General features: G+C 44.7%; 58 protein-coding genes (1 of these 58 running past the window's edge). 15 read left to right on the top strand and 43 right to left on the bottom strand.

Annotated features, from left to right (window positions below; translation table 11 throughout):
* The 5 genes from FFM74_RS09595 to FFM74_RS09575 form a co-directional block, all read right to left on the bottom strand.
* Positions 1-556, bottom strand: the 5' portion of a protein-coding gene (locus FFM74_RS09595; protein ID WP_137626413.1) for a glycosyltransferase family 4 protein. It extends 467 nt beyond the left edge of the window; only the first 556 of its 1,023 coding nucleotides appear in the window; its start codon is at positions 554-556; its stop codon lies off the left edge, out of view.
* Between the two features lie 11 nt (positions 557-567).
* Positions 568-1,743, bottom strand: coding sequence for a glycosyltransferase family 4 protein (locus FFM74_RS09590; protein ID WP_137626420.1), 1,176 nt, complete (start codon positions 1,741-1,743; stop codon positions 568-570).
* A 258-nt stretch (positions 1,744-2,001) separates the two neighbouring features.
* Positions 2,002-3,732 carry a phosphoenolpyruvate--protein phosphotransferase gene (gene ptsP / locus FFM74_RS09585; protein WP_137626412.1) on the bottom strand — a complete coding sequence of 577 codons (1,731 nt, stop codon included), beginning with the start codon at positions 3,730-3,732 and terminating at the stop codon, positions 2,002-2,004.
* Positions 3,732-3,998 (bottom strand): phosphocarrier protein HPr, encoded by a 267-nt coding sequence (locus tag FFM74_RS09580; protein WP_137617184.1) that lies wholly within the window; start codon positions 3,996-3,998, stop codon positions 3,732-3,734. The genes ptsP and FFM74_RS09580 overlap by 1 nt, the downstream gene beginning before the upstream one ends.
* Positions 3,999-4,147: 149 nt before the next feature.
* Positions 4,148-4,345: a hypothetical protein gene (locus tag FFM74_RS09575; protein WP_137626411.1), complete on the bottom strand. Its 198-nt coding sequence runs from the start codon at positions 4,343-4,345 to the stop codon at positions 4,148-4,150.
* A 408-nt stretch (positions 4,346-4,753) separates the two neighbouring features.
* Between FFM74_RS09575 and FFM74_RS09570 the strand changes: the two genes are divergently transcribed.
* Positions 4,754-6,985: an ATP-dependent Clp protease ATP-binding subunit gene (locus FFM74_RS09570; RefSeq protein WP_137626410.1), complete on the top strand. Its 2,232-nt coding sequence runs from the start codon at positions 4,754-4,756 to the stop codon at positions 6,983-6,985.
* A gap of 559 nt (positions 6,986-7,544) precedes the next feature.
* Positions 7,545-7,754 carry a hypothetical protein gene (locus FFM74_RS09565; protein ID WP_137626409.1) on the top strand — a complete coding sequence of 70 codons (210 nt, stop codon included), beginning with the start codon at positions 7,545-7,547 and terminating at the stop codon, positions 7,752-7,754.
* 32 nt (positions 7,755-7,786) lie between these two features.
* Here the strand turns inward: FFM74_RS09565 and FFM74_RS09560 are convergent, their stop codons facing one another.
* From FFM74_RS09560 to FFM74_RS09540, 5 genes are all read right to left on the bottom strand, one after another.
* Positions 7,787-8,818 (bottom strand): DUF3324 domain-containing protein, encoded by a 1,032-nt coding sequence (locus FFM74_RS09560; RefSeq protein ID WP_137626408.1) that lies wholly within the window; start codon positions 8,816-8,818, stop codon positions 7,787-7,789.
* Positions 8,811-9,386 (bottom strand): WxL domain-containing protein, encoded by a 576-nt coding sequence (locus FFM74_RS09555; protein ID WP_137626407.1) that lies wholly within the window; start codon positions 9,384-9,386, stop codon positions 8,811-8,813. The genes FFM74_RS09560 and FFM74_RS09555 overlap by 8 nt, the downstream gene beginning before the upstream one ends.
* Before the next feature lie 19 nt (positions 9,387-9,405).
* Positions 9,406-11,409 (bottom strand): hypothetical protein, encoded by a 2,004-nt coding sequence (locus tag FFM74_RS09550; RefSeq protein WP_137626406.1) that lies wholly within the window; start codon positions 11,407-11,409, stop codon positions 9,406-9,408.
* A 57-nt stretch (positions 11,410-11,466) separates the two neighbouring features.
* Complete coding sequence (locus FFM74_RS09545) at positions 11,467-11,688, bottom strand: hypothetical protein (protein WP_171000707.1); 222 nt, start codon at positions 11,686-11,688, stop codon at positions 11,467-11,469.
* A 421-nt stretch (positions 11,689-12,109) separates the two neighbouring features.
* Positions 12,110-12,334 (bottom strand): hypothetical protein, encoded by a 225-nt coding sequence (locus tag FFM74_RS09540; RefSeq protein WP_137626404.1) that lies wholly within the window; start codon positions 12,332-12,334, stop codon positions 12,110-12,112.
* Positions 12,335-12,485: 151 nt separating this feature from the next.
* Here FFM74_RS09540 and FFM74_RS09535 point away from each other — a divergent pair, with 151 nt between their 5' ends.
* Positions 12,486-13,103 (top strand): TetR/AcrR family transcriptional regulator, encoded by a 618-nt coding sequence (locus FFM74_RS09535; protein WP_137626403.1) that lies wholly within the window; start codon positions 12,486-12,488, stop codon positions 13,101-13,103.
* A gap of 44 nt (positions 13,104-13,147) precedes the next feature.
* Here the strand turns inward: FFM74_RS09535 and FFM74_RS09530 are convergent, their stop codons facing one another.
* Entirely contained in the window at positions 13,148-14,236 is a 1,089-nt protein-coding gene (locus tag FFM74_RS09530; protein WP_137626402.1) for a hypothetical protein, read from the bottom strand.
* A gap of 155 nt (positions 14,237-14,391) precedes the next feature.
* Positions 14,392-16,752 (bottom strand): SEC10/PgrA surface exclusion domain-containing protein, encoded by a 2,361-nt coding sequence (locus FFM74_RS09525; RefSeq protein ID WP_137626401.1) that lies wholly within the window; start codon positions 16,750-16,752, stop codon positions 14,392-14,394.
* 287 nt (positions 16,753-17,039) lie between these two features.
* On the opposite strand from FFM74_RS09525, the gene FFM74_RS09520 reads away from it, so the two are divergent.
* Positions 17,040-17,441 (top strand): helix-turn-helix domain-containing protein, encoded by a 402-nt coding sequence (locus FFM74_RS09520; RefSeq protein ID WP_137626400.1) that lies wholly within the window; start codon positions 17,040-17,042, stop codon positions 17,439-17,441.
* A 91-nt stretch (positions 17,442-17,532) separates the two neighbouring features.
* Here FFM74_RS09520 and FFM74_RS09515 read toward each other — a convergent pair whose 3' ends face one another.
* The gene (locus FFM74_RS09515; RefSeq protein ID WP_137626399.1) at positions 17,533-18,420 is read right to left on the bottom strand and encodes an NAD(P)H-binding protein; all 888 of its coding nucleotides are present in this window, start codon (positions 18,418-18,420) and stop codon (positions 17,533-17,535) included.
* 118 nt (positions 18,421-18,538) lie between these two features.
* Here FFM74_RS09515 and FFM74_RS09510 point away from each other — a divergent pair, with 118 nt between their 5' ends.
* Complete coding sequence (locus FFM74_RS09510) at positions 18,539-19,150, top strand: TetR/AcrR family transcriptional regulator (RefSeq protein ID WP_171000706.1); 612 nt, start codon at positions 18,539-18,541, stop codon at positions 19,148-19,150.
* Positions 19,151-19,245: 95 nt separating this feature from the next.
* Here the strand turns inward: FFM74_RS09510 and FFM74_RS09505 are convergent, their stop codons facing one another.
* From FFM74_RS09505 to tnpA, 3 genes are all read right to left on the bottom strand, one after another.
* The gene (locus tag FFM74_RS09505; RefSeq protein WP_171000705.1) at positions 19,246-19,836 is read right to left on the bottom strand and encodes a helix-turn-helix domain-containing protein; all 591 of its coding nucleotides are present in this window, start codon (positions 19,834-19,836) and stop codon (positions 19,246-19,248) included.
* 13 nt (positions 19,837-19,849) lie between these two features.
* Positions 19,850-20,128, bottom strand: a complete 279-nt coding sequence (locus FFM74_RS09500; protein ID WP_137626396.1) for a hypothetical protein — start codon at positions 20,126-20,128, stop codon at positions 19,850-19,852.
* Positions 20,129-20,580: 452 nt separating this feature from the next.
* Positions 20,581-21,003 (bottom strand): IS200/IS605 family transposase, encoded by a 423-nt coding sequence (gene tnpA, locus FFM74_RS09495; protein WP_137626395.1) that lies wholly within the window; start codon positions 21,001-21,003, stop codon positions 20,581-20,583.
* A gap of 91 nt (positions 21,004-21,094) precedes the next feature.
* Here tnpA and FFM74_RS09490 point away from each other — a divergent pair, with 91 nt between their 5' ends.
* On the top strand, positions 21,095-22,249 hold the full coding sequence (locus FFM74_RS09490) for an RNA-guided endonuclease TnpB family protein (RefSeq protein ID WP_137626394.1): 1,155 nt from the start codon (positions 21,095-21,097) through the stop codon (positions 22,247-22,249).
* Positions 22,250-22,496: 247 nt separating this feature from the next.
* Here FFM74_RS09490 and FFM74_RS09485 read toward each other — a convergent pair whose 3' ends face one another.
* Positions 22,497-23,555 (bottom strand): amidohydrolase family protein, encoded by a 1,059-nt coding sequence (locus FFM74_RS09485; protein WP_137626419.1) that lies wholly within the window; start codon positions 23,553-23,555, stop codon positions 22,497-22,499.
* A gap of 445 nt (positions 23,556-24,000) precedes the next feature.
* Here FFM74_RS09485 and FFM74_RS13770 point away from each other — a divergent pair, with 445 nt between their 5' ends.
* Positions 24,001-24,279: a hypothetical protein gene (locus FFM74_RS13770; RefSeq protein ID WP_137626393.1), complete on the top strand. Its 279-nt coding sequence runs from the start codon at positions 24,001-24,003 to the stop codon at positions 24,277-24,279.
* 231 nt (positions 24,280-24,510) lie between these two features.
* On the opposite strand, the gene FFM74_RS09470 is transcribed toward FFM74_RS13770, so the two are convergent.
* The 5 genes from FFM74_RS09470 to FFM74_RS09450 form a co-directional block, all read right to left on the bottom strand.
* The gene (locus FFM74_RS09470; protein WP_171000704.1) at positions 24,511-24,810 is read right to left on the bottom strand and encodes a type II toxin-antitoxin system RelB/DinJ family antitoxin; all 300 of its coding nucleotides are present in this window, start codon (positions 24,808-24,810) and stop codon (positions 24,511-24,513) included.
* Positions 24,811-25,303: 493 nt separating this feature from the next.
* Positions 25,304-26,668, bottom strand: coding sequence for an MFS transporter (locus tag FFM74_RS09465; protein ID WP_171000703.1), 1,365 nt, complete (start codon positions 26,666-26,668; stop codon positions 25,304-25,306).
* Positions 26,669-26,800: 132 nt separating this feature from the next.
* A complete protein-coding gene (locus tag FFM74_RS09460; protein ID WP_137626391.1) occupies positions 26,801-27,088 on the bottom strand; it encodes an ArsR/SmtB family transcription factor in 288 nt (95 codons plus the stop codon).
* Positions 27,089-27,275: 187 nt separating this feature from the next.
* Entirely contained in the window at positions 27,276-28,040 is a 765-nt protein-coding gene (locus FFM74_RS09455; RefSeq protein ID WP_137626390.1) for an ABC transporter permease, read from the bottom strand.
* Complete coding sequence (locus FFM74_RS09450) at positions 28,024-28,956, bottom strand: ABC transporter ATP-binding protein (protein WP_137626389.1); 933 nt, start codon at positions 28,954-28,956, stop codon at positions 28,024-28,026. The genes FFM74_RS09455 and FFM74_RS09450 overlap by 17 nt, the downstream gene beginning before the upstream one ends.
* Before the next feature lie 155 nt (positions 28,957-29,111).
* Between FFM74_RS09450 and FFM74_RS09445 the strand changes: the two genes are divergently transcribed.
* Entirely contained in the window at positions 29,112-29,789 is a 678-nt protein-coding gene (locus tag FFM74_RS09445; protein WP_137626388.1) for a response regulator transcription factor, read from the top strand.
* A gap of 20 nt (positions 29,790-29,809) precedes the next feature.
* On the top strand, positions 29,810-30,700 hold the full coding sequence (locus tag FFM74_RS09440) for a sensor histidine kinase (RefSeq protein WP_137626387.1): 891 nt from the start codon (positions 29,810-29,812) through the stop codon (positions 30,698-30,700).
* A gap of 335 nt (positions 30,701-31,035) precedes the next feature.
* Here FFM74_RS09440 and FFM74_RS09435 read toward each other — a convergent pair whose 3' ends face one another.
* The 8 genes from FFM74_RS09435 to FFM74_RS09400 all read right to left on the bottom strand — a co-directional run bounded on the left by FFM74_RS09435 (position 31,036) and on the right by FFM74_RS09400 (position 39,751).
* Positions 31,036-32,004: an ABC transporter ATP-binding protein gene (locus FFM74_RS09435; RefSeq protein WP_137626386.1), complete on the bottom strand. Its 969-nt coding sequence runs from the start codon at positions 32,002-32,004 to the stop codon at positions 31,036-31,038.
* A gap of 5 nt (positions 32,005-32,009) precedes the next feature.
* Positions 32,010-33,086 (bottom strand): ABC transporter ATP-binding protein, encoded by a 1,077-nt coding sequence (locus FFM74_RS09430; RefSeq protein WP_137626385.1) that lies wholly within the window; start codon positions 33,084-33,086, stop codon positions 32,010-32,012.
* Between the two features lie 14 nt (positions 33,087-33,100).
* Positions 33,101-34,135 carry an ABC transporter permease gene (locus FFM74_RS09425; protein WP_137626384.1) on the bottom strand — a complete coding sequence of 345 codons (1,035 nt, stop codon included), beginning with the start codon at positions 34,133-34,135 and terminating at the stop codon, positions 33,101-33,103.
* Between the two features lie 3 nt (positions 34,136-34,138).
* Entirely contained in the window at positions 34,139-35,068 is a 930-nt protein-coding gene (gene opp3b, locus FFM74_RS09420) for an oligopeptide ABC transporter permease (protein ID WP_137626383.1), read from the bottom strand.
* Between the two features lie 155 nt (positions 35,069-35,223).
* Positions 35,224-36,870 carry a peptide ABC transporter substrate-binding protein gene (locus FFM74_RS09415; protein ID WP_137626382.1) on the bottom strand — a complete coding sequence of 549 codons (1,647 nt, stop codon included), beginning with the start codon at positions 36,868-36,870 and terminating at the stop codon, positions 35,224-35,226.
* 547 nt (positions 36,871-37,417) lie between these two features.
* Positions 37,418-37,795, bottom strand: coding sequence for a DUF1634 domain-containing protein (locus FFM74_RS09410; RefSeq protein ID WP_137626381.1), 378 nt, complete (start codon positions 37,793-37,795; stop codon positions 37,418-37,420).
* Complete coding sequence (locus FFM74_RS09405; RefSeq protein ID WP_137626380.1) at positions 37,795-38,640, bottom strand: sulfite exporter TauE/SafE family protein; 846 nt, start codon at positions 38,638-38,640, stop codon at positions 37,795-37,797. Before FFM74_RS09405 ends, FFM74_RS09410 begins: the two co-directional genes overlap by 1 nt.
* A gap of 229 nt (positions 38,641-38,869) precedes the next feature.
* Positions 38,870-39,751, bottom strand: coding sequence for a LysR family transcriptional regulator (locus FFM74_RS09400; protein ID WP_137626379.1), 882 nt, complete (start codon positions 39,749-39,751; stop codon positions 38,870-38,872).
* Positions 39,752-39,889: 138 nt separating this feature from the next.
* Here FFM74_RS09400 and FFM74_RS09395 point away from each other — a divergent pair, with 138 nt between their 5' ends.
* A complete protein-coding gene (locus tag FFM74_RS09395; RefSeq protein ID WP_137626378.1) occupies positions 39,890-40,927 on the top strand; it encodes a MucBP domain-containing protein in 1,038 nt (345 codons plus the stop codon).
* Between the two features lie 108 nt (positions 40,928-41,035).
* Here the strand turns inward: FFM74_RS09395 and FFM74_RS09390 are convergent, their stop codons facing one another.
* The 3 genes from FFM74_RS09390 to FFM74_RS09380 all read right to left on the bottom strand — a co-directional run bounded on the left by FFM74_RS09390 (position 41,036) and on the right by FFM74_RS09380 (position 44,974).
* Complete coding sequence (locus tag FFM74_RS09390) at positions 41,036-41,890, bottom strand: GRP family sugar transporter (protein WP_137626377.1); 855 nt, start codon at positions 41,888-41,890, stop codon at positions 41,036-41,038.
* A gap of 157 nt (positions 41,891-42,047) precedes the next feature.
* Complete coding sequence (locus tag FFM74_RS09385; RefSeq protein ID WP_137626376.1) at positions 42,048-43,625, bottom strand: peptide chain release factor 3; 1,578 nt, start codon at positions 43,623-43,625, stop codon at positions 42,048-42,050.
* Between the two features lie 164 nt (positions 43,626-43,789).
* Entirely contained in the window at positions 43,790-44,974 is a 1,185-nt protein-coding gene (locus FFM74_RS09380) for an AI-2E family transporter (RefSeq protein ID WP_137626375.1), read from the bottom strand.
* Between the two features lie 209 nt (positions 44,975-45,183).
* On the opposite strand from FFM74_RS09380, the gene FFM74_RS09375 reads away from it, so the two are divergent.
* A complete protein-coding gene (locus FFM74_RS09375; RefSeq protein WP_137626374.1) occupies positions 45,184-46,110 on the top strand; it encodes an L-lactate dehydrogenase in 927 nt (308 codons plus the stop codon).
* Between the two features lie 117 nt (positions 46,111-46,227).
* On the opposite strand, the gene FFM74_RS09370 is transcribed toward FFM74_RS09375, so the two are convergent.
* The 6 genes from FFM74_RS09370 to FFM74_RS09345 all read right to left on the bottom strand — a co-directional run bounded on the left by FFM74_RS09370 (position 46,228) and on the right by FFM74_RS09345 (position 51,328).
* The gene (locus FFM74_RS09370; protein WP_137626373.1) at positions 46,228-46,422 is read right to left on the bottom strand and encodes a type II toxin-antitoxin system Phd/YefM family antitoxin; all 195 of its coding nucleotides are present in this window, start codon (positions 46,420-46,422) and stop codon (positions 46,228-46,230) included.
* A gap of 172 nt (positions 46,423-46,594) precedes the next feature.
* Positions 46,595-46,960 (bottom strand): helix-turn-helix domain-containing protein, encoded by a 366-nt coding sequence (locus FFM74_RS09365; RefSeq protein WP_137626372.1) that lies wholly within the window; start codon positions 46,958-46,960, stop codon positions 46,595-46,597.
* Positions 46,961-47,139: 179 nt separating this feature from the next.
* Positions 47,140-48,660, bottom strand: a complete 1,521-nt coding sequence (locus tag FFM74_RS09360) for an endonuclease MutS2 (protein ID WP_137626371.1) — start codon at positions 48,658-48,660, stop codon at positions 47,140-47,142.
* 420 nt (positions 48,661-49,080) lie between these two features.
* Positions 49,081-49,629, bottom strand: a complete 549-nt coding sequence (ntdP, locus tag FFM74_RS09355; RefSeq protein WP_137626370.1) for a nucleoside tri-diphosphate phosphatase — start codon at positions 49,627-49,629, stop codon at positions 49,081-49,083.
* A 100-nt stretch (positions 49,630-49,729) separates the two neighbouring features.
* The gene (recX, locus tag FFM74_RS09350; protein ID WP_137626369.1) at positions 49,730-50,533 is read right to left on the bottom strand and encodes a recombination regulator RecX; all 804 of its coding nucleotides are present in this window, start codon (positions 50,531-50,533) and stop codon (positions 49,730-49,732) included.
* A 51-nt stretch (positions 50,534-50,584) separates the two neighbouring features.
* Positions 50,585-51,328: a competence protein ComK gene (locus FFM74_RS09345; protein ID WP_171000702.1), complete on the bottom strand. Its 744-nt coding sequence runs from the start codon at positions 51,326-51,328 to the stop codon at positions 50,585-50,587.
* Positions 51,329-51,612: 284 nt separating this feature from the next.
* Here FFM74_RS09345 and FFM74_RS09340 point away from each other — a divergent pair, with 284 nt between their 5' ends.
* The 4 genes from FFM74_RS09340 (at position 51,613) to FFM74_RS09325 (ending at position 53,023) form a co-directional block, all read left to right on the top strand.
* On the top strand, positions 51,613-52,155 hold the full coding sequence (locus tag FFM74_RS09340; protein WP_137626367.1) for a sigma-70 family RNA polymerase sigma factor: 543 nt from the start codon (positions 51,613-51,615) through the stop codon (positions 52,153-52,155).
* A gap of 70 nt (positions 52,156-52,225) precedes the next feature.
* Positions 52,226-52,423: a hypothetical protein gene (locus tag FFM74_RS09335; protein ID WP_137626366.1), complete on the top strand. Its 198-nt coding sequence runs from the start codon at positions 52,226-52,228 to the stop codon at positions 52,421-52,423.
* 143 nt (positions 52,424-52,566) lie between these two features.
* A complete protein-coding gene (locus FFM74_RS09330) occupies positions 52,567-52,776 on the top strand; it encodes a DUF1659 domain-containing protein (RefSeq protein ID WP_137626365.1) in 210 nt (69 codons plus the stop codon).
* 19 nt (positions 52,777-52,795) lie between these two features.
* The gene (locus FFM74_RS09325; RefSeq protein ID WP_137626364.1) at positions 52,796-53,023 is read left to right on the top strand and encodes a DUF2922 domain-containing protein; all 228 of its coding nucleotides are present in this window, start codon (positions 52,796-52,798) and stop codon (positions 53,021-53,023) included.
* A 76-nt stretch (positions 53,024-53,099) separates the two neighbouring features.
* Here the strand turns inward: FFM74_RS09325 and FFM74_RS09320 are convergent, their stop codons facing one another.
* The 4 genes from FFM74_RS09320 to FFM74_RS09305 form a co-directional block, all read right to left on the bottom strand.
* The gene (locus FFM74_RS09320; RefSeq protein ID WP_137626363.1) at positions 53,100-54,056 is read right to left on the bottom strand and encodes a zinc ribbon domain-containing protein; all 957 of its coding nucleotides are present in this window, start codon (positions 54,054-54,056) and stop codon (positions 53,100-53,102) included.
* Positions 54,056-55,555 (bottom strand): zinc ribbon domain-containing protein, encoded by a 1,500-nt coding sequence (locus FFM74_RS09315; protein ID WP_137626362.1) that lies wholly within the window; start codon positions 55,553-55,555, stop codon positions 54,056-54,058. Before FFM74_RS09315 ends, FFM74_RS09320 begins: the two co-directional genes overlap by 1 nt.
* Positions 55,556-55,962: 407 nt before the next feature.
* Positions 55,963-56,895, bottom strand: a complete 933-nt coding sequence (locus FFM74_RS09310) for an ADP-ribosylglycohydrolase family protein (RefSeq protein ID WP_137626361.1) — start codon at positions 56,893-56,895, stop codon at positions 55,963-55,965.
* A gap of 14 nt (positions 56,896-56,909) precedes the next feature.
* The gene (locus tag FFM74_RS09305) at positions 56,910-57,215 is read right to left on the bottom strand and encodes a hypothetical protein (RefSeq protein ID WP_137626360.1); all 306 of its coding nucleotides are present in this window, start codon (positions 57,213-57,215) and stop codon (positions 56,910-56,912) included.
* Positions 57,216-57,671 lie beyond the last annotated feature (456 nt).

Below are 57,671 nucleotides of genomic sequence, written 5' to 3'. Positions count from 1 at the left end.
CGAGCTCAATAAAGTCTGGCACCCCTTTACGGTCTTGAATTTGACCCGTCCCAAGAATCATGAACTTATCTTGATCATAACCATATTGTTGACGCAATTGCCGTTGTTTCTTTTTAGTCATTTCATAAAATTCACGTTTACTAACAAAATTCGGAATATAAGTGACGTCGGCGCGGCTAATGTTATAAGCTTCCAACTTAGGAATAAACGTTGGATTGACGACGACGATGTGATCCATTCGTTTGTAAAATGAAATCAAATAACGATTAAAAATCGCTTGAAACGGCTTCGGTAACTTTAAACTACCTTCGAGCGTTTCTGGCAAAAAATGGACGTAACCAATCTTTCGACCCCGATTTGGCATAAACGTTGACAAGTAAAACATCGGATTGACAGTATGGTAATGTGAAATCGTCGAACGACCATAGCGGTTAATTTTGATGTTGAACTCGTCTTGCCAATGAGTTTGTAGCAAGCGCATCAATTCTAAATACGCACTACCGACCCCTTGACCCTTGACTGAGTCAGCCTTCGAAAACATGGTGATGTTTAGCATATTTCGTCCCCTTAATCGCTGATATTCGCCGACTTATTCGTTTCCGAGTAGGCAAGCTGGACATCCTGATAATAATTGATGACCCGTTTTCCAAAATATTCAGCTGAAATTTGATACAGTTTCTTTTGGCGTGGTTTGGGATCATCAAAGGCATGTGGATGTTGTAAATAACGCACCACATCTTGCACCAAGATCCGTTCGCTGCTAAAAGTTGTCCCTAACGACGGATCATCTAAAAGTTGATCCGTGTACGGGCTTGACGCGACAACCGTTTTTAACCCGGCCGCCATCGCCTCAATATAGGTTAACCCTTGCGATTCTGAATTGGAAGCAGAAACGAATAGATCCGCCATCTGGTAATAATTGTACACTTCATCGTTATCAATTTCGCCGGTAAACTGAACATGCTCGCTTAAAGCAGCTTCTTTAACTTGATTTTCCAAGGTTTCCCGCGCCGGCCCATCACCGACAATACACAACTGGGCATTAGGCACTTGCTCGAGAATCTGTGGCAAGGCTGCGATGACTTCATGAATGTTTTTTTCATAAGCTAAGCGGCTCAATGAGAGCAAAACTGGCGTCTCTGGCGCATAGCCCAACTTTTCACGATAGTTGCCATCCGGTGTCTGCTCATATTGATTAATGTCAATCCCAGTTGGAATGATCCGAACGGGCGTCTTGACCCCATATCCCTTCAACGTGTTGGACACCCGATCACTGGGTGCAATCACACCGTTCAAATGGTAACAATAAGCGCGCGTTGCTTCCTTCACATGATAAGGTTTCAACAACTTGCCATTGGCAATATAGTGCAGATAATCTTCGTACATCGTGTGGTAAGTATGAATACATGGTATCTTTAATTGTTTCGCCACAAATTTGCCGATCATGCCCATTGAGAATTCCGTTTGCGTATGCACAATATCTAAGCCTAGGTCCTTAGCGACTTGATAGGCTTTAAACAGACCGCGCACTGCAATCCGGCGATCAGTAAATGACACGAAAGGAATACTTGTGAACCGGAAAATATTCCGTTCATAAATATTCTTATCAACATGTGGATCGGTCGTCGTAAAAATGTACACTTGATGACCAGCTCGTTCGAGTTGATTACGTAACACTTTAATTGACGTCGCTACCCCACTCACTTGTGGGTAGTACGTATCTGTAAATATCCCGATATTCACGTAGATTCTCCCTTTATTTCCGATCACTAACTCACACACGGCTAGCGCTCGTTGCTTCAATCAGTCCTTAAGTCCACCTGATTGAGCGCAGTTCATCCAGTCTCAATAATTAATTATAACAATTATATTGGTTCAGTATCAGAGTTGCAAATAATCTTAAGATAAATTAAGAGTTCGCTGTGATACCTGCCCAATTGCGCCATAATTTTATGTAAAAAAAGAGGTAGGTCAATGAAGGCCTACCTCAATAAAGAACATTTACTTACCGAAAACGTTCTTTTCAACTAATTCTTTAACTTCTTCATTAGTGACACATTCGTTAAGGGCCTTGTCTGCTAACTTAGCAATTTCCTTAGTGTCGATGGTCTTCATCAATGAACGCGTCTTCAAAACTGAAGTTGAGCTCATTGAGAATTCATCTAGGCCTAAGCCCATTAATAATGGTACGGCAACTTGATCACCGGCAACTTCACCACACATGCCCGCAATGCGGCCATTAGCGTGAGCAGCGTCGATCACATGCTTGATCAAACGTAACAACGATGGGTTGTATGGTTGATACAAGTATGACACATGTTCGTTACCACGATCAGCGGCAAACGAATATTGAATCAAGTCGTTAGTCCCAATACTAAAGAAGTCAACTTCCTTAGCAAATTGATCAGCTAAAATAGCTGCAGCTGGGATTTCAATCATGATTCCTAACTTGATATCATCCGCAACTGGGGTGCCCGCCTTAACTAACTTAGCCTTTTCTTCTTCGAAGATTGACTTAGCCTGACGGAATTCATCCAAGGTCGCAATCATTGGGAACATAATCCGCAATTGACCATAATGTGATGCCCGGAGTAATGCCCGTAATTGGGTCCGGAAAATATCATCACGATCAAGTGAGATCCGAATCGCCCGGTAACCCAAGAATGGGTTCATTTCTTCGGGAAGTGGCAAGTAATCCAAATGCTTGTCGCCACCAATATCCATGGTCCGAACGATTACTGGCTTACCCTTCATCCCTTCGACAACCTTTTTGTAGGCTTCGAATTGGGTATCTTCATCAGGTAATTCAGAACTGTTCATGTACAAGAATTCTGACCGGAACAAACCGATGGCTTCTGAACCAGCGTCTAAAACGCCGTCCATGTCATCAGGTGTCCCAATGTTTGAAGCTAATTCGAAGTGTTTGCCGTCTTTAGAAACGGTTGCTTCGTTTTTAAGCTTATCCCATTCGGCCTTTTGAGCAGCAAAATCCTTGGCTTTTTGTTGATAGGCGCTAATTTCATCATCGGTTGGGTTAATCAAAGCTTCCCCGTTAATCCCATCAAGAATTACCGTGGTGCCTTCATTAAGATCCGTTGTCGCGGTTTCAGAACCAACGACTGCTGGAATTTCAAGTGTCCGTGACATGATTGCGGAATGACTCGTCCGACCACCGATGTCAGTGATGAAACCCTTAACAAACTTACGGTCTAATTGCGCCGTGTCACTAGGGGTTAAATCATGGGCAACGACAATCACTTCGGAGTCAATCAAGGCTGGACTTGGTAAGGTTACCCCTAACAAGTGACTCATGACCCGCTTCGTTACGTCGCGAATATCGCCTGCTCGTTCTTGCATATATGCATTATCCGTCATTGCTTCGAACATTGAGATGAAAGTATCAGTAACTTCCTTCAAAGCTTCTTCAGCATTGACTTTATCATCCTTAATTTTACCTTCAATTTGTCCCAACATTTCAGGGTCAGATAAAATTGTGATATGAGCTTCAAAAACTTCCGCTTCTTCAGCGCCTAAACTTTGAGTTGCTTTGTCTTTAATGACTTTCAATTCAGCTTTAGAAGCATCAAAAGCGTCATGTAACTTCTTGATTTCGGCATCAACATCTGAAACCGTCGTCTTTTCGAATGACAAATCTGGATCAACTAGCATATAGGCCTTAGCAATCGCGATACCATCACTGGCAGCGATTCCTTTTAGTACCTTTTCAGCCATTATTCAGATAAGCCTTCTTTCTTCATCGTATCAGCCAAAGCTGCGATAGCATCGGCTTCGTCAGCGCCTTCTGCTGAAATGGTAACATCAGCATCTTTACCAACACCGAGTGACATAACACCCATGATGGACTTCAAGTTAACTGACTTGTCTTGGTATTGCAACGTAATTTCTGAGTTGAACTTACTTGCTGATTGTACCAATAAAGTTGCGGGACGTGCGTGGATACCTGTGTCTGCGATTACGTGAAAGTCTTTCTTTTCCATATTATTCGATCTCCTTCGAAGATGTAAAATTTTAAAGTTGGTTCAGAGTCAACCCGAGTTGCCGCCAACACGTTTGCTCTAGAGCCCTTAATATTGATGATAGCAATTATCCAATTGAAATACAAGCCCTTTCATTCATCAAATTGCGATTAATTGGTAGCCTTACCATCCTTATCAAAATGGTAAACAACGTGCCCATCAAGATCTGCCATACCGATGATTCGTTTACGGTATTCATAACCCATATAGGCCTCGTGAAAGGCCATGAAGTCCGCGGGGTCAACGCTTAGGCTTTCGCGTTTGCCCGTGCGTAAGTCTTCCATTAATTGTTCATAATCCGTTGCCACAGTTTTGCCCCCTTTTAATCGGTTTTCATCAACTAACATCAGAACAGGTCAGATCACTTGCGTGCGAAAACCATCATTTGGTTTATAATGGGCTTAGGTCGTTCGTTAACCAGCTTGTTCTAAAGTAGGTGTTTAATATACAACTGTTCATCTTAATTGACAAGTGATTTTGTCGGACAACCGCAATGCTTCAGAAAACATTAAATTGTTGATTAAACCCATTTTTCAGCCAACCGTTGCGCCTCAAGATATCCAGTTTTGATGTTGAGACTTTAAACTTGCACGGCCTTGAAAAATCGTTATACTAATAGTCAAAGGTCAACAAAGGTCAAAGAACCTTTGACCCTTCCACTAGGATCGATCATCGATTTAGTGAGTTTTCTGATAGGAAAGGTGTGTGACAGCAAGATGCTTTGTGACAATTGCCATAAGAACGAAGCGACGATTCATTTATATACGAACGTCAACGGTCAGCGGCGGCAAATCAATCTTTGCCAAAATTGCTATCAACTGCTCAAAAATCAGGAACAGCAACCAAATAATGGAGTTGGAGGTACTGATATGGCACAAGATCCATTTGGCTTTGGCGGTCTTGACGATATCTTCCGCGCGATGCAAGGCGGCGACGTCAATTCTGGCGACGGCTATCGGCAACAGCAGCAGACCCCACCGACCCAACCAGCTGGTCCCAATAATGGGGGCAACCGACGTGGGCAAAACGGTGGCGGCTTGCTTGGACAATATGGCTACAACTTAACTGATCAAGCTAAGCAAGGCAAAGTTGACCCAGTGATCGGCCGTGACAATGAAATCAACCGCGTCATCGAAATTTTGAACCGGCGTACGAAGAACAATCCGGTCTTAATTGGTGAAGCTGGGGTTGGTAAGACGGCGGTCGTTGAAGGTCTCGCCCAGAAGATTGTTTCTGGTCAAGTTCCCCAAAAACTATTAAATAAAGAAATCATTCGTTTGGATGTGGCTTCCCTCGTTCAAGGTACTGGGATTCGGGGCCAATTTGAACAACGAATGCAACAATTAATGAAAGAAGTTCAATCGAACCCGAACATCGTGCTCTTCATTGACGAAATCCATGAAATCATGGGCGCCGGCAATGCTGAAGGCGGCATGGATGCCGGTAACGTCTTGAAGCCCGCCCTCGCGCGTGGCGACTTCCAATTAGTTGGTGCAACCACTTTAAACGAATATCGCGACATTGAAAAAGATGCCGCCCTCGCTCGGCGTTTCCAGCCAGTGACGGTTGACGAACCGAGTGTTGACGAATCCATCAAGATTTTACAAGGGATTCAAAAGAAGTACGAAGATTACCATCATGTGAAGTACAATGCTGATGCAATCGTTGCGGCGGTCAAGTTATCAAACCGGTACATTCAAGACCGGTTCTTGCCTGACAAGGCCATTGATTTGCTCGATGAAGCTGGGTCACGGAAAAACTTAACGTTAAAGACCGTTGATCCTAAGACGATTCAAGAAAAAATTGACGGTGCTGAGGCCCAAAAACAAGATGCTTTGAAGAAGGAAGACTACGAGAAAGCGGCTTACTACCGTGATCAAGTGGCTAAACTCGAAAAAGCCAAACCAGACGAAAACAGTGACGCCACGCCAGAAGACGCTGCCACGGTTACCGTCGAAGACATGCAACAAATTGTCGAAGAAAAGACTGACATTCCAGTTGGTGAATTGCAAGCTAAGGAACAAGCCCAAATGAAGACCTTAGCCAGTGATTTGGAAGGTAAAGTCATCGGCCAAGATCGGGCAGTTGAAGCCGTTTCTCGGGCAATTCGTCGTAATCGGATTGGTTTGAACGGCACTGGTCGGCCAATTGGGTCATTCATGTTTGTCGGCCCGACTGGGGTTGGTAAAACTGAATTAGCCAAGCAATTAGCTAAAGAACTCTTTGGCTCTGAAGATGCCATGATCCGCTTTGACATGAGTGAATACATGGAACCACATTCAGTGGCTAAATTGATTGGGTCACCGCCTGGCTATGTTGGCTACGAAGAAGCCGGTCAATTGACCGAACAAGTTCGTCGTCACCCATACAGCTTGATTTTGCTTGATGAAATCGAAAAGGCCCACCCTGACGTCATGCACATGTTCTTACAAATCTTAGATGATGGCCGTTTGACCGACTCACAAGGTCGTACGGTTAGCTTCAAGGATACGATCATCATCATGACTTCAAATGCTGGGACTGGCGATTCCGAAGCTAACGTTGGCTTTGGAGCCGCTGCTGAAGGCAAGACCCACGATATTACCAGTCAATTAGGTAACTACTTCAAACCAGAGTTCTTGAACCGGTTTGATGATATTATCCAGTTCAACGCTTTATCAAAGGAAAACTTGATGAAGATCGTTGGGTTGATGATTGCGGATGTCAACGGCATGCTTGCCAACCAAGACTTGCACGTGCACGTTACGGAACCAGTCGAAGCTAAGCTTGTCGATCTCGGTTACAATCCTGAAATGGGTGCTCGGCCACTACGGCGGGTCATCCAAGAACAGATTGAAGACCGGATTGCGGACTTCTACTTGGATCATGGCGATGTGAAGAACATGGTTGCCAAAGTTGAAGACGGTAAAATTGTCTTAGCTGCGGAAGAACCAAAAGCAACTGAATAAACGCAAAAACTCGTAAGTCATTTTTGGCTTGCGAGTTTTTTATTACTATAATTAAACGTTGAAAGTTGGTGCGCTATTGCCGCTTCCGGTTGTTGCTGATGCCATGCGGACGAGGGACCGGGGAAAGCCTGAGGAGCGGTCTTCCCCCTCGCCCGGAATGGTTGCAAAAACCGCAACTATCCCGGCCGGTCCGTCCCGTACGACCGGCAAAGACCGCCGCCCCAACGGGACCTTCACGCCCGATGGCATCAGCAACAACCTACCGCTAAATTTACCTGTAATTGAACACAATTCTAATTGTCAGCATTCTACTTTTGACGTTTAAGATTACTTCCGATAAATACTATGGCGGTTAATCCTTGATACAACAGGATTAACCGCCATAATTTGTTTTTTATCTGAAAGTTGTAAATACAACAAGAAACGCTAATAGACTCATATCGACAACGGTACTTTTAAACTAAAATCGTTACTAGCACTCTGTCAGTCGGAATCGCCATCCACTTTGGGACAATCCTAGCCGAGAAGCGGTCTAGAAACGTTTCTGCCCTTCTCAGCCATGCTAAATTTGCTGAAGGTTGGGACTGATAGCATCGGTCGTGATGGTGGCGTTACATCGGCCGATTTTTGCCGACGTTACGCCACGGACGGTCCGGGACACTTGCGACTTTTGCAAGGGTTCCGGGCGAGGTCCAAGACGTACTTGGCTTGGACCGGTCCCACGACCGCATGTTATCAGTTCCAACCGGAAGTGACAGCCATTAATTAATTGGTAGTGGTAGTCGGAAGCAGCAACGCCGACTACTTCTTTTTAGCCTGATGCTTACCAATACGATAAGCAAACCAGATAACTAATAAGATGACGATAACCAACAATAACCACCAGAGCCACTGCAAGTTGCGCGGTGTTTCGGCGTTCGCCTTGTTCGCGGCGGTGCGTGAAATCGTAAATTGCTGATCAAAAACCCAGCGTTGACCGCCAGCCGTGGCAACTAAGTGCAGCCGATACTTTCCTGCGGCTAATCGCTTGTTGCCCGTGTTGATCAAATAATCAAAGTTGGACGCGGGCGCCATGCCGAGGCCACTGCGTTTCGTCCGATAGTTTAATCGGTTACTTTGATCGTAGATTCGCCCATCAATCGTCATTTTTTTGAGTAACTGCGGTGCGACGTTGGCAAGCCGAACACTGATTGCCGGACTGAACTTCTGACGTTGTTCAATTCCCGTGCCAATGTGTTTCAGTACTAACTTTGGCTTAACCTTGGACGCCGTACTTTCACGCAAGACTAACCCTAACGCCACCGCATAACGGTTATGCAAGTAGAAGCCCTTTTGATTGGTCGCCTGTTCCGACCCACTCGCCAAATTTAAAAAGTAAAAAGCCCCTTCAAGAATACCCTTGAACCCTGCTGCTGGCACTTGATATGGAACGGTCACCAATTTCGTTTCCGCGGGGTCTAGCGTGAGTTTGGCTGGCGTTTTGAACAAGTCTCGTAACTGATATTGCGCCGTACTCTTAGCACCGAGTTTGGCTAAATCATACGATTCAGTCCCGTTAGTCGTCGTGTACCCAGTGTTGCTCGTGAGTTGGAGTCGTAACCGCTGTTTGGTCAAATTCACCACGCGCATCTGAACCGTCCCGGTTTGCCCCGGTTTCACTGTTAAATCAAAATAGTTAGTGATCCCGGTCGTCTGTTGCGAATTAGGCACCATTTGAACCGTAAATCCGGCGCCATTACTAGTCGCGGCCTGACCAGTCAATGACTGTACGCCGATGAACAGGCCCGCAATGGTACTTAAAAGAATCAGCGTCCAGCGCTCTAGCCTAGTCACTAGCCGTTGCACTCAAGGTCCAAGTCAAATCGGCATCATAAGTCCCGGTCGCGACACTGGCCGTTTTAGGTAACACTAACTTGGTATCCGTCGTCGTCCCGGCAGTAGCAGAACCGACCCCGGCCGTTTTAGCTTTCGTATTGTTCCAAATAGAACTATCCGCGCCCGTCACCGTACCAGTTGCGGTATTGTCAGTGGCGTAAGTGATGCTACCGGCAATGGCCGTTGCGCCGTTGACAAAGTTGCCCATTTTCGCGTTTAAATTCCAGTCTGGCTGATCACTCCCACGATAATCGCTCACCGTCAAATTAGTGCCAGTGGTCGACCCAGTTTTAATGGCGTCATTTTGATAAGCCAAATTAGCCCCAGAAGTGACTAAGGTTTTCACGGTCGTGCCTTCAAAGGCAAAGGTTGGGACTGCGTCTAAGGTGAGTGCGCCTTTTGCGACTTCAAATTCACCCACTGAGTTGCCGGTTAAAGCGTCATCCGCAGCCTGAACAGATAATTGTGTGAACAAACTAACACTCGCAATCGTTGCAAGTCCTAAAACTAATGCTTTTGTTTTCATGATAATTCCTCCAAAGGGTTTAGTTGGCGGTTAAGCCGTAATTTAATTGCCACTTAAATGGGACAAAATAATGTTGCCCGACGGCTAGACCTTTCGGCAGCTGAGTCGGATCAATCGTCATCGTAAATGCTAACTGCTTTGTTAAGGTTGGCGGACTAGTTGCTGGTAACAAGGTCGTCGCCGTCTCACTCAGTTGGTGCGTCGTGGTTGCCGCATCAACGACCACCTGATACTGCAAGAAATCAGTCGTCGATAACGGCCGCGCGCCATCGCTTAATGGTGCCGTTAACGCGGTTGAAGCTGCTAGGCTCAAACTAACGGGCACTTGCCAGTCATTCGTCACTTGAACAGCTGGCGTGGCGGTCATTGACGTGTCACCAGTGTTGACCCCAAAGTTAAAGACTGTCGGCAAAACTGCCGCAGCGGTGCCGGTCTCAGTCACATTAATCGTGGTTGGGGTCACGCCACTCAACTGATCGGCGACATTATCGCTCGTAATTGGCGTGCCACTGGCGGTTTTCATTGGCATGACAACGAGCTTTAACTGATTTTTTCGCGCTAGCTCTGCCGAAATTGATTGCGTCTTGGCGGTCGTGGTCGTCGGATCATAAGCTGGCGCCTGGGTCACTGTTTTGCCGGTCGCGGTCAATTGTTTCAGATTGGCTCCGGTCAAATCGGTTAACTGCCCCAAATCGAGTTGATTGTCAGCCTTGCTGGCATCAATCGCGTCATTTGACAATCCTTGCCACTTGCCACTATTTAATTGATAAAAGACTTGATACGGGGTTTTATGGGTCGTCACCTGAGCGGCTATATGCACGTCACCCGTTGTATGCACCGCATCGTAATCAGTTGTCGCCCCGGTTGTCATATCTTTCACATTACTCCCAGTTTTCCCTTGGCTCAGGGTCACTTTCGTTAGTTGCGGCACTTGCGGCTTACTTGGATCTAGGTCGCTAATGCTGTCACTCGTAATGTGTTCGACGTCAAAACTGCTGGCAATCACGCGCGCCGGTAACATGTTGTTCTCAATCAGCACATCCTTGCCGGAAATAATACTCCCGTAAAAGAACTGATCGTCACCCATATTCGAAACTTGGACGCTCGCATTCGGGGCCATGATACTACCGGTAAACAGATTATTACTATCGCCAATATCCGCGTTCAAATACTTGCCATCGCTAGTTGTCGCATTCGGAAAGTTATTCAAAATATGGCTCGAAAGTAATTGATTGAGCGTCGCCTTACTGCCGTCAGAATTAGTCACATCATCATTTTTGTCATTGGTAATGACGCGACCACTCGCATCCGTCACGGAGAATTTATAAGCACTTCCCCAAGTAAACGGAATTTCCGTCGTCACACCGGTCCAGTTAACAAAAATGTATGGCGCATATTGATAAGTCGCATAGGTGTCATCACTAGTGACGGCATTTTTAACCGTATCCGTAGCCATATTTTCAATATTGATGGTGACATTTTGTGGCTTGCCGGCGAGGTTTAAAAAGATCACCGGGGGTTTGTCATCGAACTGCTGTTGATAATCATCACGTAACTTAATCGTCACGGCTGGGTCATCGCCATCTAACGCGCGTTGGACCGTCACACCGCTGACGCTGTCATTTACCAAAGTCGGACTTTTCGCATTAAACGACGCATAATAATCAGAAATGCTCCGAATCTGCTCGGCGGCGGCCTCAAAGTATGCCGTCGCATCCACTTTGTCGGGGTTCAAAGTCAGCGTCTTGCCCGTCTGTTGCTGATAATCAGCTTCAAGGGACGCTTTATTATCTTGAAAATACCCGACATCGCCAACGTTTTTATCAGCAAGATGCTTCATTAAAACGGCATTTTGCGTTTTTTCGGTTGCCGTCCAGACACGCTGCGCTTGGTCACGTAAGTTATTGACCACGATCGTATCGGCATCCGGGAGCTTATCTTGGCGATTAAATACATTAAACAGATTTTGACCATTTTGTCGCAAGCTGGCATCCGTGCTCTGGTAAGGCACTTCATTCGCCACATAAACTGGTGAAAATTTGGAAAGTCGATTCCAAACTTTGCCATCATTCGGGGCACCTTAAACCGTAGAAACAATCTGTCTAGCAGCGTAACGACCCTCTAAAGTGTCGATCGGGTTACTATTAATGGTTAACTTTCCCGCCGCGAAGGCATTATAGTACGAACCGACGCCGAAAACATAGTTACCAACTGACGACTCAGGAAACGGTAAATTCTCCGCGTAAGCCGTTTGCCAAAGCAAACCACCTAAGCCGAGTCCAATTAAAAAAGTTATAATCATTTTTCGTGTCATAGTTTTGATTGCTAACCACAAATTGGTTCAATCATCGCCCCCTCACGTCTTCATCTAGTGCTCATTCAGAACCGTCGAGTATCACCCATTATACAGACAGTCATTACGAATAGACAAGTACATTAATCAAAGTCTTATAAATATAATGATAGTCGATTATGTTTTAAAATATAAACCTAATTATTAATTAGCTGATCCGATTCGTTAAAGTGCGTAATCATTAGACTACAAAGCTAATCGCAAACACTAGCATTCTTTTTCACGCCACTTTACACTAAATTAGTTTAACTAAGGTTAATTAGCTGGGATCACTATTTTTATTGAAAAATCTAATGTTTAAATGATTAATCTAAAAAAGGTTGATAACGACTCTGGCCAAGCCGTTATCAACCAACTTATCGTGTGACAATTATTGTTGTGACCTGGGACATTTTACTGCAATCACCCAGTCCTGAACTTCCTTCCGATCCACTAGCAAGTTATCTTTCAACGGGTCACTTGCCACAGCGGTCGTCGATTTATCTGAGTCGTTAGGCGGGGCACTCATTCGAGCATGTACTTGATACCGACGCCAAATAAAGACGCTACCAGTTGCCAGTCCGGCCAGCATTAATCCTAAGAAAACTTTTTTCATCAGTGACACCTCCGTTAATTGACTTAAGTCTAATATACCGAAAGCAATCGTCCGTCTCAAACGATATGCTTATATAACTAATAACTAAATACTGATAGTTATTATGTTATATAATCAAGGCTGACCAGACTTAAAAAGGAGTTGCACTCAGATGCCCACCTCAATTAATGCTGAAACTAAAATTCAAGCGGCCGTGATTCAACTGATTCAGACTAAAGGTTTCGGCCGCCTAACCGTTACCGACATCATCAAGCTGGCACACATTAACCGCAGTACTTTTTATTTACATTATCAAGACAAGTTCGACCTCTTAGCCCGTTACGAAGACCGACTATTAACTGACATTGACCGTAGCCTGATCAACAATTTAACCCAAACGATGCAATTTCAACCTCAGGGCAAAACCACGCCACAGATTTATCCAGTCGTCACCAAAATAGTCGCTTATATTTGGGATAATTTCGCCCTCATCCAAGCCTTGCTGAGTCCGAACGGCGATCCCCATTTCGAACCACAACTGCGGGCATTGCTGGCCCAAACCATTGACACTGATCTCTATTTAGTCAAAGGCGTTCCACAGCTGACCAACGCTATTCCAGAAAAATACGCCCGCGAATTGGTCGTAGCGGGAATATTTGACATCATCAAAGTTTGGTTACAGCAACTAGAACCCGAAACACCGCCTGAAATTGCCGCCATTATCATGAAGACCCGTTATCTCAATCCCTACAGCTTACTAGGGTTAACACAAAAACAGCCCCACGACTAAGACGTCGTTGAGCTGTTTGCGTATTCTAACCAAATCCGTTAGCTTTAAAAACCTTGAAAAGCGCTGCCGGCTTTTAGCTTAATTTGATCTAAAGCTGCTCGACCACCATGGGCATTAATATACTGGATCATTTTGCCAGTCGTCACACCAACAGTGCCTAAGTCCGGAATATCACCATTTGTTTGACCATCAGCACTGTTATGTCCAAAATTATACAAATCGGGCACACCACCAGTACTATTCTGTGGCGCATAGTAGACAATACATCCAGTCGAATTATCTGGCATTGCAATCATATTACCGCCTTGATCACTTTTGACAATTTCAAGTGTGACATTTTCATCAAAGTAATTATGCAAGTTTTGCCAGTACTCGTTCGTGTCACGCATCATACCATAAGCAATGACAACTTTTGCTAGCGTATCACCCGTATCCAAGTCCTCAGTTGTCAGATGGTTAGCGTCACCATCGCTTTCGACATCAGCACGTCGGTCCGCAATCGCCATTGAATACCCGCCCTCACGTACTTTAGCTGCCTGATGTGCCTGATTAACGCCTTGGACAACTTGTTTCAAAGAAACGGTGGTTGCAACCTTTTTTGACTCGTCAGGCTGGTAAATATTAATGCGTTGATTTTTTTCTAACGTATAGCTTGGATACGTCGCTAATTCGCTCGTTTCAACCTCCCCACCTCGCGGAACGACATAATACACAACTCCCTGCCCCGGTTTTGCCATTTTCTTTCCGGTTGTTTTTGACATGATAATTGTTCCCATGTCTTTTAGATACGATTGGTATAGTTGCTGCCACGAGTGCGTCCCCGCCTGAGCAACCTGTTGGCTGGCGTAACAAGTAATTGCCATCGCTAGTGTCCCGCCACCAGCATCGGCCGTCGTTAAATTATTCGTTGCATCCTGTTTAACCGAAGACGCCGCCTGACTTTGTGACGACGCTTTGGTTGTTGACTGACTGCTCCGATTGACCGCATCCTTGTGCTTCGTTGATTGTGATGTCGCCGTTGTGGCTGGTTTCGTCGCAGGTTGCGACCGTTGCCCCGCCCAAACCCCAGCACCAACTGCTGCTATTAAGACTATGATGGCTAGCAGTCCCCAGCCTAATCGCCGTTTTATCATTAAATTTCCCCTCATTCATAAAATCCCGTTAGTTTCGTCCCCGGTTTAACCCTTTCAATCAGTGACACTTAAAACGACACACTAATAGCTAGTAAGTCCTCAGAGCCCTTACTAGCTATTAGTAATCTAACTTAATCGTCGTGATGAAACGTTATTTAACGTACTTTCCGCCGTAATAGGCCATAACCTAGACTTGATAAGCTAAGTAACATTAACCCAAATAGACTTGCCGACGCACCATGACGCCGTTCAGAAGTTTGTGGTAGTCTGGTCGTTTTAGTGGCTGCCGCTGGCTGAACTCGGCTATCACTAACCGGTTTAACGTTTGGTAAGACGACACTGACTGGTTGCTTAGCCGCAGTCTTCCGGACATTAAGTGGCACAATGTTATTGTGTTGCTTAGTAGTTGCTGTCGTAGTCGTCTGTGGGTTAAGCTGATCACCTTGATCAGTCGTGGTTGTCTGACTCGTCCCATCGGTAGTCGTTGTCGGCTTCGAAGCCGTCTGATTACCGTCGCCTGAGGCCGTTTGATGACTCGCCAAACAGTCTGCGACTAACTTATCTTGCGCAGCTTTGAAGGCGGCAAAATCAACTGCTTGTTGCGTCTTCAAATTAGTGAGCTTAGTGTCTACGCTGGCTTTAAAGGCGGTCAATAATTCGGCATGCCGCGCGTCACGTTCCGCTGGTGTTTCATCATGCGCAGCTGCATAAGCCGTGTCAAACGTCTTTTGCGCTGCGGCAATGGCAGCATCATGTGCCGTAGTTGCTTTGGCGATGGCAGTATCATAATCGGTCTGAGCTTGCGCAATTTGCGCCGTCTCGTTGGCCGTGTTGGCAGTTAAAGCATCCGAATAAGTCTGTCCAGCCGCCGCGAGTGCATTCTGATAAGTGGTCTCATTTTGCGCCAAGGTCGCTTGATAGGCATCAGCATTCGCTTGTAATTGTGCCGTGTACTTATTGTTAATCGTCGTTAATTGACTGGCAATCGTTTGATTAACTGCATTAGTCGCATCAGTTAAGGCTTGTTGCGCGTTAGTAACTGCCACTTTATCATTGGCAACCGCTTGTAATTGTGCTGCGGTCGCACCACCTGATGTACGTAAGGCTTCAATCGTTTGGGCGGATGTTGGGGTTAATGCAGTTGGCTCAGTAGTGAGTGTTTCTCCATCCTGGGAATTAAATGACTCAAAAACAAATATATATGGAAACATGTCGCTATCAGATGCGCCAGTATTATATTGTACAGACATTCCAATTAATTGAGCTCCACGGAACGCTTCGCGATGACCCCAATTTGATAAGCCATCTTGGTAAATCATAGCCGAAATGCTATTTAAAATACCAATTTTTAATTTATTCATGGTTAAATTATTATAATTGCTCATGGTTCCTAAATTTTCATGGTAAGCTTGCAAATCATATTTAGCCATGATTGCTTGTGCTTGAGTTAATACATCAGTATTAGTGTAATTATGTGTATCACCCATTTTATTAGTTTCACGAAGTTTTACAATCTCTAAATTTGCATCTTGAGCCTGTTGGGTCCATACTACAGGATCTAATCCCTGGTTTTTACGCCATGAATTAATTAAGGTTATAGCATAATCGGCAAGTTCCTTTTGCTGTGAGTCGGTCAAATCACCATTGATTTTATCAGAAGTGTCATTTTTCAATGCTTCCTGATAGAAATCATACGGGATATTATTTACATCACTTGCAGGAATATTAGGATCAGCTAGAGTAGTAGGTAAATTCTTTTCACTCTGGATCGAATGAATTCCAGTCAACATTGCTGTCCCGCCATTATAGCCTGGTGTCGCAGTATACGCAGTAGTCGCACTCGCATTAGCCTGATCTACCGCGGCTTGGTCAGCGTTAAGTTGATTCTGAGCATCGGTGACGGCCACCGTATACTTAGGATCAAGTTTACCTGACTGAGCTTGACTCATTTCGTCAGCCTTCGTTTTGGCAGCTTGCGCATCCGCATTAGTCTTGGTCGTCGCTGCGTTGGCATCGGCTTGGTCCTTAGCGGTTTTAGCATTAGCCTCAGTCGTCGCTTGGTTGGTTGCGGCCTGATTGTCGGCGTTAGTCTTGTTGTTATGTGCTTGTTGCGTTGCTTGTGATTGCACGTTAGCCGCATTATTGCTATCCGTCGTTAACGTCTTGTCGGCTGCCGCATCCGCCGCCGTTTTGGCATTAGTTGCGTCCGTGCGTTCTTGATCGGCCGTTTTGGCAGGGTCAGTGTCAAGTTGGCTAGCATACGACTGTGTGTCAGAAGTTGCTTGACTGGCAGCTTGTGAGGCGACAACGCCTTGACTCGTGGCATAACTCGTGACCGTTTGACTCGCTTGAACCTCTTCTGGACACGACGCCGAAGTTGGCGCTGACTTAGTTGTCTGCGTCCCAGTTGTCGCTTGCCCAACAGTATCCGCGTGCACCAGCGTTTGCGTGCCCGTTGTTGCCATCAAACCACCGAGCACTAACGCTGTGGTTGAAATTACCTTACTTTTATTCATGTTCCAATAAACCCCTTTTCAGTTATTCTCCAAAGCTGATTATTAACTCACGGCAACTAGCAGGCCAAACCTGTCAGTTGCCTTTTTTGTGTTCAAATATCCGCCAAATCTCACCGTAACTGACCAGCCGTTTTATCCAAACTTAATTCTAATCATGAGTTATTAAAATTATTATATAACGGATTCCGTTAGTTTTAAAGTTAAAATAAATTATTTCGTTAGTTTTATAACGTTTCTCGTTATATGCCTTAATATCTCCATAAACAACTAAAGGAGGAATTTATTAAGTGGCAAGTATAGGTGAAAGAATTAAAGAGTTTCGAAAAGCGGCACATTTTACCCAAACTGATTTAGGTAACCGGGTGTGGTTAACGGCCCAAGTCATTTCCAATTACGAACGCGGCTATTCGACCCCGAGCGCCGACGACATCGCCAACATTGCCGCCGTGCTCAAAGTCCCCATCTCATCCTTTTATGCCACCACAAATACTGAATTACACGCCAATCAACTCCCTGACTGGATCAGTGCCACGAACCGTATCGACTTACGACAACTCCTGCACTCCAATATCTCAATGGGCTATGGCCAGATGGATTGGTCACAAACCGACAAAGAACGCATTCGTCACGTGATTGAAGGGGTCTTTTGGGATCGACTCGAAACTAGTGACGATCACAGCACAGACTAACCCCTGCTAATTGATTCAAGCCAAAAATAACCAGTCAAGGCTTGATGTCTTGACTGGTTATTTTGACGGTACTTATCGGTGAATGGAACCCTTACGCTTGTTGCTGATAAACTTGGGCAAAAGTTGCCGCGAAGTCGGCCAGTTTAGTCGGTCCAAGGACGGGCTGATGTTGCCGATAGTCCGCATAAAAATCTTGATCACGTTCATAGGCGGTCATTTTAACAAATTGTTCGACAAACTGCGTGTTCGGATTGACGGCCGACAACCGTTGCTGCATCTCATCATCGCTCAACTGCACAGCCTTCAAATCTGGCATGCCAATAGCTGCGCCCAAGAGCTGGGCCACCTCAGGGTAGGTCTTTTCATCGCTGGCGACGTATTGAACCGTGTTCCCGGCCGTGGGCGCCGTCAATGCCTTGACGATCACTGGCGCAATATCGGCAGGCGCCACCCAAGAACTGGCCTTCGTTAAGGAATTGTTCGTGTAAATGGCATGATCTTGTCGAATCGACGTCAGACTGCCGAACAAGTTATAAAACATGCCGGTGGGCCGAATAAACGTCAAGTTAACATCTGGCAATTCAGTTGTTAGCACCCCTTCAATAATCTGATAAATATGCAAGGCACCCACTTCAGGACCAAGATTCGCCCCCACACTACTCAAATTAACCACTTGTTTCACCCCAGCCGCTTTAACCGCCGCCGCATAAATCTGAGCCTGACGGCGGCCCGCTTCAAAGATGTCACCCGCACTCGCAGCCGTAATCATCAAATAAACGGCATCCGCGCCTTGAAAAGTCGCGGTCAAAAAAGCCTCATCCGTAATACTCCCAATGGCCGGCGTCGCACCAAGCGCTTCAATTTCAGCAGCCCGCTTAGCACTATGGCTGATCACCGTCACTTCATGCCCTAACTTGACGAGTTGACTAGCAGTTGGTTTGCTAATATGGCCTAATGAGCCGGTTAAAATAATTTTCATGTTTAATGCCCTCTTTTTAAGTATAAGTCTATCTTTAATACAAGACTCATTATAAAAGATAGACTTATACTTTGTCAAGCGGTAAACTTGAACTAAGTTACCAATGAGGAGCCTGATAATGAAAATTAAAGATGAACAAAAATATGACCGCTTAATTCAAGCTGCCATCCAGCTATTAGCCACCGAGGGCTTGGCGCCATTTTCAACAACGAAGGTCGCCAAGCAGGCCGGCATCCCCCAATCCAACCTGTATATCTATTTTAAGAATAAACAAGCTTTGCTGAACGCCACATACGCCGCCGCGGTTCACCAAATGAGTCTCGCCGTTGTACCTTGTTTTGCCAATGACCAACCACTGATTACCCAGACTGCCGCGAGTATTCACGGCTTGTACGACTTTGCGATGGCCCAACCGAAAACGGCCACGGCGGTCCAAGTTTTGATGGACGATGTCCAATTCAAGCAACAAGCCCCAGTAAAATTAGCCGACATGGCCAATCATCAAATCCAAGATGCCTTACAGCTCGGCGTACAAACCGAAGTCTTTCAACCGGTCGATTTAAACCTAATCCGTTACTTTTTAACGCGGCCGGTCTTTCATTATGCGGCCGGCATTCAGTCTGGTCTGTACTCGTCAACTGCGCAAGGGTTAAACGAACTCACTGCCATGGTCATGCGCGCAGTTTTGACACCAACGGCATTGAAAGCTTGGTTAGCAACTAACGCCTAACCCCCGCTCGCATTCGATGATAATTAAAAACACGACTAAAATTGCGTTTAGCAGCTGCAATTTTAGTCGTGTTTTTAGTTATCGTATGAAATTGATCAATCACTTATTTTTTCATTATCACTATCAGACTTAGACGAAGCTGGCTCAGATTCCAGCTGTTCATTCTCCTGAGCATCAGTTAATTTCTTCGTCAAGTGGTCAATCTTGATATGATACTTAGCCAGTCTTTCTTCTATTAATCCCGCATGGTTTTCAACTAAGCCGTTCAATCTAAAGGGGGTAAAAAAATAACGTAATAAATCTTCTTGTTGCATAGATTGTAGCACCTTGTTTTTTTCAATATCCGACAACGTGCTGTAACTCATTCCAATAATCGTCGCAGCTTCTCGCAAATTTAATCCTAATGCCTCTCTTTGTTGCTTAATGGCTTCAGGGGTTAAAAAATGATACTTTTTTCGATAGTGTTCATAATCCGACTTTACATTTTGATCAACATCAGTCATGGGCTCTAGCCAATTATCTTCATTATTGATCTCTTGTCCAACTGGAATCCAATAGTGATGCGTATTTTCTAATTGTTCAGTAAAAACTTTCACATTTTCTCGTACGGTGACTTCCGTATATTTTTCATCCTTATTGAAGACTTTGTTTCTATGGGTGATGTCTTTCTGATTAATAATTTTCATCAGTGTCCCCCTCCTATAAATTGATTGCGGTCCAACTATAGTCGGCATCTTTTTCACGTTCATGAATTGACATGACCTCGGTGCCACCAGTATACCTACAAAACTTCAAATAGTAGTCAGTCCCCGTGAGTTTCACCAGGAATTCATACACATTGATGTTCGGATTATCTGGATCGTGATGATTGGGACTAGGTCCGCGAAAGTAATGACTATTCGGTAGTTGCTGAATCGCAATTTCTAGTGCTTTTGTTGGTGTTAGTCCTTTTTTACGAAGGTCTTGGGTGCTTTTCATTTTCAGGCTTAAACTGATGTTTCCATGTTCATAGTCTTCTCTAATTGCGTCAATCTGTGCTTTTATCAGTTGATCCTGCAAGCTACCCAATAAATTCGCCACCATCCTTTTTCCGTTACCCTACAGTAACATAAATTTATCATGGTTTAATCCAATAATCAAGTCACCACAACTTTAAAAGCTTGGTTAGCCTCGACCAAAAGTTAAGGCGTGAAGCGCTGTCAGGTCAAGGGGGTAACCAATAAGTTCCACCTCATCGCTTTACTTTAAGGAAACGCCTGATAGACTAAATTTATCAAGGGGGGATGTCAGATGCAACTTGGACAACAATTACGTCAGCAACGACTGGCACATCATTTATCACAAAGTCAATTAGCTGGTGAACTGCACCTATCGCGACAATCTATAGTGGTCGTCAGTTGAGAGACTCGGTATTTCAATACCGAGATGAATCAGCGTCTTGGACGACCACCATTGTATTGATTTAGCTGTGAATCAATGTACTGCGTTACAATTTTCTTTGAAACATTACCTAAGGTGCTCATGAAGTAACTGGGCGACCACAAGTGACCACCCCACAGTTGTTGCTTCGTTTCAGGAAATTGCCTAAACCATTGCTTTGCTGAACCACCTTTGAAGGCCTTTACAATTGAAGAAGGCGCATACTTCGGCGCAAAACTAACAATCATACGCACATGATCCGGCATAACTTCTAAGCTAGAAACGTCAATGGTATGCCGTTCGGCGATTTCACTGAGAATATCTTTCAAGGCGGCACATTTTTCGGGTGATGTAAAAACTGGCTTGCGGTACTTCGTTACCCACACCAAGTGAAAGTAAAAATCGTAGACGTTCGTACGCTCACGCTTAATCATATGTATATCCTCTTATAAATTATTTTGTAAGTAGTTAACACCAATTGTAAAATAACATCTGTGATACACTTTTCGTAAAGAAGGTGAGCAGATGGTTCTGAAAGGCATTAAGCTGCGAATTTATCCAAGTCCGGCGCAACAGTTAGAGATCAAACTTAATTTTGGCTATAATCGATTTGTTTGGAATCAGATGCTCAACATGATGCGTAATCGTCATGAAAACAATCCCCAAGCGCCATTCTTAAATGCCTTTGCCCTTAATAGTTTGTTACCAGCGTTAAAGCGGGAATATCCATGGCTAAAAGAAGCAGAGAGTACGAGCCTACAATCGACGTGTCACGACCTAGTGGCCGCTTTTCAAAAGTTCTTTAAGGAAACTAATGTTGGTTTTCCTAAATTCAAGTCGCGTAAATTTCCTAAGCAAAGCTACAACGTTAAGTTCTCAGGGACCAGCTTAGCCATCAAAAGTGAACACATTATCAGGATCCCTAAGGTTGGCCTGATGTCCTTTAGAGCAGGTAGCGAAATCACCGGTCAGCTCAAAAGTGCGACGATCAAACTTTCCGCAACTGGTAAATATTATGCGGTACTTTTGGTTGAAATCGAAGTCCTCCCTTTTGCTAAGACTAGCCAAGCGGTTGGTATTGACTTAGGTGTGACTGATTTGATGATTACTAGTGATGGCAAAAAGCACCCGACGATTCGTTTTGACAAACATCTTGCCAAGAAGAAGTACTACTGGGAAAAACGATTAGCGCGTCGGCGACGTCAGGCCCAAAAAGAAATCGCCTGGGATCATCAAAATGAAGTTCCCGCCCCTCGCGAACTGTCTGATTTTAAGAATTATCAGCAGGCGAAACTGATGGTTGCTAAGTACAACGAAAAAATCGCTAATCAACGCCGAAATTACCTGCATCAGTTAACAATCCAACTCGTCAAACAATATGACGTGATTAAAATTGAAGATTTGAAAACCAAGAATCTTCTCAAAAATCATCAACTTGCTCGGGCCATTGCCAATCAGTCTTGGCGTGAAATTCGTCGTCAACTCGCTTACAAATGTGCCTGGTATGGGAAGCAACTAGTGCTTGTGAATCCATGGAAAACCAGTCAACTTTGTGCAAACTGTGGTTACGATGATGGTAAGCACGGGCTGTCCATTCGTGAGTGGACCTGCCCCAACTGTAAAACAAACCACGACAGAGATGTTAATGCCGCTAAGAATATTTTAGCCGCAACCGCTTAGATATTAAAATAGTCTTGGGCTGGAACAGCCCTTAGTTAATAGCCGTAACCGCTACGTGATACCCAATAAGTGTCACGCAAGTCTGCGGTGTTCCTAGAAGCTCGTTACTTTAGTGACGAGTAGTTCACGAGTTTATCATCGGTTTTAGTCACGGCTACCACGTTGCATAAAAAATCCTTCCATTAATGGTGACTATTTAATGGAAGGATTTTTTTAATGCAACGCCACAGTCAGTGGTCAGAAAGCCCTAGCTTGTTAGTAATTGCCGCGCATTATCGCGTAAAATAGCTTGTTTTAATGCTGGCGTCAAAACTTCGGCTCCCGTCATCATCTGACTGGCGATTTGTAACAAGGTTGGTAATTGTTTAAATTGGTGATGCTTTTCGAAAAAGGCATCATACTTCTGTAAGGCATTAATGGCAGTCATTTGTCGCGCCGCCTTCCCCATTTCAGCGTTGACTAACACGGCGAGGAGCTTGCTAGAGGTGGCCAAGTCGGTGTAGGGAATGTCGCTGCCATACATAATGTGCTGCCGGTCCGCCAGTGTGAGTAACATCGGCAATTGCCGCGGCATGACCGCGCCCGCCGTATCGAAATAAACATGCTGCATCGCCGCATAGAGATCCGAGCGATAAGCCGATTTGACAAACATCGCATCCCGATCTGCCAAAATGCCCATAAAAGCCCCTGCATGCGGCACAATCAGCTTGATGTCAGGAAACCGATCAAAAAAATGATATTTCAACAAATTCATAAACGCCATCGTCGTATCCATAAAGAAGCCCATCAATGGCGTTGGTAAATCAATATTCACATTTTGGGGCAACGCCGCCGGTTGATTGGGATGCAAGGCCACAATCGCCTTGGCCTGATTCAACTGCTGGTAGACCCGGTCAAAAATGGGCGTCCCAAAATACAGGCCGCGCGTATTGGTTGGCACTGTGAAACCTCGTGCGCGGTGAGCCAAGGCCCAATCAATTTCCTGGACACTTTCTTGTTCGTACGGTAACGGCAAGGACGCCAAATAACCTAGCTGGTCAGGATAACGTTGCGTCAAGTCGTCACCAACTTCATTAGCATCGCGAGCAATCGCCAAAGTTTCATCCTTATTTCCGAAATTAAAGTGTGGCGAAGACAAGGATAATAGCGAATAACTAATATGTTGTTTTTTCATAAATTTTAAGGTAACCTGTTCGTTCCAAGCTGGCGTCGGCCAGCCGTCTGGATCACCCGGGATATGTTGTTTCAGTGCGTCAGTATAGCGTTTTGGTAAATAATGCGTGTGCATGTCAATAATGCCGTCCATTTTTAAGCCATCTTCCATTCTCTAAGTTGATGACTTAAATTTAACGCTGATTGGCAGCTCAAAACAACCAACAATTAAGATGACAATGTCGAGTAATCAACGGAATCCGTTAGGCACTTCAAAATGGTCAGTTGCTTACTTATCAAAGCCATTTTTCGCGAAGGCTGTCGCCCACTTGCTAAAAAAACTAGTTTAGTCTAAAAAAACGGCCGTGAACGGTCGTCTTGTGGTAGCTGATTCTGTCATCGGAAAACCCAAATAATCTTTGTCACTCAGGTTTATTCCAACACATTCCAAACGCCAGTCCGATGACTAACCTTCAATGCGTTCTGGTATCGGTGCAATCGTGTTGCTTACGTCATATTTTGGGCTTATATTTATTGCGATAAGTTGACCTCTCATTGACGCTTAATTCAGAAATTGCCAAGGCCCATTCTTGTACATAATGAAAGAAGATGACGGCATGTACCCTGAGACCTGGCGCAGCTTGCTATTCTATATTCTTATGATCGGCCTAATTAGTTATGCAGCTCACCACTTTCCTAACAGCTTTATCATCACGTGGTTAAAGCAATATGCTGGTTGGATTCTTGGACTGTGTCTAATCGTCGTAGTTTTCACTGCTACTGGACATCCTTTCAATGCACTGGACATCCCATTGTTGCTATTTGTGTTAGTGCTTGGCTATCTGCTCATCAAAAAATCACGACACCAGAAAAAATAGGCCATCAACTAACCAGCAACGTGAGAATCAGTTCTCAGTTGCTGGTTAGTTTGTAACTGTTAAAGTTTCCCGGATTTCATGTGAAGTTTCTTTTTCACCAGCCTGGCCTGTTAGGGCGATATGAACAGTTCTTTGCCAATTTATTTTAGAATTGTTGATGAGTCTTCCACAACGAGTATGGGACGCCGTTTGCCCTTCTTACCAGTATACCCCACATAAACAGTTACAATGTCATTTGGTTTCAACGTCCTCTTCGTCACCCTCACTCAGCCACTTATCCAATTGTTCATTTGTCTCAATTTTATCTGTGACTGGGAGCCCCTTTTCTGCATTTTTGAATTGTAGCACTGCCATTTCTTGTGAAGATAGTTTCAACTCAAATGGCAATCCACCCTCCGCTACAACTCGCTTATAGTAAGCTGTGATTGCCGTTGTGGTGCTCAACCCAAGCTCCTGGAATATAGCTTCTGCCGCTTCACTCAGCTCACGATTAACTTGAATTTGGACTTTTTTCTTACGACTTGTAGTCATCACAATGTCCCTCCACTCGTTAATTTGTAGTATAACTGTACTACAAATTGCCCGCCATTTGAGTTGTATTCGCATAATTTTTTGCCGGTATCGGATTAGTTAAAAGTACTGATCGATGATAGAATCTCAATCTGATTATTTTATTTGTTGTTCCTGAGAATGACTTTTTCCAGCATGTACCACTTGATAAAATTTCCATTTTAGCAATTCGGAATTTCTACTCACCCTAATTTTCTGATGACCGGGTCGCAATTGTTTATGGCATCTCGATACAATCACTACTCAATCCGTCATAAAATACACGACCGAGTGTTTTTCCAACCGGGGCAAGCGCCGCGCTACTAGTTGTAATAATTCCTATTTTCATGAGGCTAGAACGCATTCATGGGCAAAACGACCACCGTTTTCAATACGATGGTCGTTTCATTTTAATCATTAAATGAGTCATCACGCTGTTTTCAAGACACTAATCGTTAATTTGCTGGCCATTTTTTTACCGAAGTCGTAACGACCAGCATAACCCAAGCCAAGAAATCACTGCCGTACCGAGCAGTGCCATTTGAAAACCAGTCATAAATTGCAGGTTAGTGGCACCACCACTAAATTTTTCAAAAATCATCACGGTAATCGCCGTGCCGAGCGCGCCACCAAACAAACGGAAAACGTTATAAATCCCTGAAGCCTTGCCAATCTCAATCGCCGGCACTGCGCCTAAAACCGCTTTTTGTAACGCTGGCCCGGCCATTGACAATCCCATTCCGGCTAACATCAGCGGTAAAACTAACCAAGAGTATGTCTTTTGTTGTTGAACTAAGATGGCAATTAATCCATAACCAAATCCTTGTAAAAACAACCCTAAAGTCGCGACCCATTTTTCACCCCAACGATCTACGGCTCGACCAGCAAACGGCGCAACCAGGACCAACGTCCCGGTCCAAGGCAATAATTTCAGACCAGCAGTTAATGCCGTTGCCTTGGCTCCCAGTTGAAAATATTGCGGTAGGAAGAAGATGACACCATACATTGACCCGTACAACAGTGCCGTCGCCAGATTGCCACCCGTGAAAGTGACCGATTTAAACAACGTCAACGGAATCACTGGCTGAGTGGCATGCGCCTGCCGCCAAAGTAACCAGCCACCCGCGACTAGTCCAGCAACACCACTAACTAAGGCCGTTTGAGCGAGCATCGGCGTCGCAAGATGGGTTGACAGTGAGAGCCCCAAAATAATCCCCGTAAATGTGACGATAATTAGGAACGCATCCAACAATTTTAGCCGGTCAGTTTGCCCCACACTCTCTGGCAAATACCGTCTTGATAAGCCAATTGCCACCAGCCCAATCGGCACGTTAATCCAGAAAATCCATTGCCACGCGAGTTTGGCGACAATGAACCCGCCTAATGACGGCCCCACAATTAGGGCTAAACCGCCAATCCCGCTCCAGATTCCTAGCGCGCGACCGCGTTCATTTGCCGACAAAGCTTGCGTTAAAATTGCCATCGACATTGGGGTCATCACCGATGCCCCAACGCCTTCAACGACGCGCGCCGCAATTAGCGCTGGCATCGTCGGCGCTAACGCACAGAGCACTGACCCAACTGTAAAAATCAAAATTCCCCAATTATAGACTTTACGGCGTCCCCAGCGTTCACCCAATGAAACCCCAACCAACAGTACCGCAGCAATCGTGATGTTATAAGCATTTAACGCCCACTGCAACGTCGCTACCGAAACTTGAAAATCCAACCGAATGGCAGTCGACGCAGTTGTCACAATCATGGCATCCATCATGGCCATGAAGAACCCTAACGACGTCAAAATTAATAACCAGTTCACCTTTTTCCCAAATATGCTCATCACTAACGTTCCCCCATATTGTAAAATAGTTCAAAATATTTTGAACTATTTTACAATAGCATGCTGACTCAAAACTAACAAGTCCCAAATAAAAAAGAAGACGGTCATCGTCTTCCCATTTAATAAGTATTCTTATAATTGGTCCCAAAAATGACCAACCACAGTATCAAAAGTCCCGCGGTCAATCGCCACATATTTTTCACGTGCTTCTTTGCGAGCCGTAATCAATCCCGCAGCTTGCAATATTTTAAAATGGTACGTTCCGGAAGTCTTACTAATCCCAATCGCCGCGCCCACTTCCCCACAAGCGACTTCATGATCTAGGCCATTGAGATACTGCAAGATTTCTAGCCGGACCGGATCTGCCAACGCCTTAAAGACTTGTATGGTTTGTTCAGTTTTAATCGGTTGTTTTGTCATACCTTTATCTTACTAAAAAAAGCGTGAACTGCAAATCGGAAGGCTGATTTAATGCTCATTTTTCTTAATGGGCATTGAAAGCACAAACAGGGTTCCAAACAACGTCCTGTTGTCATTGCAATAGGTTGGCTAAACTCTCACCTGAAAGCAACATAGTCAAGATAACACACAATTTCATAAAAAAGCGCTACAGTTCTTTACGTTGCATGATTATCGCTGAACCGACAATTGCCACGATTAAGACCCCGATACTAGTCCCAATATATGGCCACAATGACTCAACTTTGAGTGTTCCCAAAGCAATCGCCTGCGCAACATCCGTAAAATCAATATATTTGAGCCACTGCCAATGACTAAAATTTGCCAAAATTGCAATTAGAAATGGCCACAAAATTACAAATACTACGGCAACTACGACTGAGCTTAAAGTGACCAAAATAATCACGCCAATGCTAAAAATCACACTAATGAAGAAAGCAACCGTCAACGTCATCAGGCCCCAGGTACGTATTAATGTCAGCGTCGATGCACCAGCAGTTCGACCCGCGAGATGACTGACTAGCATGACCATGCCATAATAGCTAAAAGTTAGCCCCAAAATATCAATTAACATGGTGGCAAACTTGCCGACAATAAATGACAGTCGCGAGGTGCCTGAAATCAACGTATTCTTATAAACTTTTTTTGAAAATTCTTGACCAATCACCATCACAAATATGGCAATATCAATATATAATAAAACTGTCGTAGACAATGTTGCGCTCTTTAGTCCAGTTAAAATGGACCAGTGTGCTATGCCAAAATTTGACATTGAGTCGGTATTAATCATGATACCGCCAGTACTCTCATTAGCCGTAATTAAACTGCTGAATACGAGAGTGAGCACTAAAACGACATAAATCCCCCAAGTGTGACGTTGGCGATAATAATCTGCCTTAATTTGATTGAACATGCCGTTGCTCCTCTCCTGAGACCAAGTTCATGTAATATTGTTCCAATGACCCTTCCTGCCGTACCAACTCCGAAACTGCCACGCCCTTTTGAATCAGCAATTGATTAATGGCTGCGGCCGATAGCTGGCTATGGTGAATAATGAGATGGTGCTCATCCATGATAGCAAACTCACCAACTGCTGCTTCATCTAGCACCTGACTAGCCGCAGTGACGTGATCAACTGTCAGTGCCAAACCAGCTTGGTTCGCCAAGTCTAATTCACCTTTTGTCAATTCTTTAATCAACCGGCCCTGATGAATAAACCCAAATCGACTCGAAACCTGATACAGCTCTGACAAAATATGACTAGAAATTAAGATTGTCGTGTGTCGTTCTTCATTTAACTGCTTGATCAACTGCCGAAACTCAATAATCCCACTAGGATCAAGGCCATTAGTTGGCTCGTCTAAAATTAAAAAATCTGGTCGCGGTAAAATGGCTAGAGCCAGTCCTAGCCGTTGACGTTGGCCCAACGAAAGCTGTTTTGCCTTCGTCCCCTGCTTTGCCGATAAACCCACAAAGCCTAAAGTTTCTGCGATTAAGTGTGGTTCTGAGATACCGTGCTGAATCGCACATAGTTTTAAATTCTGTGTCACCGTTAAATTCGGGAATGCCACTGGATTCTCAATAATTGCTCCGGTCCGTCGTAGTGCCTGTTGATAATGACCGGCCGCTTCCCCAAGTAACGTAATCTGTCCCTGTTTTAGAAAAGATAGCCCCGTAATTAACCGCATCAGGGTAGTCTTACCGGCACCATTTTCCCCAATTAAGCCATAAATATCCCCATTGTTGATAGTTAGACTAATTCGATCTAACGCTTGAAAATGGCCAAACCGTTTACTGACGTTATCGATCACTAAAACCTCATCGCTCATCCCAAAACACGCCTTTCTTACTGCCTTAACTAGCTTTAATTTACGGTAACTTCCTTAATTTCGAGTATAAGTAAACCTTAATTTAACCTAAATTGTGACTGCTTACTGATTCAGCTATAATTAATAGTAACCGAAGCTAAGGAGTCATCTAACAATTGAAACCAAAAATTTTATTAGTTGAAGATCATACTGATATTCAAGAGCTATTACACACCGTTCTAAGCCCTGACTATCAAGTATTTGCCGCTTTAGATGGCATTAAAGCATTAGAAATCTTTAATGAAAAACAACCAGATATGATTATCTTAGATTTAATGTTACCAAATATTACTGGCGAAAGCGTTCTTAAAACGATCCGTAAAACGTCCAGTATCCCCATACTTATTTTAACGGCGATTCAATCGAAGACTAAAACTGTGGCATTACTACAAGCTGGCGCCAATGACTATCTAACTAAACCTTTTGATATTGATGAATTATTGGCGCGAATTCAAGTCCAATTGCGCCTGACACATTTAAGCCCGCAGAACGTAAACCCAACGATTCAATTCAATGACATCAGCTTAGATCCTAGCACACATGCAATTACCGTCGCCGGCCATGCCTTAAACTTGCCAAAAAAAGAATTCAATTTATTGAAATTACTTTTAACAGAACCCCACCATGTTTTCGAAAAAGCACAACTCTACGAATCTGTTTGGGGTGAACCTTATCAGAACGCAGAGAACACGCTCAACGTTCATTTGAGTAATTTGAGAATCAAACTTAATGCACTGACCGGTCAACCCCAGTATATCGTTTCAGTTTGGGGAATTGGCGTGCGCCTGATTTAAACGAGGGAGGTTACTGAACATTGCTTATAATTAGTTTTTTAATCGTCCTAGTATCCGGGCTGACGATTGCACTCATTTTGCTAGTGCACGATCTTAATCACATTACTAATGATCTCAATTATATTAATGAACGGACCACCAATGCGGGTGTCACCAGTAATCTACACTTTGGCCCAATTCAACGCCTCACCGTTGCCATGAATCAAACACTCAGTAAGACACGTCAGTTACAGCAACAAGAATACCAGCATGAGCACCATCTTGAACAGATGCTACTCAACTTGACTCACGATATTAAAACGCCATTAACCGTCGCAACGGGGTATGTACAACTGATTCAAAAACGCCCAGCTGTCGCAACTCCGACCAACTTACAGCGTGTCTTGGCAAACCTATCTTCCGTTAACTATTATTTGCGCTATTTAATGGATTTCAATCTGATTCGCAACAAAGCTGACCATCTCAACTTGGAGTCGATTAATTTATCACGATTTTTGGAACAAGAACTCTTCAATTTTTTTGATGAGTTGAGTGCCAAGAAAATTACCGTCACACCAGAAATAACATCCAATCTTTACCTCACAACCGATAAGTTACTACTCCAAAGAATCATTCAAAATTTAGTCGGTAATTGGCTTAAATATGCGCATACCACGGCGACTGTCAAATTGACTCAGCTCGACTCGCAACATCTTTGTCTGGAGTTCACGAATGACACAATCACAAGTAATCGTGAAAACGTGACCCAACAATTTTTTACAACTGGTGATGATTCGAGACAAAGCCTCGGTTTAGGCTTAACGATTGTGCAATCCTTAGTCACCACTTTAGGTGGTCAGTTTAGTTTAACTTCGGAATCAGCCGATTTTGCCGTGAAATTGACTTTTAGGACAGTATCCCCCTTGGATTAACAAATTGTTAAAGCGTCCATGGTCATCTTGATTAAGCTCAATTAGATAAGTATGGCAGCGACTAACCAGTATTAATACCAAAGATGACGCTGATACTGAGCAACACCAGCTGAAAGCTAACCCGAATTGTCATTCCAGCTCCCCTACCAGTAAATGATCATGCTCTATAAGTAATTCAGCAATAAATGGCAGTATACTTCCAAAATGTGATCAAATTGACAAAAATGGCAGTATACTTCCAAAAATTCAGCAATCTAAGCTGTCATTCTCACACAAATCACCAGTTAACCCAAAAGATGCCCAACTAGCTAATCAGCTAATTGAGCATCTTTTATTTAACTATGTGGAAAGTCGGTCACGAGACCTGCTTCCTGCGCACGTTTCGTATACATTTCAACTTCGTCTTCACTGGCCCGAACAAAGTGTCCTGGCGCAATTTCGACCATCCGTCGTTGCTTATCATCATGTTCGCGTGACGCGTCATAGGTGACTTGCTTACGGTTCCGTTCGAATTCAGGGTCCGGCACGGGTACCGCTGAAATCAAGCTCTTGGTGTAGGCATGCAATGGATGCGTGTAAACTTCATCCGCTGGGCCGATTTCCAAAATCTTCCCGTAATGCATGACCCCAATTCGGTCACTGATGTACTTAACCATCGACAAATCATGCGCGATGAATAAGTAGGTCAGGCCTTGCTTTTCTTGGAGTTCCTTCATCAAGTTAACAACTTGGGCTTGAATGGACACGTCCAACGCCGAAATCGGTTCATCCGCAATGATGAATTTCGGTTCCACAGCTAAGGCCCGGGCAATCCCGATCCGTTGCCGTTGTCCACCGGAGAATTCATGCGGATAACGACTGGAATGGTCTTTGTTCAGCCCAACCGTTTCCAGTAAGTCTTCAACTTGTTTCGTCCGGTCGGCATCATCCTTGGCTAAGCCATGAATGTCGATTCCTTCCGCCACGATGTCTTTAACTTTCATCCGTGGATTCAGTGAGGCATAGGGGTCTTGGAAAATCATTTGGATTTCACGGCGGAATTCATGCATCTCGGCCTTCGTATGCAGCTTCGAAACATCTTTACCGTTGAAAATGATCTGACCATCCGTCGGTTCATATAAATGAATGATCGAACGACCGGCCGTGGTCTTCCCAGAACCGGATTCACCAACTAAACCGAACGTTTCGCCTTCATAAATATCAAAGGAGACGTCATCAACGGCCCGGACTTCATCTTTTTTACCAACATTAAAGTACTGCTTTAAATGATGGACTTCTAGAATTTTTTTACGTTCATCAGGCATAGTGATTACTCCTTCGTGACATGTTTAATCGGTGGCTCTGGCTTTTCCATCGCTGCAAACTTCTTTTGGCGGCGCACAATTTCTGCGGGTGGCGTCACTTTAGGGGCGTCTGGATGTAACAGCCAAGTTGCGGCGTAATGCGTGTCGGAAACTTTGAAGAATGGTGGTTCTTGTTCCGTATCAATCTTCATCGCATAGTCACTCCGCGCGGCAAAGGCATCCCCAACGGGTGGGTCCAATAAATCGGGCGGTGTCCCCGGAATCGCGGACAATGAGCCGCCTTCGGTATCCAAGGTTGGCATTGAGTTTAACAAGCCCCAAGTATACGGATGTTGTGGGTTGAAGAAGATTTCATCAACTGTCCCATATTCGACGATCTTGCCAGCATACATGACAGCAACCCGGTCAGCCATTCCAGCGACCACGCCCAAATCATGAGTAATAAAGATGATCGACGTATCAATCCGGTTTTGCAAATCCTTCATCAAGTCCAAAATTTGCGCTTGAATCGTGACATCCAACGCGGTGGTTGGTTCATCAGCAATCAGCACTTCTGGGTAGCAGACCAACGCGATCGCAATCACGATCCGTTGCCGCATCCCACCGGAGAATTGATAAGGATAGTCGTTGATTCGGCCTTCAGGATTAGTAATCCCAACCAGCTTAAGCATTTCTAACGCTTGGGCAACGGCTTCCTTTTTCTTCAAGCCCTTATGCTTCATTAACGGTTCGGCAATTTGTAACCCAATCCGCATCGTTGGGTCCAATGACGTCATTGGATCTTGGAAAATCATGGCAATATCTTTACCACGAATATGTTGCATGTCTTTTTCAGACTTTTTAATAATATCTTCGTCATGAAACATGATGCTACCGCCCTTAATGACGGCATTGGGTGCTAATAACCCCATGAGTGACCGGGTCGTCACTGACTTACCGGACCCAGATTCACCAACAATGGCTAAGGTTTCACCCTTCCGTAAGTCGAAACTGACATCACGAATGGCTTTAACTTCACCTGCATAGGTGTGGAAATCAATTTGTAGATTTCGCACTTCAATGACATTTTCAGGATTTTCCATCTTGTTGCAGCCTCCTATCGTTTCGACTTTGGATCAAACGCATCCCGCATACCATCACCTAATAAGTTAAAGGCAAGCATTAAGACAATCAAGACGATTGCTGGATACCACATTTGATATGGTAAGAATTGGAAGTTCTTTTGCCCATCAGAGATCAACGTCCCTAATGACGCTTGTGGTGAACTAATCCCAATCCCAATATAACTCAAGAACGCTTCAAAGAAGATGGCGTTCGGAATCGTAAACATCGTTTGAATAATGATCACTGAAGATAAGTTCGGGAGCAGATGCTTCCAAGCAATCTTCGGCGCTGATTCACCTAACGTCCGCGCAGCTAAAATGAAGTCTTGATTTTTCAGCTGCAGCGTTTGCGCACGCGTCAGTCGGGCCATCGTGGTCCAGTTGATTAATGCCAAAGCAGCGATGATGGAAGCCATCCCAGTTTTCTGGAAGGCGGTCGCCATCAAGACCATGACAACTAATGATGGGATAGACGAGAGGATTTCAATGATTCGTTGCATGAACATATCCACTCGACCACCCATCCAACCGGATAGGATCCCGAACCCGACCCCGATCGTTAAATCAATCAAGGTGGCAATTAACGCAATTTCAAGTGAGACCCGAGTCCCATACATAATCCGTGCAAGTAAGTCCCGGCCTAAATAGTCGGTTCCTAAAATATAATGCACATTCGAGCCAGCACCGGCTTGTTTGTAAGCATCAACATCGGCACCAGATTGATTAATGTGACCGTTCAAGCCATGAATGCCAACACCCGGAATCTTAGGTGGCAAGTTGGCGTACTTGGGTTCTTGGTCATTTGGATTCTGGTGGTAAAGTGCTTGCCCACCAAAGGCCATCAAGAACAATAGAATTAACACGATGAAACTGGTAAACGCCGTCTTATTAGATTTCAGGCGCCGCCAAACATCTTGCCCAAAAGTTAAGGAAGGTGCGGCGATTTTTTCGTTGTCAGGCCCAGCGGCTTTATCTAACGGCTCGAAGTCGCCGGGTTTGATTTCAATATTATTTGGATTATCTACCATTAACTAGTCCCCATTTCCACTTAAGCGAATCCGCGGATCAATGATGCCGTAGACGATATCGGTCAACAATAACAGCAAGCAAAGTAAGGCGGAGTAGAAGATCGTCACACCCATGATGGTTGGATAGTCATTCACTAAGATTGACTTAACGAATTGTTCCCCAATCCCAGGGACAGAGAAGATGTTTTCAACAACCATCGACCCAGTCATCAAGGCGGCGGCCAATGGTCCAATCAAGGTGACCATTGGAATTAAACTGTTCCGCAACGCATGATGATAAACGATGCCGAATTTCGATAATCCTTTGGCCTTCGCCAATTCGATATAATCGGAACTCAGCACATCAACCATGTCGGTCCGAATAAACCGGGCCGTTTCGGCTAATGGACTCGCTGCCAGCGCTAAGGTTGGTAAGATGGTGTAGGCAAAGCCTTCCCAACCAGCAACTGGGAACCAACCCAATTTCAAGCCAAGATAGTACTGAAGTAAGATGGCTAACACGAAACTAGGAACCGCAATCCCTAAGATTGACAGGATGGTCGCCAAACGGTCGGCCCAAGTGTCTTTCCGAATGGCCCCAACGGCCCCAAGGATAATCCCGAAGATTACCCCGACGACCATCGCTTGACCACCTAATTGCATCGAGGGACCCATCCGACTCCCGATCAAGTAACTAACCGCTTGATCACTGAATTGGAAAGATAGCCCCAAGCTACCCTTGAAAATTCCTCCAATATAAATGAAATATTGGAGCCAGACGGGTTTATCTAGCCCGTACTGTGCTAAGATTGATGCTTTTTCACTAGCGGTCAACTTGGCTTCATTTTGAAGCGGCGTCCCTGGCATTAACTTCATCAGGAAGAACGTGGCGGTTGCCACAATGAATAATGTCAGGAATAAGTAAAATATCCGCTTTAAGAGATACTTTCTCATTAGAATTCCTCGCATTCTATTAAATTAGCCTTAAATTATAATGACAGTTCTGATTATAAAACAAAACGGTAAGGATTAACAATGTGTCAATCCTCACCCCTTCGTTTCACATTCGTTCAGTTAAAGCACACACATTCGAACTTTCAGATTTTGACCTACTTAACGTACATATACTTGTAGTTGTATTGTGAACCGGCCGTGTTGTAAATGATACCTTTCAAACTCGTCCGAGTTAAGTGAGCTTCGGCTTGTTGATAGATTGGCGCAATCCCTTGGTCAGTCATCAAAGTCTTTTCAGCCGTTACCATATCGTTCCAACGAGCGGTTTCATTGTTAGCATCTTTACCAGTGGCATTCTTGATTGCAGTGTCATAGGTTGAGCTGTTATATTTACCGTTGTTGTACGAGTTGTCAGACGTGAAGAGTGACAAGAAGGAGATTGGATCAGTAAAGTCAGCATTCCAAGCAGAGATAACAGTATCAAAGTTCCCATTTTGTGACCGTTGTAAACGGGTCTTGAATGGCACATTTTGGTTCGTAACCTTAACCTTGGATGACAATTTTTGCCATTGTCCTTGAACGTATTCAGTCGACTTCTTGGCACCATCGGTATCGTCAGAAAGTAAGTTAATCTTCAAGCTGGATTGACCAGTTTCCTTTAACCCTTCGTTCAATAACTTCTTAGCTTCAGTCATATTGTATTCAACCGCGCTAGGTACATACGAATCGTCAGCAAAGTCTTTCTTGTTCGTTGGGCTCTTCGCTAAATCAGATGAGACATAACCTTTAGCTTGTGTCGATCCATCGGCTAAGACGTCGTTAACAAATTGCTTCCGGCTGATCGCCATTGATAATGCTTGACGAATCTTCTTGTTTTGGAAAGCCTTCGCTAATTGAGAATCGCTGTCTTTTTGGTTGAATTCAACATAGAACGTTGAAGCCGTCTTCCGAAGAAGGAAGTTCTTATTGGTCTTGTAATTCTTAACTTGAGTCCCAGAAAGAATGGCATCGTCAAGTTTGTTCGAGTTAAACAAGTTTAAACCGGTTGAAGCGTCTTTGACAACTTGGAACTTGATACTACTCATCTTGACGCTCTTAGCATCCCAGTAATCTTTGTTCTTCTTCAATGACCAAGTTAAGTTAGTCCCCTTCCAACCAGTCATCGTATAAGGACCATTGTAGACCATGTCTGCACTAGTTGTCCCATACTTAGAACCGTATTTCTTAACGGCTTTTTCGTTTTGTGGGAAGAAGTTAACAAAGCCCATTAATTTCTTGAAATAAGGAATTGGCTTGTCCAAGGTAACCGTCAACTTGTAGTCGCCGTCTGCCTTGACGCCTAAACTAGAAACAGCCTTTTTGCCGCTGCTGATTTCATCAGCATTCTTGATGCCCGAATATAAGTATGCGTATTGTGACGCAGTCTTTGGATTAACAGTACGTTGCCAACCATAAACGAAATCTTTAGCGGTAACTTTGTCGCCATTACTCCATTTTGCGTTCTTCCGTAAAGTGAACGTATATGTTTTACCATCTTTAGAAACAGTGGTTGATTTGGCAATTCCGGGTGTAATTTTACTGTCCTTGCCTAAACGGTATAACCCTTCGTTAGTGTTGTTCAACATGTTTGAACTTGTAACGTCGGTCGACTTAGATAAGTCCATTGTTGGTAATTCAGACTTTTCAGCAATCGTGGCCGTTTGCTTACCTGATGATGAGTTACTCTTGGAACCACAGGCCGCGAGGAATAATAATGATGCCCCCGCAACGGCAGTTACTTTAGCAGCTGTCTTTAAATTCATAAAACCCCAACCCCTCTAACTTAATAGTTTGTGTGTGCTTTTCCCTCGAAAAGTTAAAGTAATTGTATATTATAAATAAATTAAAATCAATGCTAAACTCTAATTTTTATCATTATTTCGTCATAATCGAAGCGGTGTACGGCATTAATTTTAAAATAATTCACAAATAAATTGAATTAAAAACGTTTATTTTTCAATACATGTAGGAGTGTTCGCCATTATCATTCACAAGGAAATCAGCTCAATTAGTTTTCTTAATAAATAATTTTTCTCGGGCCGTTTTTGACTAGTTTCAGGCGATATTCGATTGGTCAAAACAGCTAAAAAGTCAAAATAAGCTAACCCACGCAAAAATTTATCAGTATTCTCTTATTATTTAAATTGTTTATATGGTAACAGGTCACGCCATTGTGAATTCAAGTTATCCCAACTAAAAAGACCGGTCCTTAGTGGCAAGTTCTGCCCACTAAAAACCGGTCTAAAGATTAACCTTTGAGAATTGACTGAACCAACATTATCGTTGGTACGGCCGTTGCTAACTCGTCGCTTAACCGCCGAAATACCCGATGACGGAAGCAATGACTAAAATAATTAAGACCGCGGTCGTAATCCAGACATACAAGTGGTCATTTTCTACCGCGAACGCATAGATTGAAACGGCTACCCGCAAGGTGGGGGTTAAGATCAATAGGAAGAGACCTAACATAATCACGGCAAATGGCCGTAATGCTAACACCCCGGTCAGAATTTCTTTAAAGCCTGTGGGTTGAATCCCATTTGGATAACCACCATTGCCTTGAATGAGCATCAGAATAATGCCTAAAACAATCACCGTTGCTGACACGATGACCCCAATGCGTAAAATTTGACCAATCATCAGTTCAACTTGATGCATTTCAGCTGCTTTTGACTTCTTTTCGGACATTAGATGGTCACCCCAAATCCTTTAGCAATCATTTGTAAGCCTAAATATAACATGATCGGCACAAACAGCATTCGAATCACCCGTGGCTTTAAATGTTGCATGATCCGGGTCCCCACTAAAGCGCCTAATAAAATTCCGATGGCTAGCGGTGCGGCAATCCCAGCCTTAATTGACCCGTTGAAGAAATAAACCATCGCACTTGCGGCCGCAGTAACCCCCATCATTAAATTAGACGTTGCGGAAGAAGGTTTGAGTGGCATATGCATAATCGTATCCATTGCTAAGACTTTGAATGCCCCACTCCCGATACCGAGCAGGCCACTAGCTAAGCCAGCGCCAAACATCATCACAAACCCGCCGGGAACATTTTGAACTTGATAATCGACTTGTTTTTCTAAAGCCTTATCATAATACGTGCCATTTAAATTCAACTTAGTCGCCAGTTGATCTGCTTTGGCCGCTTGGTCATCTTGACCTTTGCCAAGCAATTTACGAATCATATTATAGGTGGTAAAGACTAACAAGGCGCCAAAGAGGAAATATAAGAACGTCGCATGAACTAACCCGGTTAAGACCGCCCCAATCACCGCGCCCACCGTCGTCGCAATTTCCAAAAACATCGCGACGCGTAAATTTAACATTTCATCTTTTAAATAAGCAATCGTGGAACCAGAACTCGTGGCAATGACCGCAATGATACTGGCCCCAATGGCGTACTTAATATCTAATCCCATGCCAAGTGTCAAAATGGGCGTGATGATCATGCCGCCACCAATCCCCAGAATTGCCCCAAAAACGCCCGCTAACACGCCAACGCCGAGCATTAATAATAATGAATAAATCACAAGAACTCACCTTCGTCTTTTAAATTTCACTTGTCAGTTTACCATTAACACAAGGGAGTTCCTAATTATTACTAATTTTGGTGTTCAGCCCAGTCACAGCAGCAGATCGCAGCAGAATTGGTCCAACAAGTTAGTTAATAACTAAAAACAATGTAACCGAAACCATCCCCGCTAAACTAGTATTCACTAAAAATGTGCCATTAAAAAATTAGATAGCTTAAGTCATAAATTAGTCTAAAGCTTGCGCTTGTGGAAATTGGGCCATAAATCCGGCGACTAATGGTGTCGCCAATGATTCAGGAGTAGTTGCCAACACTAACCGGTTCTCAAAACGGCGATCAGCCAGTGACCGAATCAGCACTTGCCCCGTATCATAAGTTTCGGCCAGTGACCGTGGCACCAAGGCGACGCCAATTTGATGATCAGCCCAGTGCATCGCTGTCCGGGCGTCGTCACAAGTCATGACGTACTGCGGCTCGAAATTCTGTTCCAAAAAAGCCACGTGAAACAGTTCATTGAAACGCCGATACTTGATCAAGGGTAGCCCATCCAGATCATTTAAGCGTAACTGCCGTCGACGTGTGAACTGGGTGTAACGTTTCGGCAATACCGCCACCATCCGTTCGGGCGTAAAATAGCGGCAAACTAAGTGCTGCTGATTAAACGGCGTGCGTAAAATGGCGACATCTAATAAGCGTTTATGTAAGTCATCTAACAATTCAAACGTATTGCCCTCGCTGACTTCCAACTGGACATCGGGATGCTGCTGCAGCCAAGTCAGGACTTTTTGATTGGGCATGGCGCCCCCAGAAGAAGATACCGTCCCCAAGTTCAAAGTTCCAGTGATGCCACGACCTAGTGCGCGCACCTTGTTTTCGGCGGTGGCAGACAATTGCGTGAGTTGCTGCGCATAGCCCACGAGCAGCTCCCCAGCTGCTGTGACCGTTACGCCTTGGGGCAGTCGTTTAAAGAGTGTGACCCCCAGTTCCAACTCTAACTGCTTAATTTGATAGCTCAGTGGTGGCTGGGCGACGTGCAGACGTTTGGCGGCCGCCGTCATTTGGCCTTCTTCTGCGACGGCGAGAAAATAGCGCAATTGTTTTAAATTCATCCCAAAATTCCCCCTATTTAATCTTAGTATACACGAGCCAACTAAAACCGACCTTTATGATTTACTTAAGCTGTGCAAACTCATCGACGGATGCGTTATACTAGAAATAATTATAAAAATTATGAAAGGAGTGGTCACGTGCACATTTTTGACCGTTTAAAAAGTATGTTGCAAGGCTTAAATCGGCCAGAAGCAACCACCACGGCTGACCCCGCCGATACGCCAAGCATCACCGCAACCACTACCGACCAAACGCCGTCAGTCAATCAAACGGATGCCCTGATTCTCGTCCATCATCTCGATGTGGACGGCCACGAGCTACAGGCGCCTGACATGATTGCCGGCTATATTGGCGACGAGATTCATCTTCCAAATGTCGATATCAGTGGCTATCACTTAGTGCACATCGACGGCTTAACGCGTTGGTTCACGGCACCACAAGCGCGGCTAGTCTTAACCTATGAACGTCAAGCGGGCCAACCAGTTTGGGCCTACGCCTACGATATTGACCAACGTCAACTCATCGGGCTACCCGCGATGACGCGTGGACCACTGGGGACGCCTTATCAGGTTACAGCACCAACTGTGGCAGGTTTCAAACTGTTACGCTCAGTCGGTGATTTGACCGGCGAATACACGACCAGCTCCAAAACCGTGCTGTTCTTCTATCGCAATCAAAACTGGCGTCAAACCGACCTCAGTACCGGTTTCGTCCAAATTCGACAACAGACCCGCGTTTTCCCCTATCCGGGTGCGACCATGACCAACTACTTGACCGCCTTGCAAGTCGGCAGCGTCTACAAAACCTATCTGCGGGTACAGTTGAACGCCGGCGATACTTGGTACAATATTGGCGACAATCAGTGGATTCCTGAAACACAAGTCCAACTGACCAACGGCGATCAACTCTTGCCACGCCTACCGCTCAGTTACCGCACACGTGACCAGCGGCAGGTGCAACAAACCGGCATCGTCAGTTTCGTTCCCGGTAAGGCCGTCCACACTTATATCGAACCATATGGGCGTTACTTGACAACCGTTGCCGATGGTGAAAAAGTCACCCTAACTGAACGACTCGTTGACGACAATCGAGTGGTCTGGTATCGGCTACAAAATCTCGGCTATTTGCCGGGACGTTATTTAACTGGACTCAACCCTAATGAGATCATGTTTTAAACATTTCAATCGGAATAGTTAACAAAAAAACAGCAGTCGAACTTTACTTGAAAGCAACTTCAAGTAAGGCTCGACTGCTGTTTTAAGTTATTTCCAGATCGTGACTAATTAGCCCAAGAAGGCTGTCATGACACTCCCGGCCACGATTAACACTAAACCAATGATCGTTAACCGCAATTCACGCGACGATTTGGTTTCATGTAAAACTAACAAACCGCCTAACGTCGAAATTACGACGCTGACCTGAGTGATTACGTAGGCCGTTGCGACCCCGTTGGCTTTGGCAGAAAAGATATAGGCTAAAGCCGAAACGCCAAAGATTAGGCCAGCAAAGGCATTTAGCCAACTCGTCCGTTCCTTAAACGCTTGACCGCGACCACTGACGAGCGCATAGATCACCGCGGCTAAAAACATCCCGAACATCTGTGGGAAGAAAATGGCCGTCCCAGAAGCCGAAACGGCTTTTGGTAGCGCACTATAAACCCAGTAACCAATCGTCGTTGGGACTAAGATGATCAGGCCACTCATCAACCCGTTGCGACCATCGGGACTGTCCGTCACTGCGGTTAAGGCGACGCCAATAATCATCAAAACAATTGCGGCAAACCCGACGATTTTAGCACCGTCGCCGGCCCACTCGCCAAACATCAAGACGCCAATGACCGACGTTCCGACTAACTGTAGGCCCGTTGAGATCGGCATTGTGGTGCTCACACCCATCCGCGAATAAGACGTGTACTGTCCAATTTGACCAAGCACCCAGAAAGCCCCTGAGAGCGCACTTAGCCAAAACGTCTGCGCATCGACAGTTGGCCGGACTGCCAACTGAACGATCAAGCCAACAATCAAGGCACCAATCCCGGTTCCTAACGTTTGATTAACTGGTTTGCCACCTAATTTTGAAATTAATAGTGGGTTTAAACCCCAGCCCAATGCGGGAATCAACGCAATTATGATATTCACGAACTAGCCCTCCTAAATGATGCATCCAATTTAATTTGCTAAAAAAAAGCGATAGTCACAGTTTAACATTTTCGACAGGTGGTTGAAAGCATCCGCGCGATTTAACGCGTGCCCGACCAACTAAAAAAGACTACCCGTAAGTAGTCTTTTGAAGTGCTTATAATTTAGCAGTTAATTTGACATCTGGATACTTGTCGGCAAACCAGCGTTCCGCAAACGCATTTTCAAATAAGAAAAGTGGCGCACCGCTGCGATCCTTCACTAATAAATTCCGTGAACTAGACATCTTTTCATCTAATTGTTCAGGGTCAATCCAGCGAGCCGTTTTGCTACCAAGCGGTTCCATCACGACTTCAGAATTGTATTCATTTTGCATCCGGAATTTGAAAACTTCGAACTGCAATTGACCAACCGCGCCTAAAATGTAATCACCGGTCGAATATGAGGTATACAATTGTACGGCCCCTTCTTGAACCAGCTGATCAATCCCTTTATGGAACGACTTTTGCTTCATGACGTTCTTGGCAGTAACGCGCATGAATAATTCAGGCGTAAATTGTGGTAGCTTTTCAAACTGAATGGCTTTCTTCCCGGCATAAATCGTATCACCGATTTGGAAGTTTCCCGTATCATAAAGCCCGACGATATCGCCAGCGACGGCAGTTTCCACCGTTTCTCGCGTATCGGCCATAAATTGCGTTGAATTGTTCAAGCGCATTTTTTTGCCGGTCCGTTGGAGGAAGACATCCATACCACGATCAAATTCGCCCGAACAAATGCGGACAAACGCAATTCGGTCACGATGATTAGGGTTCATGTTCGCTTGAATCTTGAAGACGAAGCCAGCAAATTCATCATCCGTTGGTTGGATAATCTCATCATCACGCGTCTTATGGGCATTTGGCTTAGGCGCGTAATTCAAATAAGTCTTCAAGAATGTCTCGACCCCAAAGTTGGTCAACGCCGAGCCGAAGAATACTGGCGTCATATCCCCAGCAGCGACCTTGGCTTCGTCAAAATCATTGCCGGCTTCTTCGATGAGTTCCATTTCATCCAACACATCGCGGTAGATGCTATCCTTGGTTAATTCATTGCTTGGATCAAGCTTGCCGTCAGCGTCTAACGGCAAAAAGGTCTCGCCGTGCGCCTCATTATGATAAAGTTCAATACGATGGTTGTAACGGTCATAGAGCCCTTTCAAGCCCTTACCCATCCCAATTGGCCAGTTCATTGGATACGTTTCAATCCCCAGTACTTCTTCAACTTCATTCAGTAAATCTAATGGTTCGCGACCATCACGATCCAACTTATTCATGAACGTGAAAATGGGAATCCCACGCATTTTACAAATTTGGAATAATTTCTTCGTTTGTGGTTCGATCCCTTTGGCAGAGTCAATCACCATAATTGCCGAATCGACCGCCATCAGGGTCCGATACGTATCTTCGGAGAAATCCTCATGCCCAGGGGTATCCAAAATGTTGATCCGTTTGCCGTCATAGTCAAATTGCATAACGGAACTCGTTACCGAAATCCCACGCTTCTTTTCAATTTCCATCCAGTCGGACTTGGCAAAGTTGCCACTTTTACGAGCCTTAACCGTCCCTGCTTGGCGAACAACGCCCCCAAAGAGTAACATTTGTTCCGTAATCGTGGTTTTCCCGGCATCCGGGTGAGAAATAATCGCGAAGGTCCGCCGCGTATCGACGGCTGCCTGTAGTTCTGATTTATTCATAAAAATTCCTTTCGTTGAAAAACAGTTTCATTATCTAATAATTCTCGTTTGAGCGCAGAGTAACCTTAACCTTACATATTCTACTGATTTTTGCACAAAAAATCCAGTGTTGCCCACACTGGATCTCGTTAAATCGTCTTAACTTGCGCCTCAAACCGTCACAGTTACTTTTTCACCGGCTTAATATCCGCCTTAGTTGCTTTGGGTGGCTGTGGTTGATACACCGTCGTTTGCTTGCGTAAGGCTTGTTCGTTACGCAGCTCCACAATATTGAACAAGTAAACAACAACCGTCCGGACAACGGCATAAAATGGAATAGCTAAAATCATGCCTAAAATTCCAGCGATATTGCCCGCCGCTAATAATAAAATGATAATCGTCAATGGATGAATTTTTAACGTTCGTCCAATGATATTTGGATAAATGAGGTTCCCATCCACTTGTTGTACGATCACCACAATGATGACCACATAAACGACTTGCATTGGTGACACCGTGAACGCCACAATCAGCGAGGGCGCAATCCCAATGTAAGGTCCGAGGTAAGGAATGATGTTCGCCATCCCGGCCACGACCCCTAGTAATAAGCCATAAGGTTGTGAAATCAACATGTAGCCAATCGCCGTGAAGGTCCCAACGAACAAACATTCAATCACTTGACCACTAATATAACTGGAAATCGTGTCGCCCATTTTTTGGATCAGCCCAACAATTTCGGGCCGTTGTTTCCGTGGCAAGAAGCGGCTGATCGCCGGAATGAATTTTTCACTATCCTTCAACATGTAGAACAAGACCACTGGAATCGTAATCGCCATGATGGTCACACTCGTCACCGTCGAAATCACCGTCACGATACTCGTTGATAAGGACGCTAAGAACGTTTGCGCATATTTGCTGACCTGACCATTGAGTTGCTTCATGTACGAGCTCACGTCAACTTTTTGCAACATTGTGCTATTGTTGATCATCTTAGTGGCGGCTTTTTGCATTTGAGAAGCTAAGCCGGGTAAATTATAAATTAATTGCGTAACCTGTGAAACTAGGCGCGGAATCAATGACACTGCTCCATAAGCTAAAACACCGATTAATAATAGAAAAACAATGGTTACTGCCCACGTTCGCGAAATTCGAAATTTTTTATAATGCACTTTCATGAGCATTTTTACGAGCGGATTGAGCATATAAAATAAGAAACCCGAAATTAAAATTGGCATGAAAACCACATTGAGAAAAGTCCCAATGGGTTGGAATAAGAATCCAAGTTTTGTGCAAACCCAGATTAACGCTGCGACAATCAAAATCTCGAGCGACCAGAACATTAATGATGACTCTTTTAGGCGTTTAAGCACAGTCGCCCCTCCCTTTTTGCGGTATGACTCTCTGGCACTGATATTTTTAGTTATGTGGCACAACTTCAAATACAGAATGCCTTAATTATAACCTATTTCCAATTCTACCGATACTATCCTGAAATTTGTGCTAAATACTATTTAAATTTGATGAGAATAATGGTAATTTAGTTAGTAAGCAACTAAATTTTAAAGGAGTGTCTTAATCTATGTCACGAAAAATTGCAGTTATTGGCATGGGCCACGTTGGTTCCACTGCCGCTCACTATATCGTTGCCGGCGGTTTTGCTGACGACTTGGTCTTAATCGACCCGAACACGGATAAGGTTAACGCCGACGCCATCGACTTTGAAGACGCGATGCCTAACTTACCCACCCATACCAACATCATCGTTAATGATTATGCCGCGTTGAAAGATACCGACGTCATCATTTCCGCTTTAGGTAACATCAAGTTACAAGATAATCCGAATAACGACCGCTTTGCCGAACTCCCCTTCACGAGTGCCCAAGTGAAAGTCGTTGCTGAAAAAATTAAAGCTAGTGGGTTCAATGGTATTATCGTTGCTATCACTAATCCAGTCGACGTCATCACGTCAATTTACCAAGCAGTCACGGGCTTACCAAAGGCTCATGTGATTGGGACGGGGACGTTACTTGATTCTGCCCGGATGAAACGGGCCGTCGCTAAAAAGTTAAACCTCGATTCACGTTCAGTCACTGGTTATAATTTGGGTGAACACGGGAATTCCCAATTCACGGCCTGGTCAACTGTCCGCGTCTTGGGTCAACCGATTACCAAAATCGCTGCTGATCGTGGCTTAGACTTAGTTGCCCTTGACAAAGCTGCCCGTCAAGGTGGTTTCGCCATTTTCCATGGCAAGAAATATACTAGCTACGGCGTGGCTACTGCTGCGGTGCGTTTGGCTAACATCATCTTAAACGATGCCTTAACTGAGCTCCCCGTTTCCAACTACCGTGAAGAATACGGCGTTTACTTATCTTATCCAGCCGTGGTCGGTCGCAACGGGATCGTCGAACAAGTCCAACTCGACTTGACCGACGAAGAACTCAAAAAATTACAAATTTCTGCCGATTACATTAAAACTAAGTTTGCTGAAAGTCAGGCAGACTAACCGGAAAACGCGCTCGCAGCGATGGTGGCGCGTTTTTTAATTCAGATTCGTCAAAAGAGACCCCACAACAACGCAATTACCGCGTCGCCATGAGGTCCCTTCGTTCACACTTTTTAATTAACTAAATTCCATATCATGATTGTTCTGTTTGGCTAAAGTCGCAACAATCTGTAGCCAGTCTTTCATGCTGACCATGACCGCCGAATCTTGTGTATTGGGATTTTCAACCTCAATTGATTCGTGGCCCTGGTTAACGATCGTTAATAGCTGGTTAATATTTTTCTTCGCCAGCGTCGTGGTGACTTTCTTCATATTCGCCATCTCCCAACTTGTTAAATGATTGAGGATATTGTGCCCCAATGTCGCAGACACGTCAAGCCTTTTCGCAAGTTTTTTGACGACTCGAAAATAACTTGAACCTTGATGAACAGTTTACACTAACCGTTCCAGCGTTGCACTGATTCCGCCCGCAATTAACTTAAAATTAACTTTGACGCCGTTCAAACATGGTCTTTAACACGTTGCGGATGATTTTCAGTTGCTCGTCACTCACCGGTTGACCGTGATATTCGAAACGATTCTTGCGATTTTCAATGACCTTTTTTAAATCCACCGCCGTCGCAGCGTTCCCATGATTTTCTTTACCAACGAGCTTGGCATAACTGGTTCCCAAAACTTGTGCCACTTCATTCAACGTCCCTTTAGACGGCGTATGCTTCTTCCAACTATAAATAGCACTCGCACTCAATCCGGCCAAGGTGGCAACTTCTGCAAGTGTCAGGCCATTCTTCTTGGCAAATTTACGGATATTCTTTAATAATTCACCATTATCCAGCTTCATAAACGCCATGCTCGCGGCCTCCCAACCTTTTTCATTATACTATGAAATATACGCAGCTTTGGGGTAAAATGCAAGCCCAACTCACTCACCAGCTCGGTGCAGACGCCTAATTAACTGGCGTGCAAGGCTGTCAAAAAGGACCATGACAGCCGTCACAGTCCCTCTTAATCACCTCAAATTGACGGCGTTTATTTTCCTAATCGTTCCCGTGCCCCAGCCAAAATCGTTTGCGAGAGGCCTAAGCGCTCCGCTAACCAAATTGCCTCACTGGCCCCGACTTGATTGAGTAAGATTTGATAAGTTGGTTCCAAGGTTTTTCGGTCAAAGGCCATCGTGGCGGTCATGAACGTGGGACAAGCAACCGCATAACTTTTAATCGCGCTGAAATGCGTCGTTGCCACGATAGTTGCCTGTTGTGCGCGTAAGTAATCAATAATGGCGATACTCAACGCTGAACCTTCTTCTGGATCAGTCCCACTGCCGATTTCATCAAGTAACACTAAGGCATTGGGTTGAATCGCATCAGTCATGGTCACCAAGGTCGTCATTTCTGCCGCAAACGTGCTGAGTTGGGCAGCTAAACTTTGATTGTCCCCAATATCCAGCCAGACTTGCGTAAAGACAGGAATTTCGGTGCCGGCATCGGCTGGAATTTCCAGTCCCACTTGCACCATCAAGGCAAATAACGCGATCGTCTTGAGCACGACCGTTTTCCCACCAGAGTTGGCCCCAGTGATCATCAGCCCTTGATGTGACGCCAGTTCGATATTCAATGGTACTGCCCGTTGCCCCAACAAGGGATGACGACCATTGATAATCTTCAAATGCTGATCGTCAGTTAGCTTCGGCAAACAACTCTGCGTCTGTAGCGCATATTGCCCACGAGCCATAATTTGGTCTAGTTGACTAATAAGTTGTTGATTTTTCACCAGTTGGGCCCATTGCTGCTGCACATCACCGGTCAAGGTCGCTAAAATCTGATAAACTTCTGCACTCTCTTCAGCGACCAGTTGCGCAAGCACTTGGCCGCGTTGAACTGCCATTTTTGGTTCAAAAAAGACCGTCGACCCTGTCCCAGATTGATCAATAATATTGCCAGCAAAACGCGATTTGTAACTCGCTTTTAATTGGATGCAAACATGATCGTTACGAGTGATTAGCCGCCGACTCTGCACCGCCTGCGCGTGTTTCTGGGCAAATTGAGTTAACGCTGCTTGAACCTGCTGGCGTTGCTGACTAATTTTTTGTCGTAAACGAGCCAATTCTGGCGTGGCCTGGTCAGCGACCTGATCGTGGTTAATTTCAGTCGTTAATCGCTGTTGTAATCCCCGTAACCCGGTCACCGGCCCCATTAATTCGACTAGTCGTGGCGCAATCGTTGCGTGTTGGCGCAAGGTCGTCATCAGCCGTTGGCCACTGGTCAAAAAGTCACCGAGAAGTCCTAGTTGCGTTGCATTCAATAACAGCCCCTGATCGAGCTTCGTTTGAATCGCCGTTAGTTGATCCAGATTGAAAAACGTCAGCGTCACTGAATTCAATAGTAACTGATGCGCCTCCTGCGTTAATTGTAGCTGGGTTTGAACCGCCGCTAACTCATTCACTAACGGACTGGCAATCAGTTGTTTGGCCGCGACTTCGCTATGCGTATACGTCGCAGCAGTTGTTAAAATTTGATCTAATTGTGTTAACTGTTTTAAATTAGTTTCCATGGTCTCTCCTTGCGATGGACAGTGATGGAAAAACAGTCATTGATTTGAATTGTCTATCCATACTGACCTAAAACTGGCACATTTTTGTGCCGGACATTGTTAGACAATCTAGCGCACTCATTAACTTCACCTCGTTAAAATTATTGGCCTCAAGCGTAACATACGCCAACGCCTTTCGTAAACTAGCAAGAGTGGGACAAGAGGCGGGTTGCTACCGAGCATAGCCTAGGTAACCGGATGATTGGGGCTTTCAATCGTTCGGTTTCCGTAGCTCTGTTGCATCTGTGCCTCTTGTTCCACGTTTCGACTATAAATATTTGGAGCTACAAAAGAGTCTGGGGTTTTGTCCCAGACTCGTAAAAAAAAGACATCAACAGATGTCTTTTTACTAATTACGCTACTGGCTCGCCGCCAGCAGAGCTATTGCCGACGTGATAATTCTTGATAACGGCTATACCAGATATCAATGTATTCTTGTGAAAATGGGCCTTTCTTATGCTTAATCCAATCAACCAGGACTTTCACATTTGCTTTTAAAATGCGATCGGTCTCGGTAGGATAATGCCATTTGGCGCCATGTTCTTCATACTCATCGACATCCAATAACCGACGTTCACCATCGGGGAAGACTTTGACGTCCAAATCGTAATCAATGTACTTCAAAGCCTCTTTATCTAAAACGGCTGGTGACGCTAAGTTACAATAATATGAAACCCCGTTATCGCGAATCATCGCCACGATATTAAACCAATAATGCTTATGAAAATAAACGATTGCCGGTTCGCGAGTCACCCAGCGCCGGCCATCATCTTCGGTGACGAGCGTGTGATCGTTGCAACCAATTAGGACATTTTCGCTTGTTTTGAGTACCATTGTATCGCGCCAAGTTCGATGTAAACTCCCGTCGTGCTTATAGCTTTTGATCGTAATGAAGTCGCCTTCCTTAGGTCCTTTAGCTTCGCGCGTCATGTTTAGCCCAACTTTCCAAAACATAGGGTGAAAATTTCATCGAATTTCATTAAACATTATAACAGATTTTAGTGTGACGCGCGTATCTATTTACCGTCTTTCACTCATCTGCAACCTGTTCGTCAATAAAACGATTAATATCTTCCATTAGAAAGCCCTTTTGGTAAAGATTGCGCTTCGTGCGTAAGCATCGTTCCGAGAAGGCGTAGTTGCGATTCCGCCGCCATAACCGTTCGCCTTGTGTCACCAAAGCGTCCCATTGTTCATCCGCATCGGGTTCTAAGTCGATTGCGTCAATCGCGGCGGTCACAATTTCATTATCAAAGCCTTTGGTCATCAGCCCTTGGCGTACTTTTTGTTGCATCGTTTTAAACGCTTGATTATGATAGCGTTTGGCTAATTTTTGGGCTAACTCAGTGGCATTTTCTAAGCGATCGTCAGTGCTAAACTGTCCAGCTAAAGCATCATCAATCAACTGTTCACCGACACCTTTTTGACGTAACTTTTGTCGAATCACACGGGGCCCTTTGTCGGAGGTACGCTTGGCCGTGCGAACATACGCGGCTGCGTACTGTTCATCACTCAACAACCGTAACTCACGCAAGTGGGCCATGGTGGCCGTAATCACGTCTTCACTAATTTCTTCATCACGTAACTTATCATGAACTTCTTTTTCCGTCCGCAATTGGTGTGATAAATAATCTAATGCGCGCGTATAAGCCTTCGAAATATCATCCGCCGCAATCATTTCGGCTGCCAGGGCATCATCGACTTCCATCCCCTTGAACACGCTGAATTTAATCATGACGGACTCACTGATTGGGAACGCGTATTTATCATCTAAATAGACGTTATACCGACCAGACCGTTTCTGCGCCATAATTTTAGTAATCTTTTTTGTCATTCAATCAGACTCCTCATCAACAAGCTAGTAAGTCTAATTTAACAAATATCGCTAAAATTTACCAAGGTAAGTGTTTAAGGTTTGTTGAACATCTTGAGACGTAAAAACTAAATCTCTGGACTGGAAGGCAAAATGAATCAAATTGTAAGCTAATGTTCGATCACATTGCCACAAGCTTGGACTGCTCTCACTGGGTGGTAACTCGCCAGTAATGAATTGAAGTTGCCTGGCCATCGTTTGGTTCAATACCACTTGCATCTGTTGATTGTCCGTAAGTTGACGTTTGATTACTTTGGTACTTACTGGAATGATCAGCCGAAGCCGTTGGTCATAAACTAACTCGGTCTGCTTGCCGGTTCGCTTGATATGGTCCGTCAGTGACGCAGTGCTAAACCAGCTCGTTGACTTTTGAGTGTTAGCGCCAAGTGGAATCAAACAGACATCCCCCTTGATAAACGGAATTTTATGCTGGGTAATGCCTAATTTTTGGGCCCAATATTTGAGTGATGGTCGGTGCCAAAGATCTGCTTGAACCCAGTATTCACGAATCAATTCACGCGTCGTCTGAGTCGTCTTTAAAATTCCTTGTTGCCCATCAAAAATAATGGCATTTTCAACGCAGTTTAATTGACTCACGTCAAGTAGATAAAAAGTGTGATGCATACTAAGTTTAATAAAGTGACGTGCTTGTGCTACCGCTAAAATTGACAATGGCTTAGTTAAATCTAACGAATTTGGATATTTCGACCAGATGGCATCATTAAAACTGATGTGGCGCTTGTCACGATTAGACATCGTACAGTTCCTCCAGAGTGCCGACATTGCGGCATTTACACAAGTTTGTGTACTCAGTTAATGGTTAGGCAACGGAATAACCAATCAAGTTAACCAAAGCTTACCAGCAATATACGTGGAATGCTAGTTATTTCTCGCCTATTCCGTCAATTGTTAACAGAATGCCATAATTAGTATCATCTTATACAGATTTCGTCATTTTGCGAGGACTCGTCAATTTCTTCCAGCCTCGTTATGCTAAGGTCAACCTTGGCCAAGGAAAACTAATGAGACGAGACAACCTGATGCGAACTGACCGACTTGAAAATCAAGCAGCTTTTGACTTACTTGCAGAACCGGCCCACCAACGGCTTTTATATGGCGCGCTCAAAGCCGCCAACGTGACGAAGGGCCATCCACAATTTGAAGATTGCGTCACGACCGCGCACCTAACTTGGCTGGCAGCCTATCAAAATTTTGACCCGGACTTACCGGAAAACTTAGCTGACTTTCGCAAATTTGCCTTCCGCCGCATCAAATGGCGTACCCTTGACTATTTGCGCAAACAGACCTTACGCCAACAATCGCAAGTTGCGATGGAAAACGCCGCACGACTCAGCATCACCCCCATGGCAAAACGAGAACGCCAATGGCAACTGACCGACTTACTCACCAGCTTATTAGCTCAATGCCGCCCGGGTGAACGAATCTATTTGACAGAGTTCTTTTTAGCCGAGCAGACGGTCGCAGAAATTATGCGCACGCATGGCGTCAGTCGGCGAACCGTCTATAACTGGCGAGCCAGTTTGCTAAAAAAAGCGCAGGCGCTCTATGAAGCTGAACAATAATTGCACTATTTCCACCCTATAGCCGTTGGTATTGTGTAAGCTTACAAAAAATACTCAAGGAGGTTCAACTATGCAAAATTGGCGAGCTAGTACCCTTTCCATCGTTGTCGCAACCGAAGATCGACATGCGGCCAAACGGACATTCAATAACGTCGCTGAAACTGTCACCGAAGCGCAAATCACGGCACTCGGCGGTTTCGTCGCCCAAATTGCCGACGCACCATTCACAGCCGCAATTTTGAAAACCACTGACCACTTTACCCTCTAGATGCTAAAAGTTCCGCTGAATCACAGCTGTTATCAAGCCGTGATTCAGCGGAACTTTTTTTGACCGTTGCACTTTTTCGACCCCCTAGCCGTCTGTATTAATGTAAGCTGGCCAGCCTACCAAAACTTTAGGAGGTCTCACTGATGAACAAAACTTGGTTGAAATCAACGCTAGCCGTGGAAATGGTCGATGCAGAAAATGTTGTGCGCAAGCAAGCCTTCACTGCCATCGCGCCAGCCGTGACCAACGAACAACTCACCGCCTTTGGCAAAACGCTCGAAACCTTAACCGGTCAAACGTTTCAAGTTGGCAAAATTACTAGCTTTTGTCAATACGACGCACCCGTTGCTTAACCAATAGGAGGAATAATCGATGAAAACTTTAGACATGAGCTTCAAAACTAGTACGCAAAAGATCCATCACTTGAAATTACACTACGCGAGTGACGGTCTAACCAAGGAAGTCGTTGCCAAAGCAATGGCCGATTTAGCGGCGACGCAACTATTCACCAAAGCGGGTGTCAACTTGGTGGCCGAACCAGTGGCAGCCAAGTACGTCGAAACCGTTGAAACACCAATCATTGACGCACCAAAAGCTTAGTTAGCTGACCCTGCTGTTACAACTGCCCCGCAATCGTCATCCTTGACTGGATGTGATTGCGGGGCAGTTTTTTTAATTAATATTGTTGTCCAAGTGAATCAATTAGACCTGAAAGTTGGGTCATGGCATGACTAAGCATGCCGGCGCCAACATCTTGCCCAATGATGCGAATGGCAATATAGAACAAGATTGAAACAATGACGACAGCAATCAAGACCAAGTAAGCTTTGCTAATAACTGGTTGGTCGACTGACATGGTCACGGATAAAATCAGACCCAATTGCCAAACCAAGCAACCCAAACTAAAGATGGCGATGACTGGTGAAAATGTGCTCAAGACCACTAAAATATTACCAGCGGCATTCACCATGAATGCTGAAAAGAACAATAGTAAATTGATGATCATCGCATAGTTAGTCAACCGTGCAAATCTGCTTACGTAGGCTGAAAAAACAATCTTAGTGCCCCGATTACCGAGCGCACTCACGGCAAATCCGATGCCAATATAAAAGACCATTCCTAATAAGACCACGAGAAGTAATTTCAAATCGGTTAAAAACGATAATTTGTTCGCATTAAATACTGATTGTGAATTATTGAATACCGCTAAGATGCGATTCGCAATCGTGATGCCAGTCGCAGTAATCAAAAGCGCTTCGATGACAAATGAGATGTAGCTGAAGTAACTTTCTTCCGGTTCGGTCGCCATCGGATTTTTCCAAGAATTCAGTAACCAGCTAAAGTAGTTTTTAGCAGATGACTGTAGTTGTTGCACCTGATCTCCGTTAGTCACCTGTGACGCTGCTTGTGAGCTGGCAGTGCTCGTGGTGCTATCTTGGGCTGACGTCGCTTGTGACTCAACCGTTGCGCTTTTGGCAGTCGTACTGTCAGCTGAACTGGTCACCGACTTGGCATTAGCCATGGCAGCATTGGTCGTCGTTGCAGAAACCGGCTTGGTTAAATCGGCCCCACAATGCGTACAAAACTTAGCGGTCGCCGCTAATTCAGCACCGCAATTTGGACATTTTTTCATTAGTCATTTTCCCCTTCGTCTGAATCGTCACTGCTGGTGAAATCGCGAATCTTCTGCGCGGCACTGATTTTACTAATCTTATAGTGACCACCGCTCTTTTCAACGGTTGCCGTGTACCGGAAGACTTGAATCCGTTCTTCCTCAGTATTCGTAAAATCATACTTCACATCATAGGTAATCTCGCTCTTGTCATTCGCAGCTGGGATGGTTGAGATAACGGTCGGCTCATAATTGACACTCATAATGTCGTCATTGTCATAGTACCCCTTCGCCATCTTCACCAACTCTTGGTAATCGGCATTATCCGTCCCGTTGATAAAGTAATCATCAAGCGTGCGATCGTTGTAATCACTCGCATCACTCAAATCACCTGTGTTGGTATAACGCCCAAGCGCATCAAAAATCGCCGTAATATAGTCAGTAGCACTATCCTTACTCATCACTCCCGCGAAATTAACCGCCACATCTTCTCCCTCATCGTTCGAAAGATTAGTCTGTTTAGAAGTGACCAGCTGGTTGCCTACTTCGTATTTACCGGTCATCATCATTTTATTAGACCAAGGCAAATTATTGAGTGCCAACGTCCCGTCACTGTGAATTGTGCCCTGCTTTTCACCATTCACGTAAATAACCGTCTTGGGCGTCCCAACAACCGTTAACGAAATCGTTCGTAAATCTAGTTCGTAGCTTTCACCCGTTGACCGCAAATAGTAAGTGCCTTTATTCGTGATTTGGTGTTGACCAACGGTTCCTTTGGCAGTCAATGTATACGTTCCTGGCACATACGGTCCAACTTTGTGCGTCAGACTGGTCGCGGTCGTCTTGGCAACCTTTTGGCCATTGACCGCTAACGTCACGTTCTTGTGGTTCGTCGATAAATCGGCATAGACTGATGCGACTTGGAGTTGATATTTATCAAAGAACAGCCAAGCCTTACCCGTCCGCACAAATTGCACACCATATTGATTAGCCGTATTAGATGCCTTCAAATCACTGGCTAAACTTGCCAAGCTTTTCCGGTTAGCCTTAAAGTAAGCTGACATTGGTTTCACCGTCTCCGGCGTAATCTTCAGTGAAGGATCTGTACTCGTCACCTGCTTGGCCAATCCCTTACCGGTCTTCAATGCGGTGATGGCCCGGTTGAGCTGAGCCGCTGGTTGATAATAATGTTGGCCGTATGCGTAGCCACCAATTGCCAACACTAGGACAACACCAATCGTGAGCCAAGCCCATTTTGGCATTGACCGCTTCGCTTGTGACTGCCGCGTTGGCACTGTTGGCGTCGCTGATTGAGTTGGTTGCGCTGGTGTTGCCTGACGTGATGCCGCTGATGGGTGGTCCGCATTGGTCTGGCTGCTCTGATTCCGAAATGCGGTTAAATCAAAACCACAATTCTCACAAAACGCATCCGTTGCTTTAACACGCTGCCCACAATTTGGACAAAATGTGCCCCCCGCCTGATCATCTGCAGGTTCATAGAACTTCTGTTGCTTAAACATTCCCCGTGCTCCCCTAATTTAATTTTTTACTGATCTAAAAAACGTCAGCCATTTGTCAACGGCTTTAAGTTTAAATAATTGCACAACTAAATTTACATTTAACCGCTTAAGAAGGCATAACCAATTTCTCTGACCAGCAATTGTTAACAGCCCCTCAGCCCAACTTATTAAGAAAAAGTTAAGGGTATTAACATACTAATAAAGTATAACGATGCGTTGGGTCAGATTCAATATTAAATTCGGTGTTTTCACTCACTTTTTTCAGCAAAATCATGGCTATCTCAATGTTACAACTCGCGGTCTTGAAACTTTAAGTTGACGTTTTTCACCCAGTTTTTGACTTCAGGGCGACAAAAAAGGATCTGTGTTTACGGAAAGAAACAGATCCTTGTTTGGAAGCTTAATTACTATTTAGTCCTACTAAATTTGGTCACAAATGGGTCAATGATACTAGCCAAGTAAGTCGGCTGCATCAACTCATCTTCCCACGGAACCGGGTCATTTGGAAAACGGACCGCCGCTAAGGAAGCCGTGATCGTGGCAACCGTATCCGTATCACCACCTAAATTAGCAGCGAGGACAATGGCTGCTTTCAGCGACCGTGCCTGTGTGACAGACCAGAGCGCGGCTTCAAAAGTGTCAACAACATAGCCGCTTGCTTTAATGTCATCTCTGCTAGTCTGACCAAAAGTTGGTGTCAGGCAAGCTGCGTAATATGGCCATTCTGCCAGAACATCTGGTGTTAAAGCTGGTTTCAGATTAGTAGTTAAATTGGCAACAGCTGCCGAGATCGCTTGACCATTCAACATCGCATGCATTATTTCTAAGTAAAGAACACTTCCCAGAATTGCTCGCGGATGCCGATGAGTCAGCGTCGTGTAATCACGGGTTAACTGCAGCCGTCGTGCCTGATTCGTTTCGTCTGCTAATACTAAGGCTAACGGGGCGAGCCGCATTAATGCCCCATTGCCATTAGCAAACTCTGAGGCGTCACCGCATTCAGTGGGTGTGACATGATTAATGGCCCAGTTGCGGATCGCATGGACACAAGTTTGACCAATATCAAAAGTCTCATGCTGTGCCATGTAGGCGCCAGTCATCATAAAGTCCTGAAATTTTTCAAACAGGTCATTATAATTGCCGTCACTTGTCAGATTTTCCATCAACGCCAATGTCATCGCGGTATCATCGGACCAACTGCCGCTTGGTTGCTCCCAAGTGCCATCTGCCAGCATGCTGGACACATGATAGCTATCACGCGTTTTGAATTCAACTGGCACACCAAAGGCATCGCCAACGATTCCCGCCATGATCACTCGTCGCATCTGTGCTGCTTCCATGCTCACAACCTCACTTAAATATCACAAGCTAAGCGGGTCGCCTTGGACGTCTGCCGCTCAACGTTATAGATTTCAACAATAATACTGTTACCGACCGGATGCCAATCAATCGCTTTGATGAGCTCACGCATAAACAACTGCGTAATTTGTGTTTTGATTGAAATGCCACTTCGATCCACTTCATCATAAAAAATCATGCGTTGGTCAAGTTTATCCACTTTAAAGTAGTAATAAGCGTAATGTTCAGTCCCACGCTTCAGAATCAGATGGTACGAAGAATTATAATCTGCCGGAAAAACTGTGATACCATCGTCGTTCATGTCGTTAACACCCTTTTATTTTTTAGTTAGATTTTCGCTGATTGCTGCTCTTATTGTAACGTGAAGTGAGTGAAATTCATACTTAGAATTGGATGAACGTGCAGCTATTGCTAATTAATTGAATCGCTCAGCGCTAAAGTATTTAATTAATTATATTTAAGCCACCATAATATGCCAATCATTGATATAATTAAATCCTGTGGTTTAATTTGGTGGACTGAAGAATTACGTTTTCAAAAAGGACCTGGAACTGCCAATCATCACGGATACATCGTCCGATTTAATCATAGACTGATCTATGATGATTTCCGCGTCTATCATAGCAATTTAATTACCATGTTTAGCATTTATGTTTCAAAAAAGGAGAAGATTATTTGTCCCCGGATTTAAAATTGAAGTGCAACACCAAGTAAAGTAAACAAATAGGCCATGGAGACCTATACTTTAATCAACGAC

It is taken from the genome of Lactiplantibacillus pingfangensis, assembly GCF_005404945.1.
Classification (GTDB): Bacteria; Bacillota; Bacilli; order Lactobacillales; family Lactobacillaceae; genus Lactiplantibacillus; species Lactiplantibacillus pingfangensis.
Note: the sequence above shows the minus strand (reverse complement) of the source record. Positions and strands in the feature narration are given on the sequence as shown.

Coding starts and splice junctions, on each gene's coding strand:
- FFM74_RS09330 (WP_137626365.1), top strand. CDS start 52,567: ATGAACAAAACTTGGTTGAAATCAACGCTAGCCGTGGAAATGGTCGAT.
- FFM74_RS09545 (WP_171000707.1), bottom strand. CDS start 11,688: ATGATTATAACTTTTTTAATTGGACTCGGCTTAGGTGGTTTGCTTTGG.
- FFM74_RS09450 (WP_137626389.1), bottom strand. CDS start 28,956: ATGAGCGATGAGGTTTTAGTGATCGATAACGTCAGTAAACGGTTTGGC.
- FFM74_RS13770 (WP_137626393.1), top strand. CDS start 24,001: ATGAAAGAAGATGACGGCATGTACCCTGAGACCTGGCGCAGCTTGCTA.
- FFM74_RS09580 (WP_137617184.1), bottom strand. CDS start 3,998: ATGGAAAAGAAAGACTTTCACGTAATCGCAGACACAGGTATCCACGCA.
- FFM74_RS09525 (WP_137626401.1), bottom strand. CDS start 16,752: ATGAATAAAAGTAAGGTAATTTCAACCACAGCGTTAGTGCTCGGTGGT.
- FFM74_RS09540 (WP_137626404.1), bottom strand. CDS start 12,334: ATGAAAAAAGTTTTCTTAGGATTAATGCTGGCCGGACTGGCAACTGGT.
- FFM74_RS09410 (WP_137626381.1), bottom strand. CDS start 37,795: ATGTCCGAAAAGAAGTCAAAAGCAGCTGAAATGCATCAAGTTGAACTG.
- FFM74_RS09370 (WP_137626373.1), bottom strand. CDS start 46,422: ATGAAGAAAGTCACCACGACGCTGGCGAAGAAAAATATTAACCAGCTA.
- FFM74_RS09345 (WP_171000702.1), bottom strand. CDS start 51,328: ATGTCTAATCGTGACAAGCGCCACATCAGTTTTAATGATGCCATCTGG.
- FFM74_RS09310 (WP_137626361.1), bottom strand. CDS start 56,895: ATGGAAGCAGCACAGATGCGACGAGTGATCATGGCGGGAATCGTTGGC.
- FFM74_RS09500 (WP_137626396.1), bottom strand. CDS start 20,128: ATGAAAAGCACCCAAGACCTTCGTAAAAAAGGACTAACACCAACAAAA.
- FFM74_RS09430 (WP_137626385.1), bottom strand. CDS start 33,086: ATGGAAAATCCTGAAAATGTCATTGAAGTGCGAAATCTACAAATTGAT.
- opp3b (WP_137626383.1), bottom strand. CDS start 35,068: ATGAGAAAGTATCTCTTAAAGCGGATATTTTACTTATTCCTGACATTA.
- FFM74_RS09470 (WP_171000704.1), bottom strand. CDS start 24,810: ATGACTACAAGTCGTAAGAAAAAAGTCCAAATTCAAGTTAATCGTGAG.
- FFM74_RS09400 (WP_137626379.1), bottom strand. CDS start 39,751: ATGAATTTAAAACAATTGCGCTATTTTCTCGCCGTCGCAGAAGAAGGC.
- FFM74_RS09340 (WP_137626367.1), top strand. CDS start 51,613: ATGCGAACTGACCGACTTGAAAATCAAGCAGCTTTTGACTTACTTGCA.
- FFM74_RS09375 (WP_137626374.1), top strand. CDS start 45,184: ATGTCACGAAAAATTGCAGTTATTGGCATGGGCCACGTTGGTTCCACT.
- FFM74_RS09320 (WP_137626363.1), bottom strand. CDS start 54,056: ATGAAAAAATGTCCAAATTGCGGTGCTGAATTAGCGGCGACCGCTAAG.
- recX (WP_137626369.1), bottom strand. CDS start 50,533: ATGACAAAAAAGATTACTAAAATTATGGCGCAGAAACGGTCTGGTCGG.
- FFM74_RS09555 (WP_137626407.1), bottom strand. CDS start 9,386: ATGAAAACAAAAGCATTAGTTTTAGGACTTGCAACGATTGCGAGTGTT.
- FFM74_RS09570 (WP_137626410.1), top strand. CDS start 4,754: ATGCTTTGTGACAATTGCCATAAGAACGAAGCGACGATTCATTTATAT.
- FFM74_RS09485 (WP_137626419.1), bottom strand. CDS start 23,555: ATGGACGGCATTATTGACATGCACACGCATTATTTACCAAAACGCTAT.
- FFM74_RS09515 (WP_137626399.1), bottom strand. CDS start 18,420: ATGAAAATTATTTTAACCGGCTCATTAGGCCATATTAGCAAACCAACT.
- FFM74_RS09335 (WP_137626366.1), top strand. CDS start 52,226: ATGCAAAATTGGCGAGCTAGTACCCTTTCCATCGTTGTCGCAACCGAA.
- FFM74_RS09425 (WP_137626384.1), bottom strand. CDS start 34,135: ATGGTAGATAATCCAAATAATATTGAAATCAAACCCGGCGACTTCGAG.
- FFM74_RS09510 (WP_171000706.1), top strand. CDS start 18,539: ATGAAAATTAAAGATGAACAAAAATATGACCGCTTAATTCAAGCTGCC.
- FFM74_RS09490 (WP_137626394.1), top strand. CDS start 21,095: ATGGTTCTGAAAGGCATTAAGCTGCGAATTTATCCAAGTCCGGCGCAA.
- FFM74_RS09305 (WP_137626360.1), bottom strand. CDS start 57,215: ATGAACGACGATGGTATCACAGTTTTTCCGGCAGATTATAATTCTTCG.
- FFM74_RS09315 (WP_137626362.1), bottom strand. CDS start 55,555: ATGTTTAAGCAACAGAAGTTCTATGAACCTGCAGATGATCAGGCGGGG.
- FFM74_RS09535 (WP_137626403.1), top strand. CDS start 12,486: ATGCCCACCTCAATTAATGCTGAAACTAAAATTCAAGCGGCCGTGATT.
- FFM74_RS09455 (WP_137626390.1), bottom strand. CDS start 28,040: ATGTTCAATCAAATTAAGGCAGATTATTATCGCCAACGTCACACTTGG.
- FFM74_RS09565 (WP_137626409.1), top strand. CDS start 7,545: ATGCTAAATTTGCTGAAGGTTGGGACTGATAGCATCGGTCGTGATGGT.
- FFM74_RS09360 (WP_137626371.1), bottom strand. CDS start 48,660: ATGGAAACTAATTTAAAACAGTTAACACAATTAGATCAAATTTTAACA.
- ntdP (WP_137626370.1), bottom strand. CDS start 49,629: ATGACGCGCGAAGCTAAAGGACCTAAGGAAGGCGACTTCATTACGATC.
- FFM74_RS09415 (WP_137626382.1), bottom strand. CDS start 36,870: ATGAATTTAAAGACAGCTGCTAAAGTAACTGCCGTTGCGGGGGCATCA.
- FFM74_RS09385 (WP_137626376.1), bottom strand. CDS start 43,625: ATGAATAAATCAGAACTACAGGCAGCCGTCGATACGCGGCGGACCTTC.
- ptsP (WP_137626412.1), bottom strand. CDS start 3,732: ATGGCTGAAAAGGTACTAAAAGGAATCGCTGCCAGTGATGGTATCGCG.
- FFM74_RS09465 (WP_171000703.1), bottom strand. CDS start 26,668: ATGAGCATATTTGGGAAAAAGGTGAACTGGTTATTAATTTTGACGTCG.
- FFM74_RS09530 (WP_137626402.1), bottom strand. CDS start 14,236: ATGATAAAACGGCGATTAGGCTGGGGACTGCTAGCCATCATAGTCTTA.
- FFM74_RS09460 (WP_137626391.1), bottom strand. CDS start 27,088: ATGACAAAACAACCGATTAAAACTGAACAAACCATACAAGTCTTTAAG.
- tnpA (WP_137626395.1), bottom strand. CDS start 21,003: ATGATTAAGCGTGAGCGTACGAACGTCTACGATTTTTACTTTCACTTG.
- FFM74_RS09505 (WP_171000705.1), bottom strand. CDS start 19,836: ATGAAAATTATTAATCAGAAAGACATCACCCATAGAAACAAAGTCTTC.
- FFM74_RS09365 (WP_137626372.1), bottom strand. CDS start 46,960: ATGGCGTTTATGAAGCTGGATAATGGTGAATTATTAAAGAATATCCGT.
- FFM74_RS09435 (WP_137626386.1), bottom strand. CDS start 32,004: ATGCCTGATGAACGTAAAAAAATTCTAGAAGTCCATCATTTAAAGCAG.
- FFM74_RS09325 (WP_137626364.1), top strand. CDS start 52,796: ATGAAAACTTTAGACATGAGCTTCAAAACTAGTACGCAAAAGATCCAT.